Here is a 57,671-nt window from a genome sequence, read left to right on the forward strand (position 1 = left end):
GGGCGAGCTCGCCGGCCCGGAGGTCGCCGCAGGCATCCGGGTGCTCTACGGCGGCTCGGTCAAGCCCGGCAACGTGGCTGCGATGATGACCCAGGAGGATGTCGACGGGGCGCTGGTCGGCGGAGCCTCGATCAGCGTGGACGACTTCTCCGCGATCTGTCGCTACCGGCAGCACCACGGGGCCGGGTCGCCCTGACAACTGCGTTACCCTGTCAGTCGCCCGTTCCTCGGTCCGAGGGCGGGCGACTGACCACGTCCACCGCAGTCAGCGGTGGGAGCTCCGACCGTAAGGTGTGACCCCGTGACCGCTGTCCGGATCTTCCTCGATGTGCTGCTCGTCGCGAGCGGCATCTTCCTGGTGCTGCTGATCCTCATGCACAAGGGACGTGGTGGCGGTCTGTCCGACATGTTCGGCGGTGGCATGTCGAGCAGCCTCGGTGGCTCGTCGGTGGCAGAGCGCAACCTCAACCGCATCACCGTCGCCATGGCACTGGTCTGGGTGACCTCCGTCGTGGGCATCGGCATCCTCATCCGCTTCGGCTGAGCGTCCGCTGAGACGACCCGGCGCCGCCCTGTCCTGCCGCTGGGGTAACCTGCGTCACAGACATCGTCAGGTGTCCGGTGGCACACGCACCGTCGGCGCACAGCGAGGAGCATCACGTGGTCGGGACCAACGCCATCCGGGGGAGCCGGGTCGGAAGCGGCCCCATGGGGGAAGCCGAGCGTGGCGAGAGCGCTCCTCGGGTCCATGTCTCCTACTGGTGCAGCAACGGTCATGAGTCCAGGCCGAGCTTCTCCCGCGAGGAGGGTCTGGAGATCCCGCAGACCTGGGACTGTCCGCGCTGCGGTCTGCCGGCAGGGCAGGACAAGGACAACCCGCCGTCGGCACCGCGGACCGAGCCCTACAAGACCCACCTGGCCTACGTGAAGGAGCGACGTTCGGCCGCCGACGGCGAGGAGCTCCTCGACGAGGCACTCAAGGCGCTCCGGGGCAGGACCGGCGGGGCCTGAGGTCAGGCAGCCTGGGGCGCGGTCAGGAGCCGGGCGCCAGCTCCTCGGCGGCGGCCTCGTCGAGCCACCACACCGTCTCCTCGCTGCCACGCACCCAGGTGGCGGGATGCCGGTGGTCGTCCGTCATGCTCCGCACCGTCGAGACGGCTTCGGCCTTGTCCTCACCGGTGACGACCAGCCAGGCCGCCCGCGCCGCCCTCAGGGCCGGCACGGTCAGGGAGACCCGCAGCGGCGGTGGCTTGGGGGAGCCGGTCACCGGCACCGTGCTGCTGTCGTCGACCTCGAGCTCGTCGCGACCAGGAAAGAGACTGGCGACGTGGGAGTCGAGCCCCATGCCCAGCAGGAGCACGTCGAACCGCGGCACGGCAGCCTCCCCCTCGTCGCCGGCGAACGCCGCCAGCTGTTCGGCATAGTCGGCTGCGGCCGCTGCCAGCTCGTCGGGGTCCTCTCCCGCAGGGACGCGATGGACCTGGCCCGACGGCACGCCGAGCCGGTCCAGCCCGGCGTCGACGGCCTGCTGGTCGTTGCGATCGGGGTCGCCCTCGGGGACGAACCGCTCGTCGCCCCACCAGATGTGCACGTCCCGCCAGACCCCCGCACCTTCGGAGATGTCCGCCAGGGCCCGCACTGTCGCCGCGCCCATCGACCCGCCGGTCAGCACCAGATGGCCGATGCCTCGGCTCTCCACGGCTGCCTCGAGGCGGGCCACGGCCGCGGAGGCCACGGCCGCCGCCACGGCGGGGGCGTCCGGGCCCACCCGCACCTGGGAGGAGACGCGTGAGTCGGCGTCGACGTAGGACAGCCCCTGGCACAGCGAGCGGGCGTACACCTCGTCGGCGTCCAGACGGCGCAGCTCGGCAGCGAGCGCCTCCGGCAGCCCGGGCTCCAGCAGGGCGACCTCGCGGGTCGGCTGCCCCGGCTGGGACAGGGCCGCCAGCTGTCCTTCCAGGCGGACCAGCTCGACCGCACCGGAGGAGCGCTCCAGCCGGACCCCCACCAGACCCGTGCCGGGCTCGGCCTCCTCCCGGTGCACCGGCGTCCGCAGGGACACGCCGAGCCACCCGGCCAGGAGGTCTGCGCTGGGACATCCGGGCTCCGCAGTCACCGTCGCGGAGGTCACGGACTCGTAGGGCGGGTGGTCCAGGGCGGCGGCGAGCAGAGCGCGCCAGCGGGTGATCCGGGTCCAGGTCAGGTCGGTGTCACCGCTGCGGTAGTGGTGGGACCGGCGCTGCAGCTGCTCGCCGGGGTGACGGCAGTGCTGCGCGTCGGTGATGCGGCGCAGGGCGATCCGTCCCAGGGGCGACCCGGCGACGTCCTCGGGAGGGTCGCCGGGCCACCACCCGACGATGGGGGAGTCCGGGAGCAGGAGGGGGGTGACGACGGAGTCGCCGTGGCCGGCCAGACCCCCACCCAGGCGCAGCACGATGATCTCGCTGGCGCCGGCGTCACCCCCGACCCGGATCTGGGCGTCCAGCCGGTCCTGGCCGTCCCCGTTGCTACTGACGAGCACGATGATCCTCGCCGGGTGCTGCCGGGTGGCGTCGTTGGCGACCGAGACGGCCTCGTCTGCGCCGCGCTCCCCGACGACCACGAGCAGGGTGAGGACGCGGCCCATCGCCATCGCGCCCACGCTGTTGCGCAGCTCGATCAGCTTCTTGCCCACGTCCTTGGTCGTGGTCTCGGGCAGGTCGACGATCACGGCAGCCTCCACTCGCGCCCGTCCCGGCGCATCAGCTCGTCCGCCTGCGGCGGTCCCCACGTCCCTGCGGGGTAGTCGTGCGGTGCCCGGTCGTCGGCCTCCCAGTGCGCGACGATGGGGTCCAGGATCTTCCAGGAGAGCTCGACCTCCTCGTGACGGGGGAAGAGCGGTGGGTCGCCCAGCAGCACGTCGAGGATGAGCCGTTCGTAGGCCTCGGGGCTGGACTCGGTGAACGACGCGCCGTAGCCGAAGTCCATGGTCACGTCGCGCACCTCCATCTGCGTGCCCGGGACCTTGGAGCCGAAGCGCATCGTCACACCCTCGTCGGGCTGCACGCGGATGACGATCGCGTTGTGCCCCAGCTGTTCGGTCGCCGTGCTGGTGAACGGCAGGTGGGGTGCCCGCTTGAAGACGACGGCGATCTCCGTCACCCGCTTGCCGAGCCGCTTGCCCGTCCGCAGGTAGAACGGCACGCCGGCCCAGCGGCGCGTGTGCACGTCCACGGTGACCGCTGCATACGTCTCGGTGGTCGAGTCCTCGGCCACACCGTCCTCCTCGAGGTAGCCGCCCACCAGCTCACCTCCCTGACGGCCGGCGGTGTAGCGGCCCCGGCAGGTGGCCGCGGACAGGTCCTCGGGCAGCCGGACAGAGGTCAGCACCTTCTCCTTCTCGGCACGCACGGCATCGGCGGTGAAGCCCACCGGCTCCTCCATGGCGGTGAGGGCCAGCAGCTGCAGCAGGTGGTTCTGGATGACGTCCTTCGCCGCGCCCACCTCGTCGTAGTACCCCGCCCGGCCGCCGATCCCGATGTCCTCGGCCATGGTGATCTGCACGTGGTCGACGTAGTTGGCGTTCCAGACCGGCTCGAAGAGCTGGTTGGCGAAGCGCAGCGCCAGGAGGTTCTGCACCGTCTCCTTGCCCAGGTAGTGGTCGATGCGGAAGACGGAGTCCGGCGGGAACACGGACTCCACGATGTCGTTGAGCTCCTGGGCGCTGGACAGGTCGTGGCCGAAAGGCTTCTCGATGACCACCCTTCGCCAGGTGCCGGGACGCGGGTCGCTGAGACCCGAGGCCTGGAGCTGCTCGCAGACCGGGGCGAACCAGCCCGGGGGGATGGACAGGTAGAAGGCATGGTTGCCGCCGGTGCCCCGCTCCTCGTCCAGGGCCGTGACCGTGCGCGCGAGCTGGGTGAAGGCCTCGGTGTCGTCGAAGGCCCCCTGGACGAACCGGAAACCCTCGGCCAGGCTGCGCCAGACGTCCTCCCTGAAGGGGGTGCGGGCGTGCTTGCGCACGGAGTCGTGCACGACCTCGGCGAAGTCCTGGTCGTCCCAGTCCCGCCGCGCAAAGCCGACCAGGGAGAACCCTGGCGGCAGCAGGCCGCGGTTCGCCAGGTCGTAGATCGCGGGCATGAGCTTCTTGCGGGCAAGGTCGCCGGTGACACCGAACATGACCATGCTGCACGGGCCGGCGATCCGGGGCAGCCGCTTGTCGTCGGGCTGGCGCAGCGGGTTGTGCTCGGCAGTGACGACGGGCAGGCCAGGCTCGACCATCAGCCCTCCAGGGTGCGACGGACCAGGTTGAGCCCGTCCGTGTGGTCGGTGAGGTGCAGGCACAGGACCGGCCGGCCGAGGTCGCCGAGCACCGCGGCGTCTCCCGCTGCCTGGGCTGCGATGAGCTGGCCGAAGGTGAAGTCCTGCTCGGGGACCGGGAGGTCCTCGATCGGGTCGGCGGTGATCTGCAGGTAGACCCCCGTGGGAGGTCCGCCCTTGTGCAGCTGACCGGTGGAGTGCAGGAACCGTGGGCCCCAGCCGAAGGTGACCGGTCGACCGACGCGCTCGGTGAGCACCTCACGGACGTCGGCGACGTCGGGGTGCACGGCACGGTCCAGGTAGGCCATGACCGCGACGTACCCGGTCTGCGGGTCGACGCGGGCCAGCAGTGCCTCGAGCGCCGAGGACAGCGCGTCCTCCGCGGCCGGGGACCACCACCTCCCCCCCGTGGTGCGGATCTGCACGGGGCCGTCCGTCGCCTCGGGCTCCCCGACAGCACCCGTCCCGGCCTGCATCCGCTCGCGAGCCGCGTGCTTGGCGGACTCGACGTCGGGCTGGTCGAAGGGGTCGACGCCCAGCAGGTGCCCCGCGACGGCGGTGGCCGCCTCCCAGAGGAGGAACTGTGCACCGAGCGGACCGGCGACGTTGACCACTGATCCGGTGACCTCTGCCGTCGGTGTCGGGTCGACGTCGTCCTCACTGTCCGAGGGGTCGGCGGTGAACGCCACGACGGCGAGGTCGGAGACATCGGTGATGGCTGCGGTGGGGTCGTTGTCGGTGCCGACGACGACGGGCAGCAGCCCGGTGCCGTCCTTGCCGGTGCTCTCGGCCAGCAGCTGCTCGGCCCAGTCGGCGAAGCCCACGATGCCTGAGCCCTGGTCGGTGAGCAGCAGCTTGTCGCGCAGCGGCTGCGTGCCCCCGAGAGCAGCGCCCAGCCGCAGGGCCGGGTTGGCCACGTCGTCCTCCGCGAGCAGGTCGGCGACCTCCTCGGCCTCGTCGAGCAGCCGTTCGACGTCGACCCCGGCCAGGCCGCTGGGGACGAGACCGAAGGCGCTCAGCGCCGAGTACCGTCCCCCGAGGTCAGGCTCCGCATGGACGACGGTGTACCCGCCGACACCGGCGCTGTGGTCAAGGGGGCTGCCGGGGTCGGTGACCACCACGATCCGCTCGGTGGGGTCGATGCCGGCCCGCTCGAAGGCCTCGACGAAGACCCGGCGCTGGGAGTCGGTCTCGACGGTGCCTCCCGACTTGGAGGACACGACGACCGCGGTCTGCTCGACCCTCTCCCGGACTGCGCCCCGGACCGCGTCAGGGTCCGAGGAGTCCAGGACGACCAGGTCGACCCCGGCGGTGGCACAGATCACCTCGGGGGCGAGCGAGGAGCCACCCATCCCGCACAGCACGATGCGCTGCACCCCTCGCCCGGTGAGCTGGTCCCGCAACGCAGCGATCTGTCCCAACAGGGGCCGTGAGCTGCGCGGCAGGTCGACCCAGGCGAGCCGCCGGGACGCCTCCTCCTGGGCGTCGCTGCCCCACAGGGACGTGTCCCGGGCAAAGAGACGGGAGGCGAACCTCTCCTCGACCAGAGCGGGCAGGTGGCGCTCCACCGCCGTGGCAGCGTCACCCAGCGCCTCGATGAGCAGTGCGTTCACGTGGCCTCTCCGGCGGCCTTGTCCAGCTCACCCCGCACGGTGTCGAGCAGCTCGTCCCACGACGTCGCGAACTTCTCGACCCCCTCCCGCTCGAGCAGCCCGACGACCTCCGTGTAGGAGACACCCGCCCGCTCGAGGGCGTCCAGGGTCTCCTGTGCCGCGGCATACCCGCCGGTGACCGTGTCCCCACTGATCCGGGCGTGGTCGGCGGTGGCGTCCAGCGTCGCTGCCGGCATGGTGTTGACGGTCTGCGGCGCCACCAGCTCGGTGACGTACATGGTGTCGGGGTAGTCCTCGTTCTTGACGCCCGTGGAGGCCCACAGCGGACGCTGCACGTGCGCACCGTCGTCGGCGAGGTTCTGCCAGCGGGGCGTGGAGAAGACCTCCTCGAACGCCTGGTAGGCCAGCCGTGCGTTGGCCAGGGCCACCGTGCCCTTGAGCGAGAGCGCCTCGTCGGTGCCGATCTCGTCGAGACGCCTGTCGACCTCGGAGTCGACGCGCGAGACGAAGAACGAGGCCACGGAGTGGATCGTCGACAGGTCGTGCCCGTGCTGGCGGGCCTGCTCGAGGCCGGTCAGGAAGGCGTTCATCACGCCGCGGTAGCGGTCGAGGGAGAAGACCAGGGTCACGTTGACGCTGATGCCGTGCGCCAGGGTCTGGGTGATCGCCGGGAGACCCTCCACCGTGGCCGGGATCTTGATGAACAGGTTGGGACGGTCGATCTCGGCCCACAGCCGCTGTGCCATCTCGACCGTGCCCGCGGTGTCTGCGGCGAGGCGCGGGTCCACCTCGATCGACACCCTGCCGTCGACGCCGTCGGTCGCGTCGTGGACCGGACGCAGGATGTCGCACGCGTCCCTCACGTCGCGCGTGGTCAGGGCGAACACCGCGTGCTCCACGTCCGCCCCCTGCGCGGCCAGCTCGCGGACCTGCTGGGAGTAGGCATCGCCCTCGGCGAGGGCCGCAGCGAAGATCGTGGGGTTCGTCGTGACCCCGACGACATGCCGCTCGTCGATGAGGGCCTGCAGGTCGCCCTCGGTGATCATCGGCCGGTTGAGGTCGTCCAGCCAGACCGACACCCCGGCGGCGGACAGCGCCGCCAGGGGGGTGTCCGCCGGTGCCTGACGGGCGTGCTCCGCCGCGCCGGCGTTGGGGTTGGGGGTGGTCTCGGTGCTCGGGGTGTGCTCGCTCGCGGTCATGGTGTCCCTCACTTCTGGGTTGCGTCGGTGGATCGGTTGCCGCCCTGGTCGCCGTCTCCCACGGCCTCGCTGACGGTGTCGGGCTCCTGCGGAAGGTCCTGAGCGGGGCCGGCGTCCGCCGCGACCGCACGCAGGGAGTCCTGCGCCGCCTCGACGACGGACTCTGCGGTCAGGCCGAACTCCTGGTACAGCCGCTCGTAGTCGGCCGAGGCGCCGAAGTGGTCGAGGCTGACCATCCGGCCGGTGTCCCCGACGAGGTCGCGCCAGCCCTGCGCCACGCCGGCCTCCACGCTGACCCGCGCCCGCACGGACGGGGGCAGCACCTCGTCGCGGTAGGCCTTGTCCTGGCGGGTGAACCACTCGAGGCAGGGCAGTGACACGACCCGTGTGGGGGTGCCGGCCGCCTGCAGGGTCTCGCGGGCGGCGACCGCCAGCTGCACCTCCGAGCCGGTGGCCACGAGGATGACCTCGGGGGCCCCACCGTCGGCGTCGGCCAGGACGTAGCCTCCTCGGGCCACGCCGTCGGCGGAGGCGAAGGTCGCACGGTCGAAGGTGGGCACGTTCTGGCGGGTCAGGGCCAGCGCGCTGGGGTGGTCGACGGTCTCCAGGATGGTCCGCCACGCCACGGCAGTCTCGTTGGCGTCGGCCGGCCGGACCACGTCGAGGCCGGGGATGGCGCGCAGCGCCGCCAGGTGCTCCACCGGCTGGTGGGTCGGGCCGTCCTCACCGAGTCCGATGCTGTCGTGGGTCCACACGTAGATGACCGGCACCTGCTGGATGGCGGCCAGCCGCACGGCAGGTCGCATGTAGTCGGAGAAGATCAGGAAGGTCCCGCCGTAGGGCCGGGTCAGGCCCTCCAGGGCGATCCCGTTGAGGATCATGCCCATGGCGTGCTCCCGGACGCCGAAGTGCAGGGTGCGGCCGTAGGCGTTCCCGGGGAACATCTCCGTCGCCTTGCTCTCGGGGACGAAGCTGGGGACGTCCTTCATCGTCGTGTTGTTGGAGCCGGCCAGGTCGGCCGAGCCGCCCCACAGGTCCGGCATGACGTCGGCGAGTGCCGTCAGCACCTCGCCGGAGGCCTTGCGCGTAGCCATGCCGTCGTCGCTGGCCTCGAAGCTGGGGACGGCCTCGTCCAGACCGTCGGGGAGCCGCTTGTCGAGCAGCCGGTCCAGGAGGGCGGCCTGCTCGGGGTGCGCGTCCCGCCACGCGTCGTAGCGCTGCTGCCACTGTGCGTGCGCCTCCTGTCCTCGCTGCACGACCGAGCGCGTGTGCGCGAGCACCTCCGCCTCCTCGGGGAAGTGGACCTCGGGGTCGAACCCCAGGAGCCGCTTCGTGGCAGCGACCTCCTCGGCGCCGAGGGCCGACCCGTGGGCGGCACCGGTGTCGCGGGCGTCGGGAGCAGGCCAGGCGATGATGGTGCGCAGGAGCACCAGGGTGGGCCGGTCGGTCCGCTCGCGGCTGGCGGTCAACGCGGCGTGGAGCGCGTCGACGTCCTCGGTGTAGGTGTCGCGGGTGCGCCAGTCCACGACGTCGACGTGCCACCCGTACGCCTCGTAGCGCTGGGCGACGTCCTCGCTGAAGGAGATGTCGGTGTCGTCCTCGATGCTGATGTAGTTCTGGTCGTAGACGACGGTCAGGTTGGACAGCTCCTGGTGGCCGGCGAGCGACGAGGCCTCGCTCGAGACACCTTCCATCAGGTCACCGTCCGAGGCGACGACCCAGATGTGGTGGTCGAAGGGCGACTCGCCCGGTGCTGCGTCCGGGTCCAGCAGGCCTCGCTGGCGCCGCTGTGCCATCGCCATCCCGACGGCGGAGGCCAGGCCGGACCCCAGGGGACCGGTGGTGATCTCCACGCCGGGGGTGTGGTGGACCTCCGGGTGACCGGGCGTCCTCGAGCCCCAGGTCCGCAGTGCCTTGAGGTCGTCCATCTCCAGGCCGTAGCCGCACTGGTAGAGCTGGATGTACTGCGTGAGGCTGGAGTGGCCGCAGGAGAGGACGAAGCGGTCGCGCCCGAGCCAGTGCGGGTCGCTCGGGTCGTGCCGCATGACCTGCTGGTAGAGCACGTACGCCAGGGGCGCCAGGCTCATGGCGGTGCCGGGGTGGCCGCTGCCGCAGTGCTCCACCGCGTCGGCGGCCAGGATGCGCACGGTGTCCACGGCCCGCACGTCCAGCTCGGTCCACCCGGCCTGGTCGGCGACGGGGAGCGCCAGCTGCGGGTCGCGCTCGGCGAGGAGGGTCTCGGTCTGGTCGGTCACGGGGACTCCTTGCTGCAGTCGGATGTTTCGGCCGGTCGGTGCTCCGGTGAGTGGGCACACGTCCGGGACGCACACTGTGCGAACCAGGTCACGGTCGACCTTAGTCCCGGACGCCCCTGACTCGCAGGTCCACGTGCGCAGGTAGGATCGGGGCGGGCCCCGGCCACGGGGTGCCCGTCCGGAAAACCACCCCTCCGTCTCGAAGGATCTCGTGACCACGCTCGACCGCCGTTCGGCCGGCACCCCTGCACAGCCCCGGTGGCGCCAGGTGGTGCGTGACTACGTCGCGCTCACCAAGCCGCGCATCATCGAGCTCCTGCTGGTCACCACCTTCCCCGTCATGTTCCTGGCGGAGCGCGGCATCCCGCCGCTGGGCCTCGTGCTCGCCACGCTGGTCGGCGGGGTCCTCGCCGCCGGCTCGGCCAACACCCTCAACTGCGTGCTGGACCGGGACATCGACGCACGGATGCACCGCACCGAGAACCGCCCCCTGGTCACGGGGGCGATCCGTCCCCGGGCGGCGGTGGTGTTCGGCGTGGTGCTCGGGGTGGCCTCGGTCCTCTGGCTGGGTCTGCTGGTCAACACCCTGAGCGCACTGCTCGCACTCGGCGCGATCGTGCTGTACGTGGGCTTCTACACCATGCTGCTCAAGCGCAGGACCAGCCAGAACATCGTCTGGGGCGGTGTCGCCGGCTGCATGCCGGTGCTGATCGGCTGGTCTGCGGTCACCGAGTCGCTGGACTGGCCCGCGCTCGTGCTCTTCCTCGTCGTCTTCTTCTGGACCCCGCCGCACTACTGGCCGCTGTCCATGCGGTTCAAGGAGGACTACGCCAACGCCGGGGTGCCGATGCTCCCCGTCGTGGCCGAGGACGTCGCGGTGGGCCGCCAGATCGTGGCCTACACGTGGGTCACGGTCCTGACCTCGCTGGTGCTGGTGCCGGTCGCCCCCATGGGCTGGGTCTACACCGTGACGGCCCTGGTCGCCGGCGGGGTGTTCGTCGTCGAGTCCCACCGCCTGCTCGGACGCGCCAGGCGAGGGGTCGCGGGTCCGGCGCTGGGAGCCATGCGGCTCTTCCACTTCTCGATCAGCTACCTGACCCTGCTGTTCCTGTCTGTCGCGGTCGACCCGCTGCTCTACCTGCCGCTCCCGCTCGGCTGAGCCTCGGCGCTCGTCCCCTCCTGCCGGGCCACGAGAGCGCCCCGGTGCTCCTCGAGGGTGGAGCGCTGCGCCCAGGTGAGGGCCAGGGTGAGCAGGGCGGCACCCAGCATGTGCAGCGAGACCAGGGTGACCGGCAGGCCGGTGAAGTACTGCACGTAGCCGATGACGCCCTGCAGCAGCGTCACGACCAGCACCGCGTCCCACCCGCGACGCAGCTGTGCGCCGGCTCCGAGGCGTCGCGAGAGGACGACGAGGGCGACGACGAGCCCGGTGAACAGCCACACGGACACGGCGTGCAGCCTGGCCATGGCCTCCGGGTCCAGGGCGAGCCGCGCGGGGGCGTCGGCGTCGCCGGAGTGGGGCCCGGCACCGGTGACCACCGTGCCGAGCACCATCACCACGACCCCGACCGCGACGGTGGCCCACCCGAGGGGGCGCAGCCTGGACGGCGCCGCCTCCTCGGTCCGGCCGCCGGTGGTGTGCCAGACGAGCAGGGTGCTCACGGCGATGAGAGCCATGGAGATGAGGAAGTGGGCCATCACCGTCAGCGGGTGCAGGGCGGTGAGCACGGTGATGCCACCCAGGACGGCCTGGGCGAGCGTTCCCCCCAGCACGAGACCGGCCAGGAGCGTGAGCGGGCGCTGCCGTGCCCAGCGCCAGACCGCCAGCACGGTCAGCAGCGCGACCACTCCTACCAGGATGCCCAGCATGCGGTTGCCGAACTCGATGTAGGGGTGGATGCCGTCCGCCGGCTGGAAGCTCGGGGTGTAGGAGCCCGGCTCGCACTGCGGCCAGGTGGGGCAGCCCAGGCCGCTCCCGGTCAGGCGGACCAGGCCGCCGGTGACGACGATGAGCACCTGGACGACCAGGTTGAGGAGCAGGATCCGACGCAGCCAGGGATGGACGAGCACGCCTCCATGGTAGGTGGGAGGTCTGGGAGCGACGTCCCTAGTCCGACCAGCGCAGCACCCGGGACGCCGACCAGCCCAGCAGGGCGGCCCAGCCGAGCAGCGCAGCCGAGCGCAACGACCACGGTATGCCGTCGCTCACGCCGGTCAGCACCGTGCGCAGGCCGTCGGCCAGCAGCGCTGACGGCAGCCAGGTGACCACCGGCTCCAGGCTGCCCGGCAGGGCGGCGGCGGGGACGACCACGCCCCCCAGGACGAGCAGCAGCACCCACCCGAGGTTGGCCAGGGCCAGGACACCCTCGGCCCGCAGCGACCCGCCCAGCAGCACGGCGAGCCCGACGAACGCCGCGGCGCCGGCGACGAGCAGCAGCACGGCCGGCGGCAGGCCGGTGAGGGCAGGACGCCACCCGAGCAGGGCAGCAGCCGCAGCGATCACCACCACCTGGACAGCCAGGACCACGAGGACCGCCAGGGCCTTGCCCAGCAGCAGGCCGTCCCGGCCCAGGGGCGTCGTCCCCAGCAGCCTGAGCACGCCGTAGCGGCGCTCGTACGCGAGCAGGATCGCCTGGCCGGTGAACGCGGTGGAGATGACGGCCAGGGCCAGCACACCGGGTGTGAGGACGGCGAGGCGGTCCACCCCGGACCAGGGGCCCACGGACAGGTCGGGCACCGAGGTCAGGGCGAGGCCGACGAGTGCGAGGAGCGGCAGCACGACGGAGACGAGCAGCTGCTCGCCGTTGCCGAGCAGCGTGCGGGTCTCGAAGGCGGCCTGGGCCAGGACACGGCGGGTCGGGGCGGCGGGTGCGCTCATGCGGCCCCGCCCGTGAGTGCGAAGTAGCGCTCCTCCAGCGGCATCCCGGCGCACACCTGCGTGATGCTCCCGCGTGCAGCGACCCGTCCCGCGGCCACGATGACGACATGGTCGGCGAGGCGCTCGGCCTCGTCGAAGGAGTGGGTGGTGAGCACGACCGCCGTGCCCCGGGCGGCGAGGTCACCGACGAGGGCATGCACCTCCCGGCGGGCGTGCGGGTCGAGCCCCGCGGTGGGCTCGTCGAGGAACACGATCTCCGGGTCACCCACCAGGGCAGCCGCCAGGGCGAGCCGCTGCCGCTGGCCACCGGAGAGCCGGCGCACCGGCGTCGTCGCGAACGCCTCGATGCCCAGGAGGGCGACCAGGTCCGTGACCGGACGCGGCGCGGCATACAGGCGGGCCAGGTGGGAGAGCAGGGCGACGGGCCGGGCGGACTGGGGCAGGCCGCCGTCCTGCAGCATCACCCCGACGCGTCCCCGGTGCCCTGGCCCGGCCCGCCACGGGTCACGGCCGAGCACGCGGACGTCACCGCCGTCCGGCCGCTGAAGACCGACGGCGAGCTCTACGGCGGTCGACTTCCCGGCGCCGTTGGGCCCCAGCACACAGGTCACGTGCCCGTGGGCAGCCGTCCAGGTCAGTCCGTCGAGAGCGGTGGTGGACCCGAAGCGCCGGACGACGTCCGTCATCTGGAGGGCCGGTCCGCCTGCGGCGGCGGGGACGGGGGGAGGGCACGGCACCGCTCCACGATAGTCGCCGCTCCCGGTGCTCCGGCCGTCGGGAACACAGTGAGGTAGACCTTGGTTGGACCGTGCGTGGATATAGGTGACACTGGCATGGTGTTTATGGCAGACGGCAGCGCGGAGTCCCGGACCCGGGACCGTGTCCGCCGCGCCGTCGGGGTCCATGGCCCGGTCACCGCTCGCGAGCTCGCCGCCGAGCTCGACCTCACGCCTGCTGCCGTCCGTCGCCACCTGGACGCCCTCGCCGACGAAGGGTCGATCACCGAGCGCGAGGTGGCCCTGCACGGCCGCCGGGGGCGGGGCAGGCCCGCGCGGGCCTACGTGCTGACCGAGCGCGGTCAGGAGCAGCTGCAGACCTCCTACGACGACGTCGCGACGGCCGCTCTGCACTACCTCGAGGACCATGCCGGCGCACGCGCCGTCGAGGACTTCGCCGCCCAGCAGATGGCCGGGCTGGAGGTCAGGCTCCGGGCAGCCGTCGCGCAGGCAGGAGACAGCCTCACCAGCCGCACCGACGCGGTCGCCTCCGCGCTCTCCGACGAGGGCTTCGCGGCCACGACGCGCCCGGTGGGCCAGGGGACAGGCCTTGCCGGCATCCAGCTGTGCCAGGGTCACTGTCCGGTGCGCACCGTGGCCACCGAGTTCCGCCAGTTCTGCGACGCCGAGACCGACGTCATCTCCCGGGTGCTCGGCGTCCACGTGCAGCGGCTGGCCACCCTCGCCGGTGGTGAGCACGTCTGCACGACGTTCGTGCCGACCGGGCCGATGGCCACGGTCCCGGGCCCCGACCCCGGTGGGGGAGCTGCAGCCCCACCTCGCCGCATTCCCCCTCCCGCCCCCGAGAAGACCCACCGAGAAAGGCCCTGACGATGACGACGAACATCGAAGAGCTCAACCCAGGACTCAAGGACCTGGGCCGTTACGAGTACGGCTGGGCTGACACCGACGTCGCCGGAGCCTCTGCCCGGCGCGGTCTCAGCGAGGAGGTCGTCCTCGACATCTCGCAGCGCAAGAGCGAGCCTGAGTGGATGACCGCCCAGCGGCTCAAGGCGCTCAAGCTGTTCTACAAGAAGCCCATGCCGACCTGGGGCAGCGACCTCACCGGCATCGACTTCGAGAACATCAAGTACTTCGTGAAGTCCACGGAGAAGCAGGCGACCACCTGGGACGAGCTGCCCGAGGACATCAAGAACACCTACGACCGCCTGGGCATCCCGGAGGCCGAGAAGCAGCGGCTGGTCTCCGGCGTCGCCGCGCAGTACGAGTCCGAGGTCGTCTACCACCAGATCCGTGAGGACCTGGAGGAGAAGGGTGTCCTCTTCCTGGACACCGACACCGCCCTGCGCGAGCACGAGGACCTGTTCCGCGAGTACTTCGGCTCGGTCATCCCCGCCGGCGACAACAAGTTCGCGGCGCTGAACACGTCGGTGTGGAGTGGTGGCTCGTTCATCTACGTGCCGCCGGGCGTGCACGTCGACATCCCGCTGCAGGCCTACTTCCGGATCAACACCGAGAACATGGGGCAGTTCGAGCGCACCCTGATCATCGCCGACGAGGGCTCCTCGGTGCACTACGTCGAGGGCTGCACGGCTCCGATCTACAAGACCGACTCGCTGCACTCGGCAGTCGTCGAGATCATCGTGAAGAAGAACGCCCGGGTGCGCTACACGACCATCCAGAACTGGTCCAACAACGTCTACAACCTGGTCACCAAGCGGGCGACCTGCGCCGAGGGCGCCACCATGGAGTGGATCGACGGCAACATCGGCTCCAAGGTCACCATGAAGTACCCCGCCGTCTTCCTGCTCGGCGAGCACTCCAAGGGTGAGACCCTGTCCGTCGCCTTCGCCGGCGAGGGCCAGCACCAGGACGCCGGCGCCAAGATGGTGCACGCCGCCCCGCACACCTCCTCCACGATCGTCTCCAAGTCGGTCGCCCGGGGCGGTGGCCGCACCTCCTACCGCGGCCTGGTGCAGGTGCTGGACGGTGCCCACCACTCGCGCTCGAGCGTGGTCTGTGACGCGCTGCTGGTGGACCAGATCTCCCGCTCCGACACCTACCCCTACGTCGACGTCCGCGAGGACGACGTGCAGATGGGGCACGAGGCGACCGTCTCCAAGGTGTCCGAGGACCAGATGTTCTACCTCATGTCGAGAGGCCTGTCCGAGACCGACGCCATGGCGATGATCGTGCGCGGCTTCGTCGAGCCGATCGCCCGTGAGCTGCCCATGGAGTACGCCCTCGAGCTGAACCGGCTCATCGAGCTGCAGATGGAAGGAGCCGTCGGCTGATGACGATCGTCACCAACGACACCCCCGCCCACGTCGACCCGCAGAGCCGGCTGGCGACGGTGCCGGACAGCTCCCGCGCCTCGCGCACCGCCTCGTTCGACCCTGCGGACTTCCCGGTGCCCTCCGGACGCGAGGAGGAGTGGCGGTTCACCCCGGTCGACCGGCTGGGCGCGCTCTTCGCCGACGGTCCGGCATCCGGCCACCTGGAGCGCAGCGTCCAGCTGCCCGAGGGCGTGACCCTCACCGACATCAGCGGTGAGCAGGCCCGCAGCCTGGCCTCCCGGCCGCCGAACGACCGGGCCGCTGCGCAGGCCTTCGCCCGCAGCGGTGGGGCGGTCCGGCTGGATATCCCGGCCGAGGCGCAGCTCGAGGACGCCGCACGTATCCGGCTCACCGGCACCGGCGGTGAGCCCGTGTTCGGTCACGTCGTGCTCACCGCCGGCCGGCACAGCAAGGCCACCGTCATCGTCGAGCACGACGGCACCGCGGAGTACTCCGAGTTCTTCAGCGTCGAGGCGCAGGACGGCGCGGACCTCACCGTGGTCACGCTCCAGCGCTGGAACGACGACTCGGTGCACCTGGGGCAGCACCAGGCCCTGGTCGGGCGCGACGCCTCCTACCGCCACATCGTCGTCACCCTCGGTGGCGCCGTCGTGCGGCTGAACAGCAACGTGACGTATGCCGGCCCCGGTGGCGACGCGACGCTGCTCGGCGTCTACTTCGCCGACGCCGGCCAGCACCTGGAGCACCGCTCCTTCGTCGACCACAACGAGCCCAAGGGCACCTCCTTGGTGACCTACAAGGGTGCGCTGCAGGGCGAGACCGCCCGCACCGTCTGGGTGGGCGACGTGCTCATCCGTGCCGAGGCCGAAGGCATCGACACCTACGAGCTCAACCGCAACCTGGTCCTGAGCGACGGCGCGCGCGCCGACTCGATCCCCAACCTGGAGATCGAGACCGGTGACATCGCCGGCGCCGGTCACGCCAGCTCGACCGGTCGGTTCGACGACGAGCAGCTCTTCTACCTGATGTCGCGCGGCATCGGTGAGTACGAGGCGCGCCGGCTGGTGGTCCGGGGCTTCTTCGCGGACATCATCGTCAAGATCGGTGTCCCGGAGATCGTGGACACCCTCATGGAGGCCATCGAGGAGGAGCTGGCGACCGACATGGGGACGCCGGCGTGAGCGCAGCAGCGCAGCGTGACGGGCTGGTCCGGGTCTGCACCCTGGACGACCTGCCCGAGGTGGGCGCGGTCCTCGCCGTGGTCGACGGCCGGCGCATCGCGATCGCGCGGGACAGCGCGGGCGACGTGCACGCCATCGACGACACCTGCAGCCACGCCAACGTCTCGCTCTCCGAGGGCGAGGTGGAGGACGGCACGATCGAGTGCTGGCTGCACGGCTCTGCCTTCGACCTGACCACCGGGCAGCCCACCAGCCTGCCTGCCACCACACCCATCGCGGTGCACACCGTGCAGATCGAGGGCGACGTCGTCTACGTGGCCCTCTCCGACGACGCATCTTGAGCAAGGAGCACACTGACATGACCACTTTGGAGATCAAGGACCTGCACGTCACCGTCGAGACGGAGACGGGGGTGAAGGAGATCCTGCGGGGCGTCGACCTCACCGTCCGTTCCGGCGAGACGCACGCGATCATGGGTCCGAACGGCTCCGGCAAGTCGACCCTGGCCTACTCGGTGGCCGGGCACCCGAAGTACACCATCACCAGCGGATCGGTCACCCTGGACGGTGAGGACGTGCTGGAGATGGGCGTCGACGAGCGCGCCCAGGCCGGGCTCTTCCTGGCGATGCAGTACCCCGTCGAGGTCCCCGGCGTCACGGTGTCCAACTTCCTGCGCACCGCCAAGACCGCGATCGACGGCGAGGCCCCCAAGCTCCGCCACTGGGTCAAGGACGTCAAGGAGGCCATGACCTCCCTGCGCATGGACTCCTCCTTCGCGGAGCGCAACGTCAACGAGGGCTTCTCCGGTGGCGAGAAGAAGCGTCACGAGATCCTCCAGATGGAGCTGCTGTCGCCGAAGATCGCCATCCTCGACGAGACCGACTCCGGGCTCGACGTCGACGCCCTCAAGGTCGTCTCCGAAGGCGTCAACCGGGTCAAGGCGTCCAGCGACATCGGCGTCATGCTGATCACCCACTACACGCGCATCCTGCGCTACATCACCCCCGACCACGTGCACGTCTTCATCGACGGCAAGGTGGCCGAGTCCGGTGGTCCCGAGCTGGCCGAGCGCCTCGAGAACGAGGGCTACGACCGTTACCTGACCGCACAGGTCTGACCTCGGTGCCAGCACTGACAGCGGGGGAGTCGGCCCGGATCAGGGCCGACTTCCCCATCCTGTCCCGCACGGTGCGCGGGGGGGCCCCGCTGGTCTACCTCGACAGCGGCGCCACCTCCCAGAAGCCGCTGGCCGTCCTCGACGCCGAGCGTGACTTCTACCTGAGACACAACGCTGCGGTGCACCGCGGCGCGCACCAGCTCGCCGAGGAGGCCACCGAGGCCTTCGAGGGCGCGCGTGGGCGCATCGCCCGCTTCGTCGGCGCGCAGCCCGACGAGGTCGTGTTCACCAAGAACGGCACCGAGGCGATCAACCTCGTGGCCTACGCCATGAGCAACGCCGGCGCCCCCGGCGCCCTCGACGGTGCCGACCCCGAGGTGGCGCGGAGGCTGCAGGTCGGTCCCGGGGACGAGATCGTGGTGACCGAGATGGAGCACCACGCCAACCTCGTGCCGTGGCAGGAGCTGTGCCGGCGCACGGGCGCCACCCTGCGCTGGGTGGGGGTGACCGACGACGGCTACCTGGAGGACCCTCGCTCGGTCATCGGGCCCGCGACGAAGCTCGTCGCGTTCACCCACGTGTCCAACGTGCTCGGCACGGTGGTGGACGTGGCCGACCTGGTGAGCGCGGCCCGGGAGGTGGGGGTGCTCACCCTGCTCGACGCCTGCCAGTCGGTGCCGCACCAGCCCGTGGACGTCACGGCGCTGGACGTGGACTTCCTCGTCTTCACCGGCCACAAGGTCCTCGGTCCGTCCGGGGTCGGCGTGCTCTGGGCTCGCCCGGAGCTGCTCGCGGCCATGCCGCCGTTCCTCACCGGCGGGTCGATGATCGAGATCGTGCACATGGAGCGCTCGACCTTCGCGCCGCCTCCGCAGCGGTTCGAGGCCGGAGTGCCGGTCGCGGCCCAGGCGGTGGGCCTGGCAGCAGCCTGTGACTACCTCGACACGGTCGGGATGGAGCGCGTCGCCGCGCACGACCATGCCCTGATGGGCTACACCCTCGAGCAGCTCGCGCAGCGGCCGTGGGTGCGGGTGCTCGGCCCGAGCGACCCGGCGCACCGCGTCGGGGCTGTCGCGTTCACCGTGGAGGGTGTCCACCCGCACGACGTCGGCCAGGTGCTGGACGACCAGGGCATCGCGGTGCGCACCGGTCACCACTGCGCGTGGCCGCTGCACCGCCGGCTGCGGGTGCCGGCCAGCACCCGGGCGAGCTTCGGTGTCTACACGACGACGGCCGAGGTCGACGCCTTCCTGGTCGCCCTGGACCGCGTGCCGCAGATCTTCGGGGTGAGCGCCTGATGGACCTCTACGGCGAGCTCATCCTGGAGCACTCCAAGCGGCCGGTGCACGCCGGGCTGCGTGACGGCTTCGACGCCGAGGTGCACCACGTCAACCCCACCTGCGGTGACGAGGTGACCCTGCGGGTGCACCTCGACCGGGCCGGGGATGAGCCCGTGCTGCAGGACCTGTCCTACGACGCGCTGGGATGCAGCATCTCGACGGCCGCCACCTCGATGCTGGCCGAGGAGTCGGTCGGCCGACCGGTGCGCGAGACCCTGGCGACCTACCGCGGCATCCACGCCATGCTGATGTCCAAGGGCGCCGACCCCGGCGACCCCGAGGTCATCGGCGACGCCGTCGCCCTGGCCGGCGTCGCGCGCTACCCCGCCCGGGTCAAGTGCGCGCTGCTGGGCTGGAGCGCCTACCTCGACGCCCTCGCCCGTGCCGGGGTCGACATCTCCGGCATGAGACCGTAAGTACACCGACACTCTGCACCCGCAGGAAGGTTGCCCCATGAGTGAGACCACCGCAGTCCCCAACGTCGCCGACGTGGAGGAGGCCCTCCGCGACGTCGTCGACCCCGAGCTCGGCATCAACGTCGTCGACCTGGGCCTCATCTACGGCGTGACCGTGGACGCCCAGGCACACGCCGTCATCGACATGACCCTCACCAGCGCGGCCTGCCCGCTGACCGACGTCATCGAGGACCAGACGGCCCAGGCTCTCGAGGGCCTGGTCACCTCGCACCGCATCAACTGGGTGTGGATGCCTCCGTGGGGTCCGGACAAGATCACCCCGGAGGGCCGCGAGCAGCTGCGCGCCCTCGGCTTCAACGTCTGAGGTGTCCGGCCCCCGCCGGGTCGAGGTCGCCCCGGAGCGTCTGCCCGGCTGGGTCGACGGCTTCGCGGAGCGACACGGCGCGCTGACCTGGGCCCGGGACGAGACGGCATACGTCCTCACGGCCGACGACGGCAGCACCGCGCGGCTGAGCGGCTGGCACCCCCCCACGACGACGCCGCCACCCGACCTCCCGGGGTGGGCGGCGGCGCCGTCGTCCCTGGGGCTGGTGCTGGTCCGCAGGGGAGGGTATGCCGTGGGGCGGGCCGCAGGGGAGCGGCTCGTCGCGCACCACTGCGGCACCCGCTACGTGCAGTCGCGCACCGCGGCCGGTGGGTGGTCGCAGCACCGCTTCGCCCGCCGGCGGGGCAACCAGGCCGACGCGCTGGTCGGGTCGGTGACCGAGCGTGTCCGCACCCTCCTGCTCGGCAGGGACCTCGACGGCCTCGTGGTGGGGGGCGACCGCATGCTGGTGGCCCAGGTGCTGCAGGACCCGCGGCTGCACCCGCTCACCGTCCTGCCCCGGCGGGACCTGCCCGACATCACGGACCCACGCCTGGTGGTGCTGGAGAAGGCGGTCGGTCGCGGTCGAGCCGTCCGGGTCAGCCTGACCGACCCTGCCTGAGCACCTCGTCATCCTCGAGGCCTGCCGGCGGAGCGTACCCGTGCGTGCCCAGCCCGGTCAGCAGGGCGGCACCCGTGCCCACGGCACCTGCCGTGAAGAGGGACAGCAGACCGACCAGGGGCAGCATCCCCAGGAGCGCGAGCACGAGGACCAGCCCCGCGGTGCCGACAGCCGCCTGCTCCGAGGCACGCAGCCGGGGCGCTCGACGGTGCAGCAGCCGCTGCCCGACGGCCTGGCCGACGCACACCAGCCCGTAGGCCGTGAGCCCGGCGAGCGGCAGCAGGAGCACGACCGCCAGGGGCAGCAGCACGAGGGTGAACGCCATCGAGACCAGCAGCGCGGGTGCGGTGAGCAGCACGAGGGTCCCCAGCGCCCCGCTCACGACCGGGTAGCCCTCCGCCGCCCGAGCCACCCGACGCACCGGCCGGGTGGCCACCCGGGTCAGGCCCCAGGCGAAGGCCCCCGCGACCAGCGCCCCGACGAGTGCCGCCACCAGCTGCTGGGTGAGGGTGGGACCGGACGCCGGCTCGCCCCAGACCTGCGCCGCGTCGGCGGCGGTGACCACGCGACCCTGCACCCGGGCGAGCGGGTCGACGTCGAGCGAGCCGTCGACCTGCAGCACGTCCCCGGTCACGACGGCCCCCGCCGCCAGGGACACCTCGCCACCCAGGGCGACGACGTCCCCGGACACCTGTCCCTGCACGACCATCCGCCCCGCCAGGGTCAGCACGTCCCCGCGGTGCTCCGCGCCCTCGCTCACGGTCAGCGAGCCACCGGCGAGGACCAGCGGACCCACCGTGGTCTGGCCGTCCTCGACGACGTGGGCGTGCTGGGTGACCAGGGTGAGCGAGTAGCGCCCGGTGTCGGCGGGCGTCCCGGTGGCGGCGCATCCGGCGGTGACCACCAGCAGCACCATCACCAGGAGCACCCTGAGCGTCCTCATGCGGTGTCCTGCCGGGAGGCCACCAGCAGCACCGCGCTGACCAGGAAGAGGGTCAGGCTGATCGCGGCGACGGCACGCATGTGGTCGGTGAACGGCATGCCGCCGCTGCGCCATGCCAGGGACAGCGACGTGGACAGGAACGAGGCCAGCCACCCCGACACCCCCACGCCCACCGCGGTGACGAGGGCGATGGTGCGCGGTGTCGAGAAGTCGGCCCACAGGGTGAACGAGAGCACCGTGTAGATGCTCACCGCCATGGCGTAGAGCAGGGGGGCGGCCAGCGAGGCGGGCACCTCCGGAGCGACCATGGCGTGCAGCACGTACTGGAGCTGGGCGAGCGCGAAGAGCACGAACACCCAGCCGAACAGCGCACGCTGCCGCAGGGCTGGGTAGAGGATCCCCGCCAGCGCCGCGGCCAGCACGTGCGCCCCGCCGATCAGCCAGGTCGGCGCGGGGTCGGAGGAGTGCCACGCGGTGACCATGTAGGTCGGGGTGTCGACAAGGCGGAGGAAGCCGAGGCTGTCGATGAAGTAGATGCCGAACATCAGCAGCAGGGCCACCACGAACCCACGACCCGGCCACCGGGCCGTGTCGTGCGCGACAGTGAAACGTCCCCGACCGAAGCGGGGGGACTCGTGCTGTCGCGCCAGCGCCTGGGTGAGCGCCGAGGGCGCGAAGGCCAGCGCTGCCAGGGCGGTCGCGCCCGCGGCCATCGGCCAGAGCAGCTGCTCGGTGAAGCGCTCGATCTGCCAGTCGGTGGTGAGCACGGCAGCAGGAAGAAACGCCGCCGAGGTGATGACGGCGGCGACCCAGCCTCGGTCACGGGTGGCGACGAGGTCGCAGGTGAGCCCGAACATCGCCGGCACGCCCACCCCGAGGGCCAGGGACGCGGTCAGGACCCAGAGGGCGAAGGCCCGCTCGCTGCCGACCGCCGGGGCAGCGGCGGTCAGCACGGTCTGCAGCACCACCACCAGGGACAGCAGCCGGAGCTTGGTGAGGAATCGTGCGCTGCCCCCGGTCCGGTGCAGCACCACCCCGGCGACGAGGGCGACGACCAGGGTGCCCCCGGCCAGCACCGCCAGGTGAGCAGCCACCCGGTCCGGTGACAGGCCCACCACCCGGGTGCCGAGGTCGACCAGGCCGAGCTGGACGAAGGTGAGGTTGTAGAAGTAGCCGCCCGCCACCAGGCCGACGAAGAGCACGTAGCCGAAAGCCGTGGTGCTCGGTCCGCGCCAGGTCGCGACGGTGCTCACTGCGAGAGGACCTCCTGGTGGACGCGAGCCATGAGGTCGGCGAAGCGTCCCGGCTCGTGGAAGTTCGGGTTGTGGCCGGACTGCTCGAAGACGACGTACTCGGCCACCGGGGCGTCGAGCCCGTCGACCCACTCCTGCGCCAGCACGTCCCGCCCGGGCGCCTCGTAGGCACCCGCCACCACGTAGACGGGGACGTCGAGCCGGGGGACGTCGCGGCGGAAGTCGACCCCCGCGAGCTGGGGGTAGAGCACGTCGTAGGTCTCCGCGATCGCGGCCATCCCGCGCAGCTGCTCCACCAGGGTGTACTCCGCGACGAAGAGGCTCGCCGGGTACTCCGAGGCGGCGTTGTAGTCCTCACCCCCGGGGAACGCGGACCAGGCGGGGTTGGACGCGATCGCGCCGGGGTAGTCCAGCGTGTCCTCGTACGGCGGCGGCCCCATCTCGCGCAGGGTCGCCGCGTGCCCCGCATCACCCCGCGCCTCGGCGTCGGCGACGCTCTGGGCATACATCAGCTCGTCCGTCTCGAACGGGTCGACCATCTGACCGGTGCCGACCACGGCGTGGAAGGACTCCGGTGAGCGCTGTGCCGCCAGCACGGCCAGGACGGTGCCCCACGAGCTGCCGACCAGGTAGACCCGCTCCTCGTCGAAGCGCTCCTGCAGGTATGCCGTCACCTCCAGGGTGTCCTGCACCATCCGGTCGACCGTGAGGGTGTCCCGGGGCTCCAGTGCGGACACGGACTTGCCGGTGCCGCGCTGGTCCCACGTGGCCACGACGAAGTCCTGCTCGAGGTCCTCACCGGACTGGCGCATGCGGCCGATGCCCGTGCCGCCCGGTCCTCCCTCGAGATAGAGCAGCACGGGGGCGTCGGTGCTGACCCCACGCAGCATCAGCCACTGCTCATGGCCGCCGATCTCGACGGGGACGAGCTCGGCGATGCTGCCGGGCACCTCCTCACCGGCAGCGTCCGTGACCGCCTCGGTCGAGGCCGGCCGGAGGAGCCCTCCGACCAGCGCCAGGACCGCCACGACACCGACCGCGAGCAGGACGCGACCGGGCCAGCCACCCCCTGCCCGGGCGGGCAGACGACCCGACCGGCGTGCGTACGCCAGGCCCAGCCCTACCCCCACCACCAGGGGCAGCAGCATCAGGACGGCGTCCACACCGCGCCCGGCCAGGAGCGTGAGCACGCCGTAGAGGTCACCCACGCGGGGGGCGTCCACCGTCGGGCCGTCCACCGGGGCACGGGCGACCTCGAAGACGACCATGAAGACCGCAGGGGTGAGGAGCAGTGCCCACCGGGACCGTGTCGACCAGCCGGCCACTGCCCCCACGAGGAGGCCGAGGGCGACGGTCGCGAGGGCCTGGGTCGTGGTCACCGGGCCCCGGGGCATCAGCCAGCCCACGACCAGAGCGGTGGGGACCACGACGGCGGCGGCCAGCGCCGGACCGGTCGCCCGCCACCGTCCCGGCGCAGCCGGGGACTCGCTCGTGGTGCGGGTGCTGGTCTCCTGGAGCATGTCCGTCGCCTTCCTCCGGCTCGGCGTGACGGGCGAGGGCTGTCACGACTCGGGGTGACGGGCCCCGCCACGACCCACTCCGAGCCTCCCGTCGGGAGGGGGGCGGTGCCAGAGGCGAAGGTCCTGCGCAAGGCGGACCTTCCGCGACAGATCCGGCGCCGTCCTTGCCGCACGCGGGGAGAAGGAGGAAACTGGTTCCCGCTACGTCAACAAGGTCGGACGGCGGGGGTCCCGACCGACCCGCTCGGCGCTTCGGCGCCAGATCCGGACGCGCGCGCATCGCGCCCGAACGCGACCTCGCCCCTCCGTGAGGGGGAGGTCACCCGTGACGTCGCTGCCTCGTGAGCAGCACGGGGAGGCGACACCTTCCGTTCCGGAGGAAGACCATGCGAGTCTCTCATCGGCGTGCCACCACGCCGCGTTCCACGACCCCACATCCCACCACGCCACGCTCGACGACTGTCCGCCGCGGACTCGTCGGAGCGGCGATCGTCGCTCTGATGGCGGCGCTCGGCTGGACCCCGATGGCTTTCGCCACCCACTACGAGGCCACCCTGGAAGGCAGCATCTTCCAGATCGACGACGACGCCAACCTCAGGGTCGACCCCAGCGAGGAGGCAACGCTCGACTGGGCCAACGTGACCCAGATCAACAAGGACGACGCGCCGACCGGGCGTGACGACGACTCCTACAGCGGCGGCACCAAGGAGGACACCGTCTGTCCCGGTCAGACGACCGGCAGCATCCCCAACAACAAGAGTGACCTGCTGTCGTTCGGCGTCTACGAGGAGGCAGGCGACCCCGGCTTCCTCCACCTCTACTGGAGCAGGGTCAACGAGCCGTCAGGGACGACCCTGATGGACTTCGAGTTCAACCAGTCCGAGGAGGACTGTGCGCAGGGGCCCAACAAGACGCGGACCGAGGGCGACCTGCTCCTGGAGTACGCGATCGACCAGGGCGGCGCCCGCGCGGAGATCTACCTGCGCGAGTGGACCGGAAGCGACTGGGGCCCGGCCCGCAACATCGCGGACCCCGACCCCGTGACCGGTGAGGTCTACGCCACCGGCACCATCAACCAGTCCACCATCCCGGAGGGTGAGAGCGACGGCCTGGGCGAGATGTCACCACGCACCTTCGGTGAGGCCTCCATCGACCTGGACGTCATCTTCGACGAGGGCAGCTGCTCGTCCTTCGGCTCCGCCATGCTCAAGAGCCGGGCATCGGACTCCTTCACGTCCCAGCTCAAGGACTTCGTCGCGCCTGTCGGCATCACCCTGACGAACTGCGGCCAGGTGAAGATCACCAAGGAGACCGCCCCCGCAGGCGACGGGCCGGACTTCTCGTTCTCCAAGACCTTCGACACCGACCCGTCGAGCACGAACCGGGACGACTTCTCGCTCGGTGACGGTGAGACGGAGACGTTCTTGGGGGTGCTCTTCGGCACCGGGTACACCGTCACCGAGAACGAGCTGCCCGCAGGATGGTCCTTCGACCGCATCGACTGCGACGCCAGCAGCGCGGGCGTGAGCTATGCGATCGCGGACAGGACGGTGACCTTCGACATCCTCGACGAGGACGACGTGCTGGACTGCACGTTCTACAACGAGGCGCTGGCCGACCTGACGATCGTCAAACAGGTCACCGACGACCCGGGTGGGCAGACGTTCGGCTTCACCAGCACCTCGCTGGCACCGGCCGCCTTCGACCTGACCCCGACGGCGACAGGAGAGGCAGGTGAGGACAGCCGCGAGTTCTCCGGTATCGCCACGGGCACCTACGACGTGGACGAGACAGTGCCGGCCGGCTGGAACCTCACCAGCGCCACCTGTGACAACGGTGACGAGCCCGACGCCGTCACCGTGGGTGCCGGGGACGCGGTCACCTGCACGTTCGTCAACGCCAGGGAGCGAGGTGCCATCGAGATCACCAAGACCCGCAAGCACGCCGCTGCCGAGGGCGGTGAGGATGCCCATGCCGGGGTGGACTTCGCCGTCACCAGTGACGACTACCCGGAGGTGGACCTCACGGTGACCACGGGGGCCGACGGGACGGCCTGTGTGCCCGACCTGCTGTTCGGCGACTACACCGTGACCGAGACGGTGCCGAACGGCTACGTCAGCGAGGACGCCGAACAGGACGTGGCCGTGGTCGCCGAAGCCGGCTGCGGCGAAGACATCGCCGCCGCCGCGGACGTCTCCTTCGTCAACACGCCCTTGACGGACGTCACCGTCACGGTCGACAGCCAGGTCGACGGTGGCACGGCTTCCACGATCTCGTGCGTGGACGGGGAGGGCGCTCTCGTGGAGGAGGACCTGACCAACGCCCCTGGCGACGTGGAGCTGGCCATCGAGGACCTCGAGCCGACCGCACCGGCCGCCACGTTGGTCTGCACGATCGTGGTCGACCCCTGACCGCGCGCTGACGACCCGTCGTCACCCGAGCCGGAGGCCGGGACCGGATGCGCGCCGGCCCCGGCCTCCGTCATGCCCGCCGGGGAGGCCGCATGCGCTGCGCGGCAGCCGAGGTCAGCCCAGGTCGCTCGCCTCGAAGGTGTCGCACCGGTTGGGGTCGCCGCTCTCGTAGCCGGTCAGGAACCAGCGCTGGCGCTGCTCCGCGGAGCCGTGCGTCCACACGTCGGGGTTGATGCGACCCGAGGTCTGCGCCTGGATGCGGTCGTCACCGACCGCCTCGGCGGCACTCAGGGCCGACTCCACCTGCTCCTGGGTGACGGGCTCGAGCAGCGTCCGTCCCTCGGCGTCCTCGGTCTGGGAGGCATGGTGCACCCAGACGCCGGCGAAGCAGTCGGCCTGCAGCTCCACGCGCACGGCGCCGGACTCCGGGCCCTGCCTGTCCTGCTGCGAGGCGGACAGCGCCCCCGTGAGGTTCTGCACGTGGTGGCCGTACTCGTGCGCCACGACATACATCTGTGACAGCGAGCCACCGTCGCCGCCCAGCTGCTCCAGCTGGTCGAAGAAGCCGGTGTCGAGGTAGATCGTCGAGTCGACGGGGCAGTAGAAGGGGCCGACGCTGCTGTCGGCCGCGCCACAGCCGGTGTCGACGGAGCCCGAGAAGATGATGGTCTGGGCGGGCTGGTAGGCGGAGTAGACGCTCTCCCAGTAGTCCTGGACCGAGATCACGGTCCCGACGATGCGGCAGTCGATGTGCTCGTTGGCGTCCGCCCCGGTCTGGCAGTGCGGGAAGTCGTCCTGGGACGCGCTGCCCTCGCCGTCGGCGGCGCCCACGTACTGCGAGGAGTACTGCATCGGGCTGCTGCCGAGGACCTCACCCGGGGCCGAGCCCCCGGTGAGACCGCCACCCCCACCGAAGATCATGAACAGGACGAGCAGCAGCAGGCCGCCGATCCCCCCGCCGGCGGCGACGGTGCCACCGCCGGGACGCCGCCCGCCGCCACCCCGGCGGACCTGGTCGGTCTTCAGGCTGGCGTTCTCGCGGAACGTCATCGGGTCCTCCACGGCGCGGGGAGCAGGGATGTCATCCAGCACACGATACGCCCGCGTAGACTGGGACGTCGCCGTCCGGCCCCCCGGAGTCCCCGTCCCCGCCCCAGGAGTGAAACCCCCGTGATCGTTGCCTCCGGCGTCGAGCTGCGCGCGGGGTCCCAGCTGCTGCTGGAGGACGTGTCCTTCCGGGTGGCACCCGGTGACCGCGTCGGGCTGGTCGGTCGCAACGGGGCGGGCAAGACGACGCTGACCAAGGCGCTCGCGGGCGACAACCAGAGCGCCGCCGGCGCCATCAGCCGCAGCGGGCAGATCGGCTACCTGCCCCAGGACCCTCGCACCGGGGACCTCGAGATGCTCGGGCGCGACCGCATCCTGTCCGCCCGCGGTCTGGACACCGTCGTGCGCGACATGCGCACGGCCGAGGAGCAGATGAGCAGCACCGACGACGCGGTGCGAGACAAGGCGATGCGGCGCTACACACGCCTCGAGGGCGAGTTCGTCTCCGGCGGGGGGTATGCCGCGGAGTCCGAGGCGGCGTCCATCGCGAGCAGCCTGGGGCTGCCGGACCGCGTGCTGGAGCAGCCGCTGCTGACGCTGTCCGGCGGCCAGCGCCGCCGCATCGAGCTGGCCCGCATCCTCTTCTCCGGGGCCGACACCCTGCTGCTCGACGAGCCCACCAACCACCTGGACGCCGACTCCGTGGTGTGGCTGCGCGACTACCTCAAGGCCTACCACGGTGGGCTGCTCGTCATCTCCCACGACGTGGCGCTGGTGGAGACCGTGGTCAACCGGGTGTTCTACCTGGACGCCAACCGCCGCACGCTCGACGTCTACAACATGGGCTGGCGGCAGTACCTGCTGCAGCGGGAGAACGACGAGCGGCGCCGCCACCGGGAGCGGGCCAACGCGGAGAAGAAGGCGCAGACACTGCTCGCCCAGGCCGACAAGATGCGCGCCAAGGCGACCAAGGCCGTCGCTGCCCAGAACATGGCGCGCCGCGCCGAGCGCATGCTCTCGGGGCTGGAGGCCGAGCGGGCCCACGACAAGGTGGCCAAGCTGCGGTTCCCCCGGCCAGCGCCCTGCGGCCGGACTCCGCTGACGGCGGAGGGGCTGTCCCGGTCCTACGGCTCCCTGGAGATCTTCACCGACGTCGACCTCGCCGTGGACCGCGGCTCCAAGGTCGTCGTGCTGGGGCTCAACGGTGCGGGCAAGACCACGCTGCTCCGGCTGCTGGCGGGCATCGACCGTCCCGACACCGGGGAGGTCCGACCTGGTCACGGGCTCAAGCTGGGCTACTACGCACAGGAGCACGAGACCCTGGACGTCGACCGCTCGGTCCTGGAGAACATGAAGACCGCGGCTCCGGAGCTGGACGAGACCGAGACGCGCAAGGTGCTCGGCTCCTTCCTCTTCTCCGGTGACGCGGTCGACAAGCCGGCCGGGGTGCTCTCCGGGGGGGAGAAGACCCGGCTGGCGCTGGCCATGCTGGTCGTCTCGGCCGCCAACGTGCTGCTGCTCGACGAGCCCACCAACAACCTCGACCCGGCTTCGCGTGAGGAGATCCTGGGTGCCCTGCACTCCTACGAGGGGGCCGTCGTGCTGGTCTCGCACGACGAGGGTGCGGTCGAGGCGCTGGAGCCCGAGCGGGTCCTGCTGCTGCCCGACGGGGACGAGGACCTCTGGAACGCCGGCTACCAGGACCTCATCACCCTGGCCTGACCGGGGCACCCCGACCATGTCGTCCGGTCCCACCGTGTCCGTCCGGTGCCCGGTGCGGAATCCCGGACCCGGCGGCAGCGTTGTCCGGCCGAGAGATACGAGGTGATCGCATGACGATGCGGGGTATGGGGCACGGCGGGGGACCGGCGTACCGGCAGTTCAGCAAGGACCGCTCGGTCACCGAGCACACCCTGCGCGAGGACACCGCCCGACGGGTCTGGGGCTACGGGCGGCCGTTCCGGCGTGACATCGGGATCTTCCTGGCGCTCACCGTCCTGGGTGCGGGACTGGTCGCCGCCACCCCGCTGCTGCTGGGCCGCATCATCGACCGCGGCGTGATCCCGGGCGACCGTGACGTGGTGGTCTCGCTGGGGGTCGTCGTCGCCCTGGTCGCGGTCGTCGAGGCGCTCCTGATGGTGGTGACGCGCTGGTTCTCCTCCCGCATCGGCGAGGGGCTCATCCTGGACCTGCGCTCCCAGGTCTTCGGCCACGTCCTGCGTCAGCCCATCGCGTTCTTCACCCGGGCCCAGACCGGAGCCCTGGTCAACCGGCTGAACACCGACGTCATCGGGGCGCAGCAGGCGTTCACCTCGATCCTGTCCGGCGTGGTGAGCAACGTGGTCTCACTGGTGATCCTGCTCATCGCGCTGCTGTCGATGTCGTGGCAGATCACCGTGCTGGCGCTCGTGCTGCTGCCCGTCTTCCTGGTGCCCGCGAGCTTCATGGGCCGCAGGCTGTCGACCTTGACCCGCACCCAGATGAACCTCAACTCCGAGCTCGCCAGCCGCATGACCGAGCGGTTCAACGTCGCCGGAGCCCTGCTGGTGCGGCTCTTCGGCGACCCCCGCACGGAGTCGCGCGAGTACGACCACCGCGCCCGGGGGGTTCGTGACACGGGCGTGGCGATCTCGGTGAACCGGGTCGTGTTCACCGCCGGCCTGGGCCTGGTCGCGGCCCTGGCCACCGCGATCGTCTACGGCGTGGGTGGACTCATGGCCGTCGAGGGCAGCCTGAGCGTGGGCACCCTGGTGGCCATGGCGGCGCTGCTGGCGCGCATCTACGGCCCGCTCACGGCGCTGTCCAACGTGCGGGTGGACGTCATGACGGCGCTGGTCTCCTTCGAGCGCATCTTCGAGATCCTCGACCTGCGCCCGCTGGTCACCGAGGCCGAGGAGCCCGTGGACCTGCCCGAGGGACCCGTGGGCGTCACCTTCGAGGGCGTGGACTTCGCCTACCCCGCCGCCGACGAGGTGTCCATCGCCTCGCTGGAGCTGCGCCCCGGCGTGGAGCGGGTCGACGGCAGGCCCGTGCTCAGCGGCCTGGACATCGACATCCCCGCCGGCCGGATGGTCGCCCTGGTCGGGCCCAGCGGGGCCGGCAAGTCCACCCTGACCAGCCTGGTCTCGCGCCTCTACGACCCGTCCGCGGGCACGGTGCGCATCGGCGGTGTCGACCTGCGCGAGACCTCCTTCTCGTCACTGCGCCGCACGGTCGGCGTGGTGACCCAGGAGGCGCACATGTTCAACGACACGATCCGGGCCAACCTCGCGTATGCCGCGCCCGGGGCCGACGAGGACCAGATGCGGGAGGCCCTGCGCGGGGCCCGCATCTGGGACCTGGTCGCGAACCTGCCGGACGGGCTGGACACCGTGGTCGGTGACCGAGGACACCGGCTCTCCGGAGGTGAGAAGCAGCGCCTGGCCATCGCCCGCCTGCTCCTGAAGTCACCGTCCGTCGTGGTGCTGGACGAGGCCACTGCGCACCTGGACAGCGAGTCGGAGGTGGCCGTCCAGCGAGCCCTCGACGAGGCCCTGGCCGGACGGACCTCTCTGGTGATCGCGCATCGGCTCTCGACGGTGCGTGACGCGGACCTCATCCTGGTGCTGGCCGGCGGCAGGGTGGTGCAGCAGGGCAGCCACGAGGAGCTGCTCGCCGAGGGCGGGCTGTACCGCGTGCTCTACGAGACGCAGTTCGCCACCGACACCACGACCCACGACCCGCTGCACCGCTGAGGAGAGGCAGCCGCGGGGTGCCTACTCGTCCTCCTCGTCCCAGATGCGCGTCCGCTTCGTGCGGCCGGGACGCACGGTCTCCAGGCCCATGGCCTCCCGGTGCTCCCGGCGGGCCATGACCAGCACCAGGACGAGTCCCAGCGGGGCCGTGAGCCACCACTGCAGGGCGTAGGCCAGGTGGGAGCCCAGCCCCGTGTCGGGCGGGTCGGCGGGGGCGGGCCGGTCGGGCGTGGCGCCGCTCGGCACGGTCTCCGACTCCAGCACGAGGTAGGCGTCGTACAGCTCCAGGCCGCTGCGCGCGCCTGCCTCGTCCAGGTTGATCGAGGACAGCTGGCCGGGGATCGGGTCCCGGTCCAGGTCGGCCTCGCCGGTGCGCAGCCACCCGCTGACGCTGACCTCACCCGTCGGCGCCGGGGGCACCTCCGGCAGGGTCGCCGCGTCCCGCGCGTTCGGCACCCAGCCACGGTTGACCAGGAGCGCACCCGGCCCGCTGTCGAGCACCAGGGGCACGAGCACCTCGTAGCCGTAGACACCCCGGTAGGGCCGGTTGCGCACGAGGAGCTGGTCCTGCACGGCATACCGTCCCGTGGCCTCCACCGTGGTCCACCGGTCCTGCTCGGCCAGGGGCGCGTCGGGCGTGGGCAGCACCGCGCCCACCGGCACCGCGGGGGCGCCGTAGTTGCTCTCGACCACCTCCCGGTTGTCCACCCGGTCCTGGTGCCGCGACCACTGCCAGTTGCCGAGGAGCACCGCCACGACGGCGAAGACGGTCGCCAGCAGCAGGGCCAGCAGGCGGCCCGGGGTGGTGAGTGTGCGGATCACCGGCGGTCAGCCGTCGTCGGGGCCGAGAGCGTCGACCGGGACCACCTCGAGGAGGAATCCCCGCAGGTCGACGAAGGTGCTCAGGTGCTCGCGGTGCTCCTCGCAGGCGGGCCACACCTTGCGCCGCCCCGCCGCGTGCAGCCGCGGGTTGCGCCACACCACGGCATACGTGGCCGTGGCCCGACACCTTTTCGCGCTGCAGACCAGGTCAGGTGCTGCGCTCACGTCTGGTGCGGACCGACGTCGAGCCGCCGGACGGGGGAGACGGGGGCGGGCTGGTCGCGCCGGTGGTCGACGTTGTTGGCCAGCATCACCGCGAACGACGGGATGAAGATCGCGGCCGTGGCCAGCAGCGAGCCGACCACGATACGGCCGTCGAGCAGGGCCAGCACCGCGAGCGGGAAGGAGACGATGCGGATCGTCATGGCGATCAGGTAGGTCCGCATCCGGCTGCCACGGTCCTCCTGCCGCGACCGCCGTGCCGACGTCACGGCTTGCGGTCGTCGGGTGGTAGGCATACCTCCATGGTACGGCTACGGTATCCGGGTGACTCAGCCGCATAGCCAGGAGACATCGCCCGCCCCGCAGGCCGTCCTCGTGACCGGAGGCAACCGCGGGATCGGTCTCGCCATCGCCCGCGCGTTCGCTGCGGCCGGTGACGACGTCGTGGTGACCCACCGCAGCGGGCAGCCTCCGGAGGGCCTGCGCGGGGTGCGCTGTGAGGTCACCGACTCCGCGAGCGTCGACGCGGCCTTCACGGAGGCCGAGGAGATCCTCGGCAGGTCGGTGGAGGTGCTGGTCGCCAACGCCGGCATCACCCGGGACACGCTGCTCATGCGGATGAGCGACGAGGACTTCGAGGACGTCGTGGACACCAACCTCACCGGTGCCTTCCGCTGCACCCGCCGTGCGGTGAAGGGGATGATCCGGGCGCGGCGTGGCCGCATCGTGCTGGTCAGCTCGGTGGTGGGGCTGTACGGCTCGCCGGGCCAGACCAACTACGCCGCCTCCAAGGCGGGCCTCGTGGGGCTGGCCCGGTCCATCACCCGCGAGCTGGGGGCACGCGGCATCACTGCCAACGTGGTGGCGCCGGGCTTCATCGAGACCGAGATGACGGCCGAGCTGCCCCAGGACCGTCGCGACACCTACCTCTCCACGATCCCGGCCGGCCGGTTCGCCGCCCCCGAGGAGGTCGCCGAGGTGGTGCGCTTCCTCGCAGGACCTTCGGCGGCCTACATCTCCGGCGCCGTCATCCCCGTGGATGGCGGCCTCGGAATGGGACACTGACAGCCCACCACGAGCCGACGAGGGACGACAGATGCTGCTGCAGGACAAGAAACTGCTGATCACCGGGGTCCTGACCGACTCCTCCATCGCCTTCCACGTGGCCCGCCTGGCCCAGGAGCAGGGCGCTGAGGTGGTGCTCACCTCGTTCGGGCGCACCACGCGCATCACCCAGGCGATCGCCCGGCGGCTGCCGCAGCCGGCGCCCGTCGTCGAGCTTGACGTCAGCAACGACGAGCACCTGGCCACCCTCGCCGATCGGGTGAGCGAGCACGTCGACCGGCTCGACGGGGTGCTGCACTCCATCGGGTTCGCACCGCGGGGCGCCTTCAACTTCATGGAGGCGGAGTGGGAGGACGTCGCGACAGCCGTGCACGTGTCCGCCTACTCGCTCAAGGCCCTGGCCAAGGCGTCACTGCCGCTGATGGGCACGGGAGGCAGCGTCGTCGGTCTCACGCTGGACGCGCAGTACGCCTGGCCGGTCTACGACTGGATGGGTGTCGCCAAGGCTGCCTTCGAGTCGACCAACCGCTACCTGGCACGTGACCTGGGCGCCATGGGCATCCGCAGCAACCTCGTCTCGGCCGGACCCATCTCTACCACCGCCGCCAAGTCGATCCCGCAGTTCGACCAGTTCGCGACCTGGGGCGAGCACGCACCGCTGGGCTGGGACGTCAAGGACCCGGTGCCTGCTGCGAAGGCCTGTGCCGCGCTGCTGTCCGACTGGTTCCCGGCCACCACCGGTGAGATCGTCCACGTCGACGGCGGCTTCCACGCGACAGGGTTCTGATCGATGAGCTCCGCCGAGTCCGTCGACCGCGACGGTGCCGGCGACCCTGTGGTCGTGCGCGAGGTGCGCATCCTGGAGGGTCCCAACCTCTACTTCCCGCGTCCGGCGGTCAAGGTCAGCCTGTCCCTGCCGGGGTACCAGGCAGCAGCACAGGCCCAGATGCGTCAGCTGGCGGAGGAGCTCGGGCTGCGCCGAGCCGCACCGGGCAAGCCGCACACCGAGCAGCGCCACCGTTTCCTCGTCAGGCTCGTCAGCGTCGTGCTGCGCCGGGTCGGCGCCAGGGCGGGCAGCCGTCTGGCGGTGCGCGGGCGCACGGTGGCCGACCTCGACGACGTCGTGGTGGCCTTCCCCTGGCGGAGCCGCGGCCGCGGGCAGGCACTGGGGGAGGCGCTCGGCGAGGTGCTGCGCGCCATGCTCACCGGCCAGGGAGGCGAGGAGGCGCTGGCCGGCGCCGCTGACCGGGTGGCCGCCGCCGAGCGGGGCGCCCCACCGGCGCAGCTGAGGCCGCGGATCCCGGTGGCCTCCATCACCGGCACCAACGGCAAGACGTCCACCACACGGCTGCTGGCGCACATGGGCATGACGGCGGGCCTGCGCACGGGCTGGAGCTCCACGGAAGGGGTCTTCGTCCAGGGGGAGCGGGTCGTCTCCGGCGACTACTCCGGACCCTCCGGCGGTCGGCACGTGCTGACAGCACCAGGGGTGCAGCTCGGCATCCTGGAGACGGCCCGCGGCGGCCTGCTGCTCAAGGGGATGGGCGTCGTGCACAACGACGTCAGCGTGGTCACCAACGTGACGGCCGACCACCTCGGACTGCACGGGGTCGACACCGTGGACCAGCTCGCCGAGGTCAAGAGCATCATTACCCGGGTGACCCGCAAGGAGGGCTGGGTCGTCCTCAACGGGGACGACCCACGGGTCCGCGCGATGGCCACCCAGGCCAGCGGGCGGATCTGGATGTTCAGCCTGCACCCCGACTCACCGGCGCTGCGCGAGGCCCTGGACTCGGGAGGCCGCGGCATCACCGTCCTGGACGGCGACATCGTCATCCTGCGACGGGACGCCGACCCTGAGCGGCTGGTCCGCGTCGTCGACGTCCCGATGACGCTCTCCGGTCTCAGTGAGCACAACATCGCCAACGCCCTGGCCGCCACGGCTGCCGCCCTGGGCCTCGGTCTGCCCCGTGAGCATGTCGTCGAGGGGCTGCGGACCTTCGCCCCCGACCTGCAGCACAACCCGGGCCGCATGAACGTCTGGACCGTGCCGCTCCCGGCAGGGGGCAAGGGCACGGTCATCGTCGACCTCGCGCACAACGAGGCCGGCCTGGACGCGCTGCTGACGGTCGCCGAGGGTCTGCGCCCGCCCGGCTCCCGCGTGCACCTCGGTCTCGGCGGTGTCGGTGACCGCACCGACGACATCCTGGTTGGGCTGGGCGAGATGGCCGGGCGCCGCGCCGACCGGGTCGAGATCACCCACAAGGGCCACTACCTGCGGGGGCGCACCCTCGAGGGCCTCGAGGCACAGTTCGTGCAGGGGCTGGCCAACGTCGGTGCCGTGGCCGCTGGTGTGTCGGCGACGGAGGTCGAGGGCCTGGCCGCGCTCGTGGAGCACATGGCCGAGGGCGACGTCGGCGCGCTCATGTGCCACGCCGAGCGCCCGGCCGTGGTGCAGTGGCTCGAGGAGCACGGCGCCACGGCCGACACCCCCCGGCAGATCCGCCGCAAGGTCATCGCTGCACGCGGGGAGCACGAGCTGGAGTCGGTGCTCGCAGCCGTGGCCGACCAGCGCGGCGCGGACAGGGTCAGCGCCGCCCGAGACCTGGTCGAGGCCCACCCCGGTGACCCCCGCCTCGTCTACGAGCTCGCCTCCGCGCTCGACGCCGACGGTGACGAGGAGTCCGCCGTCGTGCACTACCGGGCGGCGCTGGCCCAGGGCCTGCGGGAACCGCACCGCTTCCGGGCGCAGGTGCAGCTCGCCTCGAGCATGCGCACCCTGGGCCAGCGCGCCGAGGCGGCCGAGCTGCTCGCCGAGGTGGCCGCGAGCCGTCCTGACAGCGCCGCCGTGGCGGTGCTCCGCGCCCTGCTGGCCGCAGACGAGGGGCACGCCGAGGACGGGGTGGCGGGACTCGTCGACTTCGTCATGACGCATGCGACGGGGGCCGACGACGTGGGCTACCGCCCGGCGATGCTGGCCTACGCCCAGGCCCTGCGCGGCTGAGGCCGGTCTCCGGGCGGCTGCCTCAGCGCGACGGGGCCTGCGGCTCCGCGCCGGACGGCGGACGGCGGACGAGCGGACGAGCCCCGCCCACCGCCCGGGCGTGCCTCAGAGGGCGGGAGCCTCGGCGTCGACGTAGTCGGTGCGCGCCTCCTGGCCGGACGCCTCCGCGGCGTCGTGCAGCTCCACCGGGTCCAGGTCCGGGTCGCCGGCACGCTCCTCGTCCGCACGTGCCCCGGCATACGCCGAGTTGCCCAGGGACTCGAGCTCGGTGAGCACCCGTGCGTGCTTGTCGACGCACATCACCACGAGGTCCCCCGGGTTCGCCAGCACCATCGACTCGCGCACCGCGTCGACCTCCTCCGGCACGACCCGCACCGACTTGGCACGGACCTCGCCGGACTGGATGCGGGCACGCACGCCCTCGGCGACGAGCTCGGCGGCGGCACCGTGCGGCCGTCCTCGGCGGTTGTCGTCCTCCCGGACGACCAGCACGTCGAAGAACTGGGCCGCGACCTCACCCAGCTCGCGGATGTCGGCGTCGCGCCGGTCACCGGCGGCGCCGATGATGCCGATGCGCGCGGCGCGGACCGCACCGCTCTGGTGGGCCCGCTGCTCGGACAGGTTGTCGACGAACTCACCCAGGGCCCGCATCCCGGCCGGGTTGTGGCAGTAGTCCACCACCACGCTGACCCCCTTGACGTCGAGCATGTTCAGGCGCCCGGGTGACAGGTAGTACGACGTGGTGAAGGTGCGCAGGCCCTGCCGTATGTCGTGCAGCGGGGCGTCGACCGCGAAGGCGGCGCCGGCCGCGGCCATGGCGTTGGCGACGTTGAACCGTGCAGCGCCGCCGAAGGTGCTCGGCAGCAGGTGTGTCCAGGCCAGCTGCATGCTGCGACGACCGTGCCGGATGACGATCATCTCGCCACGGTCGCTCGGCTCCAGCACGACGGCACGGCCGCCGCGGCGCAGCCGGGCGTCGATGAAGGCGCGCTCCGGCGAGCCGGGGGGCTGCATCGAGAACCAGACGACCCCGCCGCTGCAGTGCCGGCGCATCTCGCGCACGTTGGGGTCGTCGGCGTTCAGCACTGCGAACCCGTCACGGGGCACCGCCTCGACCACCACCCGCTTGACCGCCGCCAGCTGCTCGACGGTGTCGATGCCCCGCAGCCCGAGGTGGTCGGCGGCCACGTTGGTCACCACGGCGACGTCGTTGCGGTCGTAGCCCAGGCCCTCGCGCAGGATGCCGCCACGGGCCACCTCCATGACGGCGAAGTCGACCCGGGGGTTCTGCAGCACCATGCGGGCCGACTTGGGACCCGAGGCGTCGGACCGCTTCACCAGCCGCTCGTCGATGACGATGCCGTCGGTCGAGGTCATGCCGACCTGACGACCCAGGCCCTTCATGATGTGCGCGATCATCCGCGAGGTCGTGGTCTTGCCGTTGGTGCCGGTCACCGCCACGATCGGCACGCGGGAGGGTGACCCCGGGGGGAAGAGCAGGTCGACGACCGGCTTGGCGATGTACTGCGGCTCGCCCACGGTCGGGTGGGTGTGCATCCGGAAGCCGGGGGCCGCGTTGACCTCGCAGATGGCGCCGCCGGTCTCGCGCACCGGTGCCGAGATGTCGGGGCAGATGAAGTCGATGCCGGCGACGTCCAGGCCGATCAGCCGCGCGGCCTCCTCGGCGATCTCGACGTTCTCGGGGTGCGCGTCGAAGGTGCGGTCGACGGAGATGCCACCGGTCGACATGTTGCCGGTGAGCGCCAGCCTGACCATCTCGCCCTCGGGCGGGACGTCGTCCATCTCGTAGCCCTGCTGGCGGACCAGCTCCACGGCGCCGTCGGTCACGGTGATCCGGGTGAGGACCTTCTCGTGGCCGACACCGCGGCGCGGGTCGGCGTTGGTGGTCTCCACCAGCTCGGAGACGGTGTGCGTGCCGTCGCCGATGACGTGGGCGGGGACCCGCTCGGCGATCGCCTGCATGCGCCCACCGACGATCAGGCAGCGGTAGTCGTTGCCGGTGATGAACGACTCCACGACCATGATCCCGCGCCGGGACTGCGCGTGGGCGGTCGGCCAGTGGGCCCGCACCGCCACCTCGTCCCTGAGGTCGATGCCCACACCGCGCCCGTGGTTGCCGTCCAGGGGCTTGACGACCACCGGGTAGCCGATGCGCTCGGCGACCGCGACCGCTCCGTCCTCGGTGCGCACCGTGTCGCTGGCCGGCACCGGCAGGCCGGCCGAGGAGAGCAGGGTGTTGGTGAGGGCTTTGTCACCGGCGATGTCGACGGCCAGGGCGCCGGTGCGGGAGGTCATGGTGGCCCGGATGCGCTGCGCGTGCACGCCCTGGCCGAGCTGCACGAGGGAGGCGGTGTTGAGGCGCAGCCACGGGATGTCCCGCGCCTGGGCCTCCTCGATGATGGCCGCGGTCGAGGGCCCGAAGGCGGTGCGCTCCGCCAGTCGCAGGAAGTCGTCGAGCTCGGTGGCGAAGTCGAAGTCCGGGTCGTGCGCGACGGCGGAGTTGACCATCCGCACCGCCAGGCGACCGGCCGCCAGGCCGACCCGCTCGTCGAGGAAGCCGAAGATGACGTTGTACCGTCCCGGGACGCCACGCACCATGCGGGTCTTGCCGCGACGCATGTCGTGGCCGGCCTCCGCCTGCAGCTGCAGGGCGAGGTGCTCCGCGACGTGGCCCATCCAGGTGCCCTCCTGGAGCCGCTCGACGAAGCCGCCGACGCGCCCCCGTGAGCAGGTGTGCTGTCCCAGACCGGGCAGCCACTCCAGGACCTGCTCGGTGAACCCGGGCAGGGTGTGGGAGGGGTACTCCTCGAGGATGCCGAGGTCGACGACGAGATGGACGGCCTGCTCGTAGTTCCAGATGTTGGGGCCGCGGTAGACGCGCGACTCGACGATCTGCAGCTCCGGGGCAGCAGGGGCGGAGGGGGTGGAGGTCACGTCGGGCTCCTCTCAGCGCCGCAGGGCGGCAGCGGCGTTGGCGGTCTCGTGCACGTCGGTGGGCGAGGTGACGACAGCGACCTCGGGGTACTGCTCCCGGAAGTCGGTCAGCGTGACCTGGCCGAGGTCGAAGGTGGCGCCGTAGGGCAGCGAGTGGACGACGGCACCGGACACGAGCAGGGGCGCGTCCCGGCGTGCCTCGTGGGCGTCACTCACCGCCGCCCGGCCGTCCACCACGTAGACCGACCCGGTGCCCACCACGGTCAGCACACGCTCGTCCACGATCTCGGCCGCCGTGTCCTCGTCGACGCCGACCCCCAGCAGGCTCGGTGACCCGGCGACCAGGGAGAGCAGCCGGGCGTAGCGGGTGCGCTGGGCGAAGTGCTGGTCGAGGATCACCCCGGGCAGCAGTCCGAACCCGGCCGTGAGCTGCCCGGCACGCTGGCGGGGGGTCACGCCCTCGTCGCCCAGGGAGATCATGAACTGGCTGAGGACCGAGGCACCCGCCGAGGTGCCGGCGACGACCGCGCCTCGCTCGTAGGCTCGCCGGATCGCCTCGTGCAGGGGGGTGCCGACGATGAGCTGGCCGAGCTTGAGCTGGTTGCCCCCGGTCACGAACACCCCGGTGGCGTCGTCGACTGCCGCGACGAGCTCGGGGTCACCGGACTGGTGTCGGGTCTGCGGGTCCACGGCGGTCACGTCCGTGGCGTGCAGACGCTCGAACACCGACCGGTAGACCGCGACGGCCTCCTCGGCCAGGGATGACGCCGAGGGGATCACCACGATGCGCGCCGCGCGCCCTCCCGCGAGGGCGACGAAGCGCTTGAGGACGAGCACCCGACGGCGCTTGTCCTCGGCACCGCCGATGACGAACAGCCTGCGTGGTGGGGCCTCGGTCACGTCGGCATCGGAGGGGTCGGCGTGTGGCATGGGAGCACTCTAGGCGCTGTGGGCACCCTCGATCACGGTCCCCTTGCCGATCACGACCAGACCCGAGTCGGTCACCGTGAAGCCGCGTGCCCGGTCGTGGTCGTGGTCCACCCCGACCGAGGTGCCGGGGGGCACCACGACGTTCTTGTCGATGATGGCGCGCCGGATCGTGCACCCCCGGTGCACCTCGACGTTGTCCAGCAGCACGGAGTCGGTGACGGTGCTGAAGCTGTGCACCCTGACGCGGGGCGAGAGCACCGAGCGGGTGACCGACGCTCCGCTGATGACCACGCCGGGCGAGACCGCCGAGTCCAGGGCCTGGCCGATCCGGTCGTTCGAGCCGTGCACGAACTTGGCCGGGGGTGGGCAGCCGTAGTTGGTCAGGATCGGCCACTCGTCGTTGTAGAGGTTGAACACCGGGTGGACCGAGACCAGGTCCATGTGCGCCTCGAAGTAGGAGTCCATGGTGCCGACGTCGCGCCAGTAGCCGCGGTCGCGGTCGGTGGCGCCCGGCACGTCGTTGGCACTGAAGTCGTAGACGTAGCCCTCGCCACGGTCGACGAAGGCGGGGACGATGTCACCGCCCATGTCGTGCTTCGAGCCGTCCTTGTGCGCGTCCTCGGTCACCGCGCGTTCGAGGACGTCGGCGTCGAAGACGTAGTTGCCCATGGAGGCGAAGACCTCGTCGGGGGAGTCCGGCAGGCCCGGCGCGTCGGTCGGCTTCTCCAGGAAGCGCGCGATCCGCTGGGGGTCCTCGGGGTCGACGTCGATGACGCCGAACTGGTCGGACAGCGACCGCGGCTGGCGGATGCCCGCCACCGTGACACCGGCACCGGTCTCGATGTGCTGGTCGACCATCTGCGAGAAGTCCATCCGGTAGACGTGGTCTGCGCCCACCACCACGACGATGTCGGGCCGCTCGTCGTGGATGAGGTTCAGGCTCTGGTAGATGGCGTCGGCGCTGCCGGCGAACCAGTGCTTGCCCATCCGCTGCTGGGCAGGCACCGGGGCGACGTAGTTGCCCAGGAGGTTGGTCAGCCGCCAGGTCTTGGTCACGTGGGTGTCGAGGCTGTGCGACTTGTACTGCGTCAGCACGACCACCTTGCGGTAGCCGGAGTTGACGATGTTGGACAGGGCGAAGTCGATCAGACGGTAGGGACCGCCGAACGGCACAGCCGGTTTGGCCCGGTCCGCCGTCAGCGGCATCAGCCGCTTGCCCTCACCTCCGGCCAGCACGATCGCCAGAACGTTCAGCCTGCTGCGCGACGTCTTTGCCATGGCACCAACCTAGGGGACAGCAGGCGGACCGGGCGAGAGGTAGCCGGGGGACGGCGGCGCCGATAGCGTGAGCGGGGTGCAGATCGACATCCTGACCCGCGAGTACCCGCCCAACATCTACGGAGGGGCGGGGGTGCACGTGAACGAGCTGACCCGCGCCCTGCGCTCCAGAGGGGACGTCCAGGTGCAGGTGCGCGCCTTCGACGACCCGGTCGAGGAGGAGGGCACGACAGGGTATGCCGCGCTGCCGCAGCTGGCCGAGGCCAACCCGGCTCTGCGGACCCTCGGCGTCGACCTCACCATCGCCGCGGACGTCGTCGCGGCCGCGCCGGACCTGGTGCACAGCCACACCTGGTACGCCAACTTCGCGGGCCACCTGGCCTCGCTGGTCGGCGGGATGCCGCACGTCATCTCCGCGCACTCCCTCGAGCCCATGCGGCCGTGGAAGGCCGAGCAGCTGGGCGGTGGCTACCGCCTGTCCAGCTACGTGGAGCGCACGGCATACGAGGGCGCGGCCGCGGTCATCGCGGTCTCGGAGGGGATGCGCCGCGACGTGCTCGCGAGCTACCCGGACATCGACCCCGACAAGGTCAAGGTCGTCCACAACGGCATCGACTCCGAGCAGTGGCAGCGGGACACCAGCGAGGCTGCGCGCACGGTCGTCACCGGCCACGGCATCGACCCCGACCGCCCGAGCGTCGTCTTCCTCGGCCGGATCACCCGGCAGAAGGGGCTGCCCTACCTGCTGCGCTCCCTGCGCAGGATCCCCGACGACACCCAGATCGTGCTCCTGGCCGGGGCCCCGGACACCCCGGAGATCAAGGACGAGGTCGTCGCCCTCGTGGACCAGCTGCGCGCCGAGCGTGGCGGACCGGTGGTGTGGATCGCCGAGATGCTGCCCCGCGACCAGGTCGTCGCTGTGCTCTCGCACGCCACCGTCTTCGTCTGTCCCTCGGTCTACGAGCCGCTGGGCATCGTCAACCTGGAGGCCATGGCCTGTGGGGCGGCCGTCGTGGCGACCGCCACGGGAGGCATCCCGGAGGTCGTCGTGCACGGCGAGACCGGGTGGCTGGTGCCCATCGAGCAGGTCACCGACGGCACCGGGACGCCGGTCGACGAGGACCGCTACGTCGCCGACTTCGCCGCAGCCATGAACGACGCCCTGTCGGACCCGGCCCGCGCCCAGCGGATGGGCCAGGCGGGCCGTGAGCGCGCCATCCGGGACTTCTCCTGGGACACCATCGCCGAGCGCACCCTGGAGGTCTACCGCTCGGTGCTCTGAGCCGGGCGACACCACGCCCGAGGCGGCGTGCCGCCGTCACCGCCATCCGGCCAGGTGCATCGCGGTGACGTTGGCGGCCTCGGCGAGGGCGGACGCCCCGCGGTCGGCGACCCTGGCCAGGATGCGCTCGCGGTGCACGGTGGTGCTGGAGGCCACGGTCTGCAGCCTGCTGTCGCGACCCACGTCCGCCAGGGCGAGCATCGAGCCGGCGAGGCGGACCACGCGCTCGGCGCGTTGCGGCACACCATGCGGCAGCCCCCAGTCGCTGCTGCCCAGGTCACGTCGGACCAGCGACTCGAGCTCGGCTCCGGCCCACGGCTGGTCGGGCACCGCTGCCAGCTCCTGGGTCAGCGCAGCCAGGTCGCGGCGCAGGCCGAGCTCGACCTCCGGCAGGCTGACGGCCTGCACCCGGTGCACGGGCACCGGCTCGGTGACGTGGCCGCGCCACACGGCCTGCCAGCCCTGGTCGCCCTCCGGACCGTAGGCGGTGATCTCGGGCACGAGTGCGGCGCCGATGCCGGGCACGTAGACCAGCTCCTCCGCGGTGACCGCCGCCGCCACGAGGTCCGGGCCGCCGCGTGGCATCGCGGAGATGTCGCCAGGTCGGGGCAGTGCGACGAGCACGACCTGCTCACCCAGGTCGCGCCAGGTGCCCAGGGTGTCGGTCAGGCCGTCGACGTGGTCGATGTCCGGCAGGGCGCGCGCGGCGACCTTCTCCACGGGCAGGTGACCGGCGAACGCCGCGGTCGCCCAGAGCGCGACACGCACGCTGGCAGGCAGGACGGACATGCGGTGATCGTAGACACCGGCAGGCAACTACGCTTGCGAGCCATGAGCGATGTCCTGGAGTTCGCCGGTGTCGGGGTCAGGCGTGGCAGGACCGATCTGCTGAGCGACGTGACCTGGTCGGTGGAGGAGGGCGAGCGCTGGGTCGTCATCGGGCCCAACGGAGCCGGCAAGACGACCCTGCTGCAGGTCGCCGCCGCACGCATGCACCCCAGCACCGGGGTCGCCGGTGTGCTGGGGGAGGTGCTGGGCACCGTCGACGTCTTCGAGCTGCGCCCGCGCATCGGCATCTCGAGCATCGCGATCGCCGAGCGCATCCCCGACGCCGAGAGGGTCTGCGACGTCGTGCTCACCGCGTCCTGGTCCGTCGTGGGCCGCTGGCGGGAGGACTACGACCGGATGGACGAGGAGCGGGCCACCGGGCTTCTGGACGCGCTCGGTGTGCGCCACCTGTCGCACCGCCGCTACGGCACCCTGAGCGAGGGGGAGCGCAAGCGCGTCCAGATCGCACGGGCGCTCATGACCGACCCGGAGCTGATGCTGCTCGACGAGCCCGCCGCAGGTCTGGACCTGCGCGGGCGCGAGGACCTCGTGGAACGCCTCCAGCGCCTCGCCGAGGACGTCACCGCCCCCGCCCTGGTGCTGGTCACCCACCATGTCGAGGAGATCCCGCCCGGGTTCACCGACATCCTCATGCTGCGCGGGGGCACGGTCGTCGCGGCCGGCCCGCTGGAGACCACGCTGAACGCCGACAACCTCTCGGCGACCTTCGGCCTGCCCCTGGTGGTCGACCGGCACGGCGACCGCTGGGCCGCTCGGGCCGCTCGGTGACGCTGCTCGAAGCGCTCGCGATCGCGCTCGCCGGGCTGCTCGCCGGCACCATCAACACGATCGTCGGCTCCGGCACGCTGATCACCTTCCCCACGCTGCTGTTCTTCGGCTACCCCCCGGTCGCCGCCAACGTGTCCAACAACATCGGCCTGGTCGCCGGAGGGGTGAGCGGTGCCTGGGGCTACCGGCACGAGCTGGTCGGTCTGAAGCGCACGCTGCTGATGCTGCTGCCGGCCTCCCTGGTCGGGTCGGTCACCGGTGCCCTGCTGCTGCTGGTGCTGCCCGAGGCGGCCTTCGAGACCATCGTGCCGGTGCTCATCGCGATCGCGCTGCTGCTCGTGGTCCTCGGCCCCCGGATCAACCGCTGGGCGGCCAGGCGGCACACCGACAGGATGACCACCGGCCACGCCGTCGCCCTCCTCGTGGGGGTGCTGCTGGCCGGGGTCTACGGCGGCTACTTCGGCGCAGCACAGGGCGTGCTGCTCATCGGGGTGATGAGCGCCCTGCTGCCGCTCCACGTCCAGCAGATCAACGGCATCAAGAACGTGCTCGGGCTCATGGTCAACGTCGTCGCAGCCGTCGTCTTCCTCCTCGTGCAGCCCGAGCAGGTCATCTGGCCTGTCGTGGGGCTCATCGCAGGCGGCGCGGTGGTCGGCGGAGTGATCGGAGCCAAGGTCGGCCGGGCCATGCCGCCCTGGCTGCTGCGCACGGTCATCGTCGTCATCGGGCTCGTCGCGATCGTGGTGCTCGTGACGTGAGCGCTCCGGTGCTGCCCGAGGGGGTCATCTGGGTCGACGACGCGCGCGACGAGCGGGTGCGTGACTACTTCAGCCTGACCGACGTGGCGCTGCGGCGGGTCCTCGAGCCTCGCGAGGGGCTCTACCTCGCCGAGTCCGAGAAGGTCATCCGTCGTGCGCTCGGCGCCGGCCACCGGATGCGCTCGCTCCTGATGGCTCCGCGGTGGCTGGGTGACCTCTCCGACCTGGTCGCCGGCGCAGTGGCCGAGGGCACACCGGTGTATGTTGCGTCGCCGCCGGTGATCGAGGCGATGACCGGCTTCCACCTGCACCGGGGTGCCCTGGCAGCCATGCACCGGCCAGAGCCGGCCGCGGTGACCGAGCTGCTGGCCGGGGCGCGCAGGGTCGCCGTCCTGGAGGACATCGTCGACCACACCAACGTCGGGGCGGTGTTCCGGTCCGCGGCGGGTCTGGGGGTCGACGCCGTGCTCGTGACCCCGCGCTGCGCGGACCCGCTCTACCGGCGCTCCGTCCGCGTCTCGATGGGCACCGTCTTCCAGGTGCCCTGGACCAGGATCGACCCGTGGCCAGCGGGCATCGCGACGCTCAAGGAGCTCGGCTTCGTCGTGGCCGCCTGTGCGCTCTCGGACGACGCAGTGAGCCTCGACGAGCTCGCGGCCGACCCGCCGCAGCGCCTCGCCGTCGTGCTCGGCACCGAGGGTGACGGCCTGGCCCCGCTCACGGTGGCAGGGGCCGACACCGTGGTGCGCATCCCTATGGCGGCGGGGGTCGACTCGCTGAACGTGGCTGCGGCCAGCGCCGTGGTGTTCTACGCCCTGCGGTAGGTCTCAGGCGAGCGGGACGGCCAGGCCGTCCACGACCTCGACACCGGGCAGCTCGCACAGCAGGGCTCCGGGCAGCTGCAGCTTGGCCCCCCGCACGCCGGCACCGACGACCACCGAGGGCTGGTCCACGACCCGGCGGTCGACGAGCAGCAGCCACGGCTCCGGGAGCCCGACGGGGGTGATGCCGCCGTGCTCCATGCCGGTCTCGTCCACCACCCGGTCCATCGGCATGAAGCTGGCCCGTCGGGCCTCGAGCCGCTTGCGCACGGTCGTGTTGACGTCGGCACGGGTGGTCGCGAGCACGACCGTGGCTGCGACGGTCTCGCGTTCGCCACGACGGCCCAGGACGACGAGGCAGTTGGCGGACTCCTCCAGGCTCACGTCGTAGGCGTCGACGAAGGCCTGGGTGTCCGCCAGGCCGGGGTCGATCGGGGCGACCATGACCTGGGCGGCCAGGCTCGCGTGGACGGCCAGGGCCTGGGCCACCGGTGGGGCCAGGAGGTGCGGGGCGCTGGTAGCCGGGACCCAGTCGAGGCGCTGCATGGCTCGAGCCTACGGGGCAGCGCGCCGGGCGCTCAGACCGGCATGACCAGACGCTCGAGAAGGTGCTCCAGGGTGCGGGCAGGGTCCTCGGTCTGGCCGCCGTGCACGCCGCTGGGCTGAAGGATGGTGCTGCGGGGGGCGCTGATCCACCCGAAGCGTGGCCCCAGCCGGTCCATCCGTGCTGTGCCGTGCGGTCCCTCGCCGCGGGCCAGCCGGCATACGGTCGACAGGGCTGCCTCCACGTCCTCGAGGTCAAGGCCAGGCGCGAGGGCCGAGATGCGGTCGTGGTCGAGGTGGAACGAGCCGTCGAGGAAGTCGGCCTGCTGGCTGTAGAGCACGACACCGACGTTGACGAACTCCTCCCGGTCCACGCGGGGGACCAGACGCAGCACGACGTACTGGTAGGGGACCGGGGTCATGCCGCGCCTCCTGGGAGCCAGTGTCCGACACCCTCCAGGCGCCGCAGCAGGTGCTCGCGGTATGCGGTGCGGGCCGCAGCGGGTGAGGGCAGCTGGTGGGTGGGCTCCAGCCAGGCATCGGGCACGGCCGCCAGCACGCTGTCGAGCAGGGCCGTGTCGACATGGGCGGCGAGCTCGTCGTGCGTCGCCCGCAGGTCGCCCGCCACCTCCAGGAGCACGTGCTGGTCGGCCCGGAACGGCTGCCGGGCGAAGCGGTCGGCATCCGGGCTGCGGGAGGGCCATCCATGGTGGAAGTAGAGCGCCGCCCCGTGGTCGATCGCCCAGACCTGCCGGTGCCACAGGAGCAGGTTGGGGTTGGACCAGGTGCGGTCGACGTTGGCCGTGAAGGCGTCCAGCCACAGGATGCGAGAGGCCTCCTCGGTCGTCGGCGACCGGGAGCCGTCGTAGCCCAGGGCGCCAGGGAGCAGGTCGACGCCGAGGTTGGTGCCGGGGGAGGCGTTGAGCAGGTCCTGGACCTCCTCGTCCGCCTCGTAGCGGGCGATCGCTGCGGGCAGCTCGATGGTGACCAGGCGCGGCACGGCCAGGCCGAGCGCCCGGGCGAGCTCGCCGACGACGACCTCGGCGACCAGCACCTTCAGGCCCTGGCCCGCGCCGCTGAACTTCACGACATACGTCCCCAGGTCGTCGGCCTCCACGACCCCGGGCAGCGAACCGCCCTCGCGGAGAGGGACGACGTAGCGGGTGGCTGTCACGTGCTCGAGCACGCCCGCACCCTACCCCGGGGTCAGTTGCGTGCAGCGACAGAAGGACGCATCTGGGCCAGTGACTGGCGCAGGATGCGGCTGACCTGCATCTGGGAGACGCCGATGCGGTCCGCGATCTGCTGCTGGGTGTGGCCCTCGAAGTAGTGCAGCCGCAGCACGGCCTTGCTGCGCGGGGGCAGCGTGGCGATGGCCGGACGCAGCGACAGCCGGTTGTCGACCTCCTCGACGCGGACGTCGTGGGCGACGAGCGTCTCGGCCAGCCCGGTGCGGCTGTCGTCGAGCCGCTGAGGGCTGTAGGCCGTGGCCAGCGACAGAGCCTCGCGCACGTCTGCGAGGGGCTCGCCGACCTCCTCGGCCACCTCGGCGGCCGTGGGGAGACGACCCAGCCGCTGCGCCAGCACGTCCTGCGCCTCGACGACCCGGGGCCGCAGCTCCTGCAGACGTCGGGGTGGGCGGACCACCCACACGTGGTCGCGGAAGTGCCGGCGCAGCTCACCGAGCACCGTCGGCACCGCGAAGCCGACGAAGGGCACCGGCGACGTGGGGTCGTAGCGCTGGGCGGCCAGCACCAGGCCGACACGGGCCACCTGTCGCAGGTCGTCCATCGACTCGCCACGGTCCCGGAAGCGGCCGGCGAGGCTGTCCGCCAGGGAGAGGTGCTGCGCGATGAACTCCGCGCACGCCTCGGTCATCACCGCGTGCTGGACCATCGTCGGTCCGTGGGTGTGAGTTGCGGTCACACCGGTCACCTCCTGGGCATGAGAGTCCCGTGAAGTGGCGCACTGCTGGACCACGTGCAGGTCGCTGGCCATCCGAGCGACCCCCCTATGTCATTGTGACTATATGCGCACTTGGGGGCAGGAAGCCAGCATCCTGCACCTCGATCTGGATGCGTTCTTCGCCGCAGTCGAGCAGCGCGACAAGCCCTCGCTGCGGGGCAGGCCCGTCGTGGTCGGCGGTCTGGGCGGCAGGGGAGTGGTCTCCACGGCGTCCTACGAGGCGCGGCAGTACGGCGCCCGGTCGGCGATGCCGACCGCGGAGGCGCGGCGCCGCTGCCCGCCGGGCACGGCCTTCCTCGGCGGGCGCTACGAGGCCTACCGGGCCACCTCACAGGTGGTCATGCAGCTGCTCACGGAGGTGTCGCCGGTGGTCGAGCAGGTCTCCGTGGACGAGGCCTACGTCGACCTGGCGGCCGGGGGAGCGGACCTGACACCGGGCGGGTTACGACGCCTGGGGGAGGAGGTCATGCAGGCCATCCGCCTCGCCACCGGGGGGCTGACGGCATCCGTGGGCGTCTCCACGAGCAAGATGATGGCCAAGATCGGCAGCGAGATGCGCAAGCCGGCAGGGCTGACCGTGATCGCTCCGGGCGAGGAGCTCGACGTGCTGCACCCGATGCCGGTGCGCGCCGTCGCCGGCGTGGGGCCGGCCACCGCGGGCCGGCTGCGCGGGTTCGGCGTGGAGACCGTGGCCGACCTGGCGCGGATCTCGCTGCCGGACCTCGTCTCGATCTTCGGCACCGCCCACGGACAGGCGCTGCACGCCCTGGCACGTGCGGACGACTCCCGCCCCGTCGTGACCGAGCGGGCGGCCAAGAGCATCTCGGCGGAGGAGACCTTCGAGACCGACCTCACCGACCCTGCGGTGCTGACCGCCGAGGTCGACGCCCTCACGCGCAAGGTGTCGGCGCGCCTGGGCACCTCGGCGACCTTCGCGCGGACCATCACTCTCAAGGCCAGGTGGCACGACTTCACCACCGTGACCCGCTCGGGGTCGCTGCCCTACGCCACCGGCGAGCCGGCGGTCATCGCCCGGGAGGCCCGTCGGCTGCTGGAGACGATCGACACCGCGGCGGGGCTGCGACTGCTCGGTGTGGGGGTCAGCGGCCTCACCACCCACGCCCAGGAGGAGCTCGACCTGGGAGCGGAGACCGCATGCGCCGAGGGCATGTCCGTGGAGGAGGGAGCCCACCACCTGCCGACGCGCACGCCGGCCGTCCGCCAGCCATGGAGCACCGGTCAGGACGTGCGGCACGACCGGCACGGAGCGGGGTGGGTCTGGGGCAGCGGCCGCCGGGTGGTGACCGTTCGCTTCGAGGGCCCCCTGACCCCTCCCGGGCCGGTCCGGACCTTCACCGTGGACGACGCGGACCTCCACCCGGCGGAGCCGCCGGACTGGCGTGGGGCCACCACCCACGCGTGGTAGTCTTCCCAGTCGTTGCCGCGGCTCCTCGCGAGTGCGGCACACACCCTCGTCCGGGTGGCGGAATGGCAGACGCGCTAGCTTGAGGTGCTAGTGCCCTTAACGGGCGTGGGGGTTCAAGTCCCCCTCCGGACACGCTTGTCCTGTCTCAGGACATAGGACACCCCCGAGCCCCCGCTCGGGGGTTTTTTGTGGGTTCAGGGGTTGGCAGGTCCTGGTGCCGACGCTCGGCCACACACGTCGCAGCTGCGACTGTGGGTGCGAAGTATGCACTAGCTCAGCCGGTCGCGCATCTGCACCGACAGTACTGTGAGGAAGTAGACAGAGTCTTCTCTCAGTACTACTACAGTGCGTAGTCTCCGAAGTATCGTCCTCCGTGCGGTCAACGCCGACCGTCACGAGAGCGGTCCGGCTCTCCAGCGAGGAGCGCCCCTCCTTAACTCTCGGTGTGAGGCTGCTTGAGAGGAACTGCCGTGAAACAGCACCGAGCAGTCGCAGCCCTGGGGGTCGCTGCGCTGACTGCATCAATGGCCACGATGGCTGTGGCAGACGACGGCTTCAAGGTCATGAAGACCATCTCCGACAGGACCGCGGTCGTCGAGGGGCACGTCGACGAGGCGGAGCACGCCTTCACCGGCATGATGAAGTTCTACGTCCCGGCGCAGGGCGCCAACGGGACGGCCTACACCGACACCGACCCGGTCGGCCTGCCCTACCTCTACGACGACGGCGACGAGGTGGCCGACGAGTTCCGTCCGCTTGCCAAGCCCCTGGTCAACGTCTTCATGGACGGACCCGTTGAGGGCATCGACGGCACCGGTTTCGTCGGTCACGGTCTCCGCGACGCCTACGCCGCGGTGAGCCTCGACGACGGCGTGACGTGGAAGCAGACGAACCTGTCCGAGTCGGCCGACCTGTCCTCGAGCACGGTGGCACGGGAGGACGTCCCCCTCTTCCAGGCTGATGCTCTCGAGACCTATCCCGGTGACGTCGTCAACATGTTCCACGCCATCGCCGGCAACAAGGTCGTCGTCGCGTGGCCCAGTCGATACTGCGGGCAGGGGCAGCCCAGCTACTCCCTGGACTCCAGCGCGACCGGTGTCGCGCGGCGCACGGCCGTTGCCGAGTACCTCGGGATCGACCTCACCGACCCGTCACCGGAGGACATCTACCTCCTCGACATGTATGGCGTGGCCGGCACCCAGGGGTCGGTGGACTACGCCGAGGACAGGTGGGCAGAGAACCAGCCCGTCGGCGAGGTGCCTTTCGCCTGCCTGTGGACCGTGCGGGGCGAGATGGTCAACGGCGACGACCCACGCACCGAGACCGTCGAGGCCTCGTTCATGCGCTGGTACAACACCGAGCGGCTCACGTCGGGCACTCGCGACGTCAACCGTATCGAGGTCATGGGCGTCCAAGGAGCAGGGTTCGCGATCAGCTGGCAGGAGGACCCGGACGGTCTTCGCCCAGGCCAGGGCGAGGGCCCCGGTGAGGGCTGGAGCGGTGCCATCGCCAACAGCGGGACGGACGTCTGGTACTCCTACATCGACTGGGAGGACTTCAGCTTCGTCCAGGACCCAGCTGTGGCAGACGGCACCGCATACCTTCCACTGACCGGCGCGGACTTCACCGCCGTCGACGGCAGCTACGAGGCCCTCGCGGCCGCTGCTGACGTCACCCAGAAGCCCAAGCCGTTCGTTCCGTTCGCGATGCCGATGCGCGTCACGGACAACGAGAAGTGCAACGTCGAGAAGCCCAAGCCGTACTGCTACGGCTCGGCCCTCGCGGCATCCGGCGTGGCGGTGCCGGCCACCACGGACGGTATTCCGCTGAACGCGCTGGACTACGGCCTCAAGGACAGGTGCGAGTCCGTCATCACGGTCGAGGTCGGCAGGCATGGTGGCACATCGGACATCTGCATCTCGGCGGACGGGCTTCCGAACCTCGGCAACACGGCCGCAACCCGTCCTCGGCTGAACACCTTCGGCTACGACTCGACGGGGAAGGTGAAGGGCGCCGTCATCGACAACGCCTTCGTCACCCTCATCCTCGAGGAGGGCAAGGGCCTGGGCAAATGGGGTTTCATGGAGACCGCAGACGGCACCGTTGACTACACGATGCCGTGCGACCCCGAGGCCGATCCCGCGATCGAGGGGTGCGTGCCTTTCGACGAGGGCAAGAACATCTGGTACCACTCCTTCAGCATGTCGCTCACCGATGACATGGCCACGCGCCCGCGCGACGGGCTCCTCGACAACCTCACCAGCCACGGCAACATGCTCAACCAGCCCGAGGTCAACTGGCAGACCGGCGAGTTCTACGGCGCCGCCGACACGGTGTACATGTGGGACTTCACGACGGACTACGAGGGCGCCGCGACAGGGCTGGACAACTACGAGATCTACAACACCGAGATCGCCCGCCGGGGCAGCCTGCTCGGTCAGGACATCGACAAGGTCCACGTCACGACGTCGAAGGCCAAGAACGGTCTGCTGGCGCTGCCCACCTGGAAACAGGGGACGATGAACCAGGGTGGTCCGGCGGACGTCATGTCACGCCAGATCATCATCCCGAAGGGCTGGACCGTCAGGTCCGGAGGCCCCAACGGAGGCAACCCGTACGCGTTCCGCAACATGGCGTGCGAGACGTGGGCGTTCGAGGACGGCTCCAACCCGCAGTACCCCGAGGGTGTCTGCCTCGAGCCGGCGGTCAACCTGTCGGGGTCCATCCCGGACACCTGCTACGACTCTGAGACCGGAGAGGCGATCGCATGTCCCGCGGTCGACCTCGCCCAAGGCACCACGTTCGGGGTCGGGGACACCAACCCGATCCTGCAGGGCAAGGAGCTGGACGACGGCGACGAGACCACGAAGGACTCGAACACCACGAAGGTGCTCACCTGGCATCAGTGTCCTGCCAGCTACACGGTCGCGGCCCAGACCGACGGCACGGAGGCGGTGACGTGTGACACCGATCTCCGGACCGATGCCTCGACCCTGCGTGACCAGTCGTGGTACAACCCCCTCGAAGTGGCCAAGGGGCACCGCGGCTTCCTCGACGGTGACTTCGTGATGATGCTCTATGCGTGGTCGCCCAACTGGCGGCTCAACGTCCAGGGCAGCGACCGCTACGAGCTGTACATCCGCCGCTCCTTCGACGGAGGCGCGTCGTGGACGAACATGCCCAGCGACTACACCCACTGGGACGGCACGAAGTACCCCGGGCAAGGCAACGTGGTCTGCGAGACGTATCGCAGCGACGAGACGCAGGCCGGCGGAGACCTCGTGGAGCCGCAGGTGTGCTACTCCTACGACGCGACGAAGGGCGGGGCGGGCGAACAGGCCCGCAACGTGACGCAGCACAAGTCGATGCGGATCACCACTCTCGACCCGCGGTATGCCACCACCGGTGCGCCGCAGGGAGTCAGTGTCACCTCCGACCTGTTCGGCCACGGGCTGCTCGGTGCGGAGACGGCGTTCGGGGACATCGAGGACGTGAGGGACCCCTCGCGGTTCTTCGTCGTCTACGAGACCGGTGACAACACCACCACCATCTACGGCGAACCCGAACCTCTCGACCTGTTCTACAGCCGTGCCGTGAACTTCGGCGACGACTACGTGGTCTGGGACGAGCTGGCCGAGTCCACCCGTGACGGTGACCGTGACGTGAGCGAGTGCTACCCGAGCAACGCGCACGAGGACGACGACATCGTGGGCACGGTCCCGGAGGGCTCGGGCTTCTGCAACGAGTTCGACAAGATGGAGTCCGGGACCCCGGGCCTGGAGGCCAGCGAGGCTAGCCTCACGGCGAACCCCGGCGGCCAGTTCCTCTACGGGACGTGGACCCAGGCGCAGCTCGTCGAGGGTGAGGTCACCGAGTCCGATGCCATGGCGCGCAGGGTCTGGTGGGTGGACGACTTCTTCCCGGTCGACGCCTGGCTGTTCGGTCAGGGCCCGGGCGAGGGAGGTGCCAGCGAGGTCGACGAGTAGGCCACCTGGCCTCATGGCTCGCTGACCGTCGAGCCAGCGGTCCGTCCGGCGTCCAGCCGGGCGGGCCGTTGGCTGGCCGTAGGTGGTAACGAGGTGGGTCGCTCATCGAGGGGCTCGACAACCGCCCCGTGTGCCCTGCCGGTAGACACCCTCGGGGTCTACCGGACGTGTTCGCGCAGCCGGCGGGTCAAGGCAAGGTATGGAGACGGTGAGAGTTTCCTCAGCGGTGCCCCTCGCAGGTCCAGGTCCGGTAAGAGTAGGCTCCGCCCATGAGAGCCCCGAGGCCGGGCGCACTGTTGGCAGCGCTGCTCGTGATGGGGCTCATGCTTGCCGGGGTGCTCCCGGTGACGGCAGTCGGCACGATGGTCGGACAGACGGCGGTCGACGGGACCGCGGCGACGGTCGGCTCAGCGACTTCGCGGCTTGCCGGTTCGGATCGTTACGGGTCGTCGGTGGCAATCTCTCAGTACCGGTTCGAAGATTCGGCTGAGGTGCGATCGGTCTACCTGGCGCGGGGCGACGTGTTTGCCGACGCCTTGACGGCGGGGTCGTTGCGCGACGGTCCGGTGCTGCTGGTGCGAGGTGGCTGCGCCTCGGTGCCGTCGGTGGTGATGTCGGAGATCGCGCGGGTGGAGCCGGACCGCGTGGTGGCCCTGGGCGGGGAGGAGGCGGTGTGCACCGAGCAGCTGGTCCAGGCGGCCGGGGGGCGGGCGACGGACAGGCTGGGCGGGGCGGACCGGTTCGAGACGGCGGCGGCGATCGCGGCCCATGCCTTCCCGGCAGGTCCGGCGACGGTGTATCTGGCCAACGGTTCGATCACCCCCGACTCGGTGGTGGCAGGGAGCTTGCAGGACGGGCCCGTGCTGCTGGTGTCGCGGGACGGGGCGAGCGTGCCGTCGGCATCGGCGGCCGCGGTCGAGGCGCTGGATCCGGACCGGGTGGTCGCCCTGGGGGGGACCGTCGTGGTCTCGGACGCCGCGCTGGCCGCGGCGGCGCAAGGTCGGGCGGCGTCGCGGGTTGGTGGGGCTGACCGGTATGAGACGGCTCGGCTCGTGGCGGACCGGGCGTTCCCGGAGCGCACGCCGCGGGTGTATGTGGCCCGCGGCGACGGGGAGAATGTGGTCGATGCGCTGTCGGCGGGGATGCTGGCGGACGGTCCGGTGTTGCTGACCTCGGGTCCGTGCGACCGGGTGCGGGTGGCGACGGCGGCCGAGCTGGGTGAGCGGACCCCGGAGCGGGTGGTGGCACTCGGCGGGCCGGTGGCGTTGTGCGACTCGACGTTGGTGGGCGCGTCGATGGCTGCCCGAGGGCCGGTCGACTGCTCGGCCACCGCCTGCGTGGCGCTGACCTTCGACGACGGACCGGGCGCGCCCACGCCGACGCTGCTGGGGACCTTCGCGCAGAAGGGGGTGCCGGCCACCTTCTTCGTCGTCGGTCGCAAGATGGCCGTCGACGGCCACGTCACGCGGCGGACCTGGGTGGAGGGTCACGAGATCGGCAACCACACCTACGACCACCCGCGTCTTCCGGATCTGACGCTGGCGGGTCAGCAGGACCAGATCGACCGCACGGACGCCGCCCTGCGCGGCCTCGGCATCCCGGTCACCCGCACGATGCGCCCGCCGTTCCTCGCCTTCAACGACAACACCCGCCGCCTGGGCAAGGCGGTCATCATGACCGATACCAACCCCAAGGACTGGAACGGGCCCTCGACCGAGCAGATCCGGACCTTCGTTCGGGACAACGTCCGCCCTGGGTCGATCGTCATCCAGCACGACACCGTCGCCGCCTCGGTCGCGGCCGTGCCCGGCATCGTCGACGACCTGCACGCGATGGGGTACACGGTCGTCACGGTGTCCGAGCTCGTCACCGACCTGCAGGCTGGTGACCTGGTCTACAACCGCGACACAGTCCGCGACGCGTCCACCAGCGTCTCGATGCTCGACCCGGTCGAGCTGGAGGACGGCAGGGTGATGCCCCCGCTCTACGACGAGACCGGCGTGCCCGGCGTCGCCCCTTCGCTGACCCGGGAGGAGATCCTCGGCACGGCACCGTGAGCAGGGGCCGGCAGGCTCCCCGTCCGTCCCGGCGCGGTCGCACCGATGAAGGCCGTCCTGCTGGCGGAGTCTGCGGTGGTGCCCTGCATGAGGGTGGCCCTCAAGCCGCGGCGGTCACTCTTTACGATAGATAGCGATATGTCGCTCAGCCTGTGGAAGGACAACCTGATGCACGCGCACCAGAGCACGCACGACGAGACGGGCTGGGGTCGGCACGGCTTCAAGCCCTTCCTTGGCATGGCCCAGCAGTTCCAGGGGCTGATGGGTCAGTCCGGTCAGCGCGCCCGACGCGGCGACGTCCGAGAGGCCATCCTGAGGCTGCTCGCGGAGGAGCCGATGCACGGCTACCAGATCATCGGCGAGCTCGCCGAGCGCAGCGCAGGCACCTGGAGCCCCTCCGCTGGATCGGTGTACCCGACCCTGCAGCTACTGGCCGACGAGGGCCTCGTGACCGCCGAGCCCGTCGGCGGCAAGAAGGTCTACCGGCTCACGGAGGCCGGTGTCGCCGCGGCGGACCACTTCGCCGGACGCCGTGCACCCTGGGACGAAGCGGCGGACACCCCGGTGGGCGGCACCGGCTACCACCAGGCTGCGGGTCGCCTGTTCCAGGCGGTGTTCCAGGTGGGCAGTACGGGCTCGGTGGGGCAGATGTCCGCAGCGGTGGACATCCTGAACGACACCCGCAAGCGCCTGTACGGCCTCCTCGCTGAGGACTGACGGCCCGCGCCCACTGCCGTCACCCACAGCGTCCGGAGGACGAATGAGAGCCTCAGACCTGCGCGCCCGCTACTGGCGCATCGTGTTCTTCTTCGCGCGGGTGACGGCGGCGTTCATCTGGTGGGAGATCGTGCTGCGGCGCCTCGGTCTCGGCTGGCTCGCGGCGCGCACGCGCGCGGAGCGCGGACGACGCACAGCTGTCCGGTTCCGCAGGCTCGCGGTGTCGATGGGCGGGCTGATGATCAAGGTGGGCCAGTTCCTGTCCGCCCGGCTGGACGTGCTGCCCCAGGAGATCACGGCTGAGCTCTCCGGGCTGCAGGACGAGGTCCCTCCGGAGGACTTCACCGCCGTGCGGGCCGTTGCGGCGTCCGAGCTGGCCCTGCCACTGGACGAGCACTTCGCCTGGTTCGACGAGACACCGCTGGCTGCGGCGTCGCTGGGGCAGGTGCACCGTGCTCGGCTGCGTCCCGTGGACGCCGCCGAGCAGGGTTTCGCCGAGATCGTCGTCAAGGTGCAGCGTCCGCACATCCAGCAGGTCATCGAGGTCGACCTTGCGGCGCTGCGCAAGGTCGGCGGGTGGATGGAGCGCTACCGCCCCATCCGCGAGCGGGCAGACGTGCGGGCCCTGATCGAGGAGTTCGCGACCACCACGCTCCAGGAGGTCGACTACCTCGCTGAGGCCGCCAGTGCCGAGACGTTCGCGGCCAACTTCGCCGACGACCCGCGTGTAGGCGTGCCCTCGGTCGTGTGGGAGCTGAGCGGCCGCCGGGTGCTCACCTTGCAGGATGTCTCGGCCATCAAGCTCGGGGACGGCGACGCGGTGACGGCTGCAGGCATCGACCGCGCGGAGGTGGCCCAGGTGCTGGCCGACACCTTCCTCCAGCAGATCTTCACGGACGGCTTCTTCCACGCGGACCCGCACCCGGGCAACATCTTCGTCACTCCTCGACCGCAGGCTTCCCCCGGCGAACCCGCCTGGACCCTGATGTTCATCGAC

At 71.3% G+C, this 57,671-nt stretch carries 51 protein-coding genes and 1 tRNA gene (2 of these 52 cut by a window edge); 29 read left to right on the plus strand and 23 right to left on the minus strand.

The window, feature by feature from the left end:
* The 3 genes from tpiA to LVO85_RS12225 form a co-directional block, all read left to right on the plus strand.
* Window positions 1-196 carry the 3' portion of a triose-phosphate isomerase gene (gene tpiA / locus LVO85_RS12215; RefSeq protein ID WP_232747764.1) on the plus strand. The gene continues 605 nt to the left of window position 1, outside the view, so 196 of the gene's 801 nt are visible here — the last part of the coding sequence; the start codon falls outside the window, past its left edge; the stop codon is at window positions 194-196.
* Between the two features lie 105 nt (window positions 197-301).
* Window positions 302-544 (plus strand): preprotein translocase subunit SecG, encoded by a 243-nt coding sequence (gene secG / locus LVO85_RS12220; RefSeq protein ID WP_232747765.1) that lies wholly within the window; start codon window positions 302-304, stop codon window positions 542-544.
* 116 nt (window positions 545-660) lie between these two features.
* Window positions 661-1,011, plus strand: coding sequence for an RNA polymerase-binding protein RbpA (locus tag LVO85_RS12225; RefSeq protein WP_232747947.1), 351 nt, complete (start codon window positions 661-663; stop codon window positions 1,009-1,011).
* Between the two features lie 22 nt (window positions 1,012-1,033).
* On the opposite strand, the gene pgl is transcribed toward LVO85_RS12225, so the two are convergent.
* The 5 genes from pgl to tkt are packed head-to-tail and all read right to left on the minus strand — an operon-like array spanning window position 1,034 to window position 9,366.
* Complete coding sequence (pgl, locus tag LVO85_RS12230; protein WP_232747766.1) at window positions 1,034-2,710, minus strand: 6-phosphogluconolactonase; 1,677 nt, start codon at window positions 2,708-2,710, stop codon at window positions 1,034-1,036.
* Entirely contained in the window at window positions 2,707-4,260 is a 1,554-nt protein-coding gene (zwf, locus tag LVO85_RS12235) for a glucose-6-phosphate dehydrogenase (RefSeq protein WP_232747767.1), read from the minus strand. Before zwf ends, pgl begins: the two co-directional genes overlap by 4 nt.
* Window positions 4,260-5,912: a glucose-6-phosphate isomerase gene (locus tag LVO85_RS12240; protein ID WP_232747768.1), complete on the minus strand. Its 1,653-nt coding sequence runs from the start codon at window positions 5,910-5,912 to the stop codon at window positions 4,260-4,262. The genes zwf and LVO85_RS12240 overlap by 1 nt, the downstream gene beginning before the upstream one ends.
* Entirely contained in the window at window positions 5,909-7,111 is a 1,203-nt protein-coding gene (gene tal / locus LVO85_RS12245; RefSeq protein ID WP_232747769.1) for a transaldolase, read from the minus strand. Before tal ends, LVO85_RS12240 begins: the two co-directional genes overlap by 4 nt.
* Window positions 7,112-7,119: 8 nt before the next feature.
* Window positions 7,120-9,366 carry a transketolase gene (gene tkt, locus LVO85_RS12250; RefSeq protein ID WP_232747770.1) on the minus strand — a complete coding sequence of 749 codons (2,247 nt, stop codon included), beginning with the start codon at window positions 9,364-9,366 and terminating at the stop codon, window positions 7,120-7,122.
* A 211-nt stretch (window positions 9,367-9,577) separates the two neighbouring features.
* Here tkt and LVO85_RS12255 point away from each other — a divergent pair, with 211 nt between their 5' ends.
* Window positions 9,578-10,525 carry a heme o synthase gene (locus LVO85_RS12255; protein ID WP_232747771.1) on the plus strand — a complete coding sequence of 316 codons (948 nt, stop codon included), beginning with the start codon at window positions 9,578-9,580 and terminating at the stop codon, window positions 10,523-10,525.
* On the opposite strand, the gene LVO85_RS12260 is transcribed toward LVO85_RS12255, so the two are convergent.
* The 3 genes from LVO85_RS12260 to LVO85_RS12270 are packed head-to-tail and all read right to left on the minus strand — an operon-like array spanning window position 10,501 to window position 12,930.
* Window positions 10,501-11,436, minus strand: coding sequence for a COX15/CtaA family protein (locus LVO85_RS12260; protein ID WP_232747772.1), 936 nt, complete (start codon window positions 11,434-11,436; stop codon window positions 10,501-10,503). The genes LVO85_RS12255 and LVO85_RS12260 overlap by 25 nt on opposite strands.
* 37 nt (window positions 11,437-11,473) lie before the next feature.
* A complete protein-coding gene (locus LVO85_RS12265; RefSeq protein WP_232747773.1) occupies window positions 11,474-12,244 on the minus strand; it encodes an ABC transporter permease in 771 nt (256 codons plus the stop codon).
* Window positions 12,241-12,930: an ABC transporter ATP-binding protein gene (locus LVO85_RS12270; RefSeq protein WP_232747774.1), complete on the minus strand. Its 690-nt coding sequence runs from the start codon at window positions 12,928-12,930 to the stop codon at window positions 12,241-12,243. The genes LVO85_RS12265 and LVO85_RS12270 overlap by 4 nt, the downstream gene beginning before the upstream one ends.
* A gap of 147 nt (window positions 12,931-13,077) precedes the next feature.
* On the opposite strand from LVO85_RS12270, the gene LVO85_RS12275 reads away from it, so the two are divergent.
* Genes LVO85_RS12275 through LVO85_RS12315 form a run of 9 tightly spaced genes read left to right on the plus strand, consistent with a single transcriptional unit; the run spans window position 13,078 to window position 20,318 of the window.
* Complete coding sequence (locus LVO85_RS12275) at window positions 13,078-13,851, plus strand: helix-turn-helix transcriptional regulator (RefSeq protein ID WP_232747775.1); 774 nt, start codon at window positions 13,078-13,080, stop codon at window positions 13,849-13,851.
* A 2-nt stretch (window positions 13,852-13,853) separates the two neighbouring features.
* A complete protein-coding gene (sufB, locus tag LVO85_RS12280) occupies window positions 13,854-15,275 on the plus strand; it encodes a Fe-S cluster assembly protein SufB (RefSeq protein WP_232747776.1) in 1,422 nt (473 codons plus the stop codon).
* Window positions 15,275-16,459, plus strand: coding sequence for a Fe-S cluster assembly protein SufD (gene sufD / locus LVO85_RS12285; protein WP_232747777.1), 1,185 nt, complete (start codon window positions 15,275-15,277; stop codon window positions 16,457-16,459). The genes sufB and sufD overlap by 1 nt, the downstream gene beginning before the upstream one ends.
* The gene (locus LVO85_RS12290; protein ID WP_232747778.1) at window positions 16,456-16,800 is read left to right on the plus strand and encodes a non-heme iron oxygenase ferredoxin subunit; all 345 of its coding nucleotides are present in this window, start codon (window positions 16,456-16,458) and stop codon (window positions 16,798-16,800) included. Before sufD ends, LVO85_RS12290 begins: the two co-directional genes overlap by 4 nt.
* 17 nt (window positions 16,801-16,817) lie before the next feature.
* Window positions 16,818-17,576 carry a Fe-S cluster assembly ATPase SufC gene (gene sufC / locus LVO85_RS12295; protein ID WP_232747779.1) on the plus strand — a complete coding sequence of 253 codons (759 nt, stop codon included), beginning with the start codon at window positions 16,818-16,820 and terminating at the stop codon, window positions 17,574-17,576.
* On the plus strand, window positions 17,573-18,874 hold the full coding sequence (locus tag LVO85_RS12300; RefSeq protein WP_269813444.1) for an aminotransferase class V-fold PLP-dependent enzyme: 1,302 nt from the start codon (window positions 17,573-17,575) through the stop codon (window positions 18,872-18,874). Before sufC ends, LVO85_RS12300 begins: the two co-directional genes overlap by 4 nt.
* Window positions 18,874-19,332, plus strand: a complete 459-nt coding sequence (gene sufU / locus LVO85_RS12305) for a Fe-S cluster assembly sulfur transfer protein SufU (protein ID WP_232747781.1) — start codon at window positions 18,874-18,876, stop codon at window positions 19,330-19,332. The genes LVO85_RS12300 and sufU overlap by 1 nt, the downstream gene beginning before the upstream one ends.
* A gap of 37 nt (window positions 19,333-19,369) precedes the next feature.
* Window positions 19,370-19,696, plus strand: coding sequence for a metal-sulfur cluster assembly factor (locus tag LVO85_RS12310; protein WP_232747782.1), 327 nt, complete (start codon window positions 19,370-19,372; stop codon window positions 19,694-19,696).
* A gap of 1 nt (window position 19,697) precedes the next feature.
* The gene (locus LVO85_RS12315) at window positions 19,698-20,318 is read left to right on the plus strand and encodes an acVLRF1 family peptidyl-tRNA hydrolase (RefSeq protein WP_232747783.1); all 621 of its coding nucleotides are present in this window, start codon (window positions 19,698-19,700) and stop codon (window positions 20,316-20,318) included.
* On the opposite strand, the gene LVO85_RS12320 is transcribed toward LVO85_RS12315, so the two are convergent.
* The 3 genes from LVO85_RS12320 to LVO85_RS12330 are packed head-to-tail and all read right to left on the minus strand — an operon-like array spanning window position 20,296 to window position 24,034.
* A complete protein-coding gene (locus tag LVO85_RS12320) occupies window positions 20,296-21,261 on the minus strand; it encodes a bactofilin family protein (protein ID WP_232747784.1) in 966 nt (321 codons plus the stop codon). The genes LVO85_RS12315 and LVO85_RS12320 overlap by 23 nt on opposite strands.
* Complete coding sequence (locus LVO85_RS12325; protein WP_232747785.1) at window positions 21,258-22,514, minus strand: hypothetical protein; 1,257 nt, start codon at window positions 22,512-22,514, stop codon at window positions 21,258-21,260. The genes LVO85_RS12320 and LVO85_RS12325 overlap by 4 nt, the downstream gene beginning before the upstream one ends.
* Window positions 22,511-24,034, minus strand: coding sequence for an alpha/beta fold hydrolase (locus LVO85_RS12330; protein WP_232747786.1), 1,524 nt, complete (start codon window positions 24,032-24,034; stop codon window positions 22,511-22,513). Before LVO85_RS12330 ends, LVO85_RS12325 begins: the two co-directional genes overlap by 4 nt.
* Before the next feature lie 500 nt (window positions 24,035-24,534).
* Between LVO85_RS12330 and LVO85_RS12335 the strand changes: the two genes are divergently transcribed.
* Entirely contained in the window at window positions 24,535-26,445 is a 1,911-nt protein-coding gene (locus tag LVO85_RS12335; protein ID WP_232747787.1) for an MSCRAMM family protein, read from the plus strand.
* 114 nt (window positions 26,446-26,559) lie between these two features.
* Here the strand turns inward: LVO85_RS12335 and ypfJ are convergent, their stop codons facing one another.
* The gene (ypfJ, locus tag LVO85_RS12340; RefSeq protein WP_232747788.1) at window positions 26,560-27,495 is read right to left on the minus strand and encodes a KPN_02809 family neutral zinc metallopeptidase; all 936 of its coding nucleotides are present in this window, start codon (window positions 27,493-27,495) and stop codon (window positions 26,560-26,562) included.
* A 120-nt stretch (window positions 27,496-27,615) separates the two neighbouring features.
* Here ypfJ and abc-f point away from each other — a divergent pair, with 120 nt between their 5' ends.
* Entirely contained in the window at window positions 27,616-29,214 is a 1,599-nt protein-coding gene (gene abc-f / locus LVO85_RS12345) for a ribosomal protection-like ABC-F family protein (RefSeq protein ID WP_232747789.1), read from the plus strand.
* A 110-nt stretch (window positions 29,215-29,324) separates the two neighbouring features.
* A complete protein-coding gene (locus LVO85_RS12350; RefSeq protein ID WP_232747790.1) occupies window positions 29,325-31,226 on the plus strand; it encodes an ABC transporter ATP-binding protein in 1,902 nt (633 codons plus the stop codon).
* Window positions 31,227-31,247: 21 nt separating this feature from the next.
* Here LVO85_RS12350 and LVO85_RS12355 read toward each other — a convergent pair whose 3' ends face one another.
* Genes LVO85_RS12355 through LVO85_RS12365 form a run of 3 tightly spaced genes read right to left on the minus strand, consistent with a single transcriptional unit; the run spans window position 31,248 to window position 32,566 of the window.
* The gene (locus tag LVO85_RS12355) at window positions 31,248-32,048 is read right to left on the minus strand and encodes an SURF1 family cytochrome oxidase biogenesis protein (RefSeq protein ID WP_232747791.1); all 801 of its coding nucleotides are present in this window, start codon (window positions 32,046-32,048) and stop codon (window positions 31,248-31,250) included.
* 6 nt (window positions 32,049-32,054) lie between these two features.
* Window positions 32,055-32,273: a hypothetical protein gene (locus LVO85_RS12360; RefSeq protein ID WP_232747792.1), complete on the minus strand. Its 219-nt coding sequence runs from the start codon at window positions 32,271-32,273 to the stop codon at window positions 32,055-32,057.
* Window positions 32,270-32,566: a DUF3099 domain-containing protein gene (locus LVO85_RS12365; protein WP_269813422.1), complete on the minus strand. Its 297-nt coding sequence runs from the start codon at window positions 32,564-32,566 to the stop codon at window positions 32,270-32,272. The genes LVO85_RS12360 and LVO85_RS12365 overlap by 4 nt, the downstream gene beginning before the upstream one ends.
* Window positions 32,567-32,594: 28 nt before the next feature.
* Here LVO85_RS12365 and fabG point away from each other — a divergent pair, with 28 nt between their 5' ends.
* The 3 genes from fabG to LVO85_RS12380 are packed head-to-tail and all read left to right on the plus strand — an operon-like array spanning window position 32,595 to window position 36,339.
* Window positions 32,595-33,335, plus strand: coding sequence for a 3-oxoacyl-ACP reductase FabG (gene fabG / locus LVO85_RS12370; protein WP_232747794.1), 741 nt, complete (start codon window positions 32,595-32,597; stop codon window positions 33,333-33,335).
* A gap of 31 nt (window positions 33,336-33,366) precedes the next feature.
* On the plus strand, window positions 33,367-34,122 hold the full coding sequence (fabI, locus tag LVO85_RS12375; RefSeq protein WP_232747795.1) for an enoyl-ACP reductase FabI: 756 nt from the start codon (window positions 33,367-33,369) through the stop codon (window positions 34,120-34,122).
* Window positions 34,123-34,125: 3 nt separating this feature from the next.
* Window positions 34,126-36,339, plus strand: coding sequence for a tetratricopeptide repeat protein (locus tag LVO85_RS12380; RefSeq protein WP_232747796.1), 2,214 nt, complete (start codon window positions 34,126-34,128; stop codon window positions 36,337-36,339).
* Window positions 36,340-36,444: 105 nt separating this feature from the next.
* On the opposite strand, the gene cphA is transcribed toward LVO85_RS12380, so the two are convergent.
* The 3 genes from cphA to glgC are packed head-to-tail and all read right to left on the minus strand — an operon-like array spanning window position 36,445 to window position 41,502.
* Complete coding sequence (cphA, locus tag LVO85_RS12385; protein WP_232747797.1) at window positions 36,445-39,294, minus strand: cyanophycin synthetase; 2,850 nt, start codon at window positions 39,292-39,294, stop codon at window positions 36,445-36,447.
* A gap of 12 nt (window positions 39,295-39,306) precedes the next feature.
* A complete protein-coding gene (locus tag LVO85_RS12390; protein WP_232747798.1) occupies window positions 39,307-40,224 on the minus strand; it encodes a cyanophycinase in 918 nt (305 codons plus the stop codon).
* Window positions 40,225-40,233: 9 nt separating this feature from the next.
* Window positions 40,234-41,502 carry a glucose-1-phosphate adenylyltransferase gene (gene glgC, locus LVO85_RS12395; RefSeq protein ID WP_232747799.1) on the minus strand — a complete coding sequence of 423 codons (1,269 nt, stop codon included), beginning with the start codon at window positions 41,500-41,502 and terminating at the stop codon, window positions 40,234-40,236.
* Window positions 41,503-41,578: 76 nt separating this feature from the next.
* On the opposite strand from glgC, the gene glgA reads away from it, so the two are divergent.
* Window positions 41,579-42,784, plus strand: a complete 1,206-nt coding sequence (glgA, locus tag LVO85_RS12400; protein ID WP_232747800.1) for a glycogen synthase — start codon at window positions 41,579-41,581, stop codon at window positions 42,782-42,784.
* Between the two features lie 36 nt (window positions 42,785-42,820).
* On the opposite strand, the gene LVO85_RS12405 is transcribed toward glgA, so the two are convergent.
* On the minus strand, window positions 42,821-43,573 hold the full coding sequence (locus LVO85_RS12405) for a hypothetical protein (protein WP_232747801.1): 753 nt from the start codon (window positions 43,571-43,573) through the stop codon (window positions 42,821-42,823).
* Window positions 43,574-43,615: 42 nt separating this feature from the next.
* On the opposite strand from LVO85_RS12405, the gene LVO85_RS12410 reads away from it, so the two are divergent.
* Genes LVO85_RS12410 through LVO85_RS12420 form a run of 3 tightly spaced genes read left to right on the plus strand, consistent with a single transcriptional unit; the run spans window position 43,616 to window position 45,983 of the window.
* Window positions 43,616-44,401: an ABC transporter ATP-binding protein gene (locus LVO85_RS12410; RefSeq protein WP_232747802.1), complete on the plus strand. Its 786-nt coding sequence runs from the start codon at window positions 43,616-43,618 to the stop codon at window positions 44,399-44,401.
* Window positions 44,398-45,159: a sulfite exporter TauE/SafE family protein gene (locus LVO85_RS12415; protein ID WP_232747803.1), complete on the plus strand. Its 762-nt coding sequence runs from the start codon at window positions 44,398-44,400 to the stop codon at window positions 45,157-45,159. The genes LVO85_RS12410 and LVO85_RS12415 overlap by 4 nt, the downstream gene beginning before the upstream one ends.
* The gene (locus LVO85_RS12420) at window positions 45,156-45,983 is read left to right on the plus strand and encodes a TrmH family RNA methyltransferase (RefSeq protein ID WP_232747804.1); all 828 of its coding nucleotides are present in this window, start codon (window positions 45,156-45,158) and stop codon (window positions 45,981-45,983) included. The genes LVO85_RS12415 and LVO85_RS12420 overlap by 4 nt, the downstream gene beginning before the upstream one ends.
* A 3-nt stretch (window positions 45,984-45,986) precedes the next feature.
* Here the strand turns inward: LVO85_RS12420 and LVO85_RS12425 are convergent, their stop codons facing one another.
* Genes LVO85_RS12425 through LVO85_RS12440 form a run of 4 tightly spaced genes read right to left on the minus strand, consistent with a single transcriptional unit; the run spans window position 45,987 to window position 48,449 of the window.
* Window positions 45,987-46,526 (minus strand): YbaK/EbsC family protein, encoded by a 540-nt coding sequence (locus tag LVO85_RS12425; RefSeq protein ID WP_232747805.1) that lies wholly within the window; start codon window positions 46,524-46,526, stop codon window positions 45,987-45,989.
* A 32-nt stretch (window positions 46,527-46,558) separates the two neighbouring features.
* A complete protein-coding gene (locus LVO85_RS12430) occupies window positions 46,559-46,945 on the minus strand; it encodes a DUF3037 domain-containing protein (RefSeq protein ID WP_232747806.1) in 387 nt (128 codons plus the stop codon).
* Entirely contained in the window at window positions 46,942-47,709 is a 768-nt protein-coding gene (locus LVO85_RS12435) for a HipA family kinase (protein ID WP_232747807.1), read from the minus strand. The genes LVO85_RS12430 and LVO85_RS12435 overlap by 4 nt, the downstream gene beginning before the upstream one ends.
* Before the next feature lie 20 nt (window positions 47,710-47,729).
* Window positions 47,730-48,449 (minus strand): sigma-70 family RNA polymerase sigma factor, encoded by a 720-nt coding sequence (locus LVO85_RS12440; RefSeq protein WP_232747808.1) that lies wholly within the window; start codon window positions 48,447-48,449, stop codon window positions 47,730-47,732.
* A 103-nt stretch (window positions 48,450-48,552) separates the two neighbouring features.
* On the opposite strand from LVO85_RS12440, the gene LVO85_RS12445 reads away from it, so the two are divergent.
* The 6 genes from LVO85_RS12445 to LVO85_RS12470 form a co-directional block, all read left to right on the plus strand.
* Complete coding sequence (locus tag LVO85_RS12445; RefSeq protein WP_232747809.1) at window positions 48,553-49,914, plus strand: DNA polymerase IV; 1,362 nt, start codon at window positions 48,553-48,555, stop codon at window positions 49,912-49,914.
* 48 nt (window positions 49,915-49,962) lie between these two features.
* A tRNA-Leu gene (locus LVO85_RS12450) sits at window positions 49,963-50,046 on the plus strand.
* Between the two features lie 401 nt (window positions 50,047-50,447).
* On the plus strand, window positions 50,448-53,900 hold the full coding sequence (locus tag LVO85_RS12455) for a choice-of-anchor O protein (protein WP_232747810.1): 3,453 nt from the start codon (window positions 50,448-50,450) through the stop codon (window positions 53,898-53,900).
* A 269-nt stretch (window positions 53,901-54,169) separates the two neighbouring features.
* A complete protein-coding gene (locus tag LVO85_RS12460; protein ID WP_232747811.1) occupies window positions 54,170-55,957 on the plus strand; it encodes a cell wall-binding repeat-containing protein in 1,788 nt (595 codons plus the stop codon).
* A 93-nt stretch (window positions 55,958-56,050) separates the two neighbouring features.
* Window positions 56,051-56,674 (plus strand): PadR family transcriptional regulator, encoded by a 624-nt coding sequence (locus LVO85_RS12465; protein ID WP_232747812.1) that lies wholly within the window; start codon window positions 56,051-56,053, stop codon window positions 56,672-56,674.
* A gap of 43 nt (window positions 56,675-56,717) precedes the next feature.
* On the plus strand, window positions 56,718-57,671 hold the 5' portion of the coding sequence (locus LVO85_RS12470) for an ABC1 kinase family protein (protein WP_232747813.1). The gene runs 729 nt beyond the window's last position; only the first 954 of its 1,683 coding nucleotides appear in the window; the start codon lies at window positions 56,718-56,720; the stop codon falls past the right edge of the window.

It is taken from the genome of Ornithinimicrobium sediminis, from assembly GCF_021272345.1.
GTDB classification, from domain to species: Bacteria; Actinomycetota; Actinomycetes; order Actinomycetales; family Dermatophilaceae; genus Ornithinicoccus; species Ornithinicoccus sediminis_B.

Coding starts and splice junctions, on each gene's coding strand:
- zwf (WP_232747767.1), bottom strand. CDS start 4,260: ATGGTCGAGCCTGGCCTGCCCGTCGTCACTGCCGAGCACAACCCGCTG.
- LVO85_RS12455 (WP_232747810.1), top strand. CDS start 50,448: ATGGCTGTGGCAGACGACGGCTTCAAGGTCATGAAGACCATCTCCGAC.
- fabI (WP_232747795.1), top strand. CDS start 33,367: ATGCTGCTGCAGGACAAGAAACTGCTGATCACCGGGGTCCTGACCGAC.
- LVO85_RS12275 (WP_232747775.1), top strand. CDS start 13,078: ATGGTGTTTATGGCAGACGGCAGCGCGGAGTCCCGGACCCGGGACCGT.
- glgC (WP_232747799.1), bottom strand. CDS start 41,502: ATGGCAAAGACGTCGCGCAGCAGGCTGAACGTTCTGGCGATCGTGCTG.
- tal (WP_232747769.1), bottom strand. CDS start 7,111: ATGACCGCGAGCGAGCACACCCCGAGCACCGAGACCACCCCCAACCCC.
- LVO85_RS12265 (WP_232747773.1), bottom strand. CDS start 12,244: ATGAGCGCACCCGCCGCCCCGACCCGCCGTGTCCTGGCCCAGGCCGCC.
- LVO85_RS12445 (WP_232747809.1), top strand. CDS start 48,553: ATGCGCACTTGGGGGCAGGAAGCCAGCATCCTGCACCTCGATCTGGAT.
- LVO85_RS12310 (WP_232747782.1), top strand. CDS start 19,370: ATGAGTGAGACCACCGCAGTCCCCAACGTCGCCGACGTGGAGGAGGCC.
- LVO85_RS12270 (WP_232747774.1), bottom strand. CDS start 12,930: ATGACGGACGTCGTCCGGCGCTTCGGGTCCACCACCGCTCTCGACGGA.
- sufB (WP_232747776.1), top strand. CDS start 13,854: ATGACGACGAACATCGAAGAGCTCAACCCAGGACTCAAGGACCTGGGC.
- LVO85_RS12405 (WP_232747801.1), bottom strand. CDS start 43,573: ATGTCCGTCCTGCCTGCCAGCGTGCGTGTCGCGCTCTGGGCGACCGCG.
- LVO85_RS12335 (WP_232747787.1), top strand. CDS start 24,535: ATGGCGGCGCTCGGCTGGACCCCGATGGCTTTCGCCACCCACTACGAG.
- sufD (WP_232747777.1), top strand. CDS start 15,275: ATGACGATCGTCACCAACGACACCCCCGCCCACGTCGACCCGCAGAGC.
- LVO85_RS12365 (WP_269813422.1), bottom strand. CDS start 32,566: ATGCCTACCACCCGACGACCGCAAGCCGTGACGTCGGCACGGCGGTCG.
- LVO85_RS12330 (WP_232747786.1), bottom strand. CDS start 24,034: ATGCTCCAGGAGACCAGCACCCGCACCACGAGCGAGTCCCCGGCTGCG.
- sufU (WP_232747781.1), top strand. CDS start 18,874: ATGGACCTCTACGGCGAGCTCATCCTGGAGCACTCCAAGCGGCCGGTG.
- LVO85_RS12350 (WP_232747790.1), top strand. CDS start 29,325: ATGACGATGCGGGGTATGGGGCACGGCGGGGGACCGGCGTACCGGCAG.
- LVO85_RS12410 (WP_232747802.1), top strand. CDS start 43,616: ATGAGCGATGTCCTGGAGTTCGCCGGTGTCGGGGTCAGGCGTGGCAGG.
- LVO85_RS12390 (WP_232747798.1), bottom strand. CDS start 40,224: ATGCCACACGCCGACCCCTCCGATGCCGACGTGACCGAGGCCCCACCA.
- LVO85_RS12320 (WP_232747784.1), bottom strand. CDS start 21,261: ATGAGGACGCTCAGGGTGCTCCTGGTGATGGTGCTGCTGGTGGTCACC.
- LVO85_RS12430 (WP_232747806.1), bottom strand. CDS start 46,945: ATGACCCCGGTCCCCTACCAGTACGTCGTGCTGCGTCTGGTCCCCCGC.
- sufC (WP_232747779.1), top strand. CDS start 16,818: ATGACCACTTTGGAGATCAAGGACCTGCACGTCACCGTCGAGACGGAG.
- ypfJ (WP_232747788.1), bottom strand. CDS start 27,495: ATGACGTTCCGCGAGAACGCCAGCCTGAAGACCGACCAGGTCCGCCGG.
- LVO85_RS12460 (WP_232747811.1), top strand. CDS start 54,170: ATGAGAGCCCCGAGGCCGGGCGCACTGTTGGCAGCGCTGCTCGTGATG.
- LVO85_RS12380 (WP_232747796.1), top strand. CDS start 34,126: ATGAGCTCCGCCGAGTCCGTCGACCGCGACGGTGCCGGCGACCCTGTG.
- LVO85_RS12425 (WP_232747805.1), bottom strand. CDS start 46,526: ATGCAGCGCCTCGACTGGGTCCCGGCTACCAGCGCCCCGCACCTCCTG.